This is a genomic window from Mesorhizobium sp. P2_A12 (assembly GCF_056405075.1).
In genome coordinates, this window is record NZ_JBFUCU010000023.1 from 1 (window position 1) to 53991 (window position 53991).

Genomic DNA, 53991 nt, shown 5'->3' on the forward strand with positions numbered 1-53991 from the left:
TTGACGGCGGCGATCACGAAGTATTTTGGCGAATACAAGCGCTACGACCAGATCGACGCGGCCCCTGAGGAGAAGGCGCGCGGCATCACGATCTCGACGGCGCATGTCGAATACGAGACGGCCAACCGCCACTACGCTCACGTCGACTGCCCCGGCCACGCCGACTATGTGAAGAACATGATCACCGGTGCCGCGCAGATGGACGGCGCGATCCTGGTTGTGTCGGCTGCCGACGGCCCGATGCCGCAGACCCGCGAGCACATCCTGCTTGCCCGTCAGGTCGGCGTGCCGTCGATCGTTGTGTTTTTGAACAAGGTCGACCAGGTCGACGATGCCGAGCTACTGGAACTGGTCGAGCTCGAGGTTCGCGAGCTTTTGACCAAGAACGAGTTCCCCGGCGACGACATTCCGATCGTCAAGGGCTCGGCTCTGGCTGCTTTGGAAGATTCCGACAAGAAGATCGGCGAGGACGCGATCCGCGAGCTGATGGCTGCGGTCGACGCCTACATCCCGACGCCGGTTCGTCCGCTCGACAAGCCGTTCCTGATGCCGATCGAAGACGTGTTCTCGATCTCTGGCCGTGGCACGGTTGTGACCGGTCGCGTCGAGCGTGGCGTGGTCAAGGTCGGCGAGGAACTCGAGATCATCGGCATCCGTCCGACGACCAAGACGACCTGCACCGGTGTCGAGATGTTCCGCAAGCTGCTCGATCAGGGCCAGGCTGGCGACAACATCGGCGCGCTGCTGCGCGGCGTTGACCGTGAAGGTGTCGAGCGCGGCCAGGTTCTGGCCAAGCCGGGCACGGTGAAGCCGCACAAGAAGTTCGTGGCCGAAGCCTACATCCTGACCAAGGACGAAGGTGGCCGTCACACGCCGTTCTTCACCAACTACCGTCCGCAGTTCTATTTCCGCACGACGGACGTGACCGGCATCGTGTCGCTGCCGGAAGGCACCGAGATGGTGATGCCGGGCGACAACATCACGGTCGATGTCGAGCTGATCGTGCCGATCGCCATGGAAGAGAAGCTGCGCTTCGCCATCCGTGAAGGCGGCCGCACCGTCGGTGCCGGCATCGTCGTCACCATTGTCGACGGCCAAGCGCACCGGTGCCAACGTCCGCGGCCCCATTCCGCTGCCGACGCGGATCGAAAAGTTTACGGTCAACCGGTCGCCTCACGTCGACAAGAAGAGCCGCGAGCAGTTCGAGATGCGCACGCACAAGCGTCTGCTCGACATCGTCGATCCGACCCCGCAGACGGTCGATGCTTTGATGAAGCTCGATCTGGCCGCCGGTGTGGACGTCGAGATCAAGCTCTAAGGGAATGAGAGCGCGGTAAGGGGCGGTGCCCCTGGCCCGGAACTCTAAAGGAATTGAACCGATGCGTTCAGGTGTGATTGCAAAGAAGGTGGGAATGACCCGCATCTACAACGATGCCGGGGAACATGTTCCCGTCACCGTTCTCCAGATGGAGAACTGTCAGGTCGTGGCGCAGCGCACGCAGGAGAAGAATGGCTACACTGCCGTTCAGCTCGGCGTTGGCCTTGCCAAGGTGAAGAACACGTCGAAGGCGCTGCGCGGCCATTTCGCGACCGCTTCCGTCGAGCCGAAGGCGAAGGTCGCCGAGTTCCGTGTCTCCGCCGACAACATGATCGATGTTGGCGCCGAGATCACCGTCGAGCATTTCGTCCCCGGCCAGAAGGTCGATGTGACGGGCACGACGATCGGCAAGGGTTTTCAGGGCGTCATCAAGCGCCACCACATGGGTGGTGGCCGCGCGACGCACGGTAACTCGGTCTCGCACCGTACGCACGGTTCGACCGGCCAGCGCCAGGACCCGGGCAAGGTGTTCAAGGGCAAGCATATGGCTGGCCACATGGGCGACACCCGCGTCACCACGCAGAATGTCGAGATCGTTTCGACCGACGCCGACCGCGGCCTGATCCTGATCCGCGGTGCGGTTCCCGGATCGAAGGGCGCCTGGATCCTGGTCCGCGATGCGGCCAAGGTGGCACTGCCGGCCAACGCGCCGAAGCCTGCCGCGATCCGCGCCGTTGCTAAGAACGAGGCTCCGGCCACAGAGGGAGCGGAATAATGGATCTCAAGATCACAACGCTTGGCGGCAAGGACGCCGGCAAGGTGGAACTCTCCGAGGAGATTTTCGGCCTTGATCCGCGCGAGGACATCCTGCAGCGCGTCGTGCGCTGGCAGCTCGCCAAGAAGCAGCAGGGCACGCACAAGGCCAAGGGCCGCGCCGAAATCGCGCGCACCGGCGCCAAGATGTACAAGCAGAAGGGTACGGGCCGCGCCCGTCACCATTCGGCACGTGCTCCGCAGTTCCGCGGCGGCGGCAAGGCTCACGGCCCGGTCGTTCGCAGCCATGAGCACGAACTGCCGAAGAAGGTTCGCGCGCTTGGCCTCAAGCATGCTCTCTCGGCCAAGGCCAAGAGCGCGTCGATCATCATCATCGACGAGCTGAAGCTGACCGAGGCCAAGACCAAGGCGCTGATCGCGAATTTCGCGACGCTGGGCCTGACCAACGCTTTGGTGATCGGCGGTGCCGAGCTTGACAAGAACTTCAAGCTGGCGGCGACGAACATCCCCAACATCGACGTGCTGCCCATCCAGGGCATCAACGTCTACGACATTCTGCGCCGCGGCACGCTGGTCCTTTCGAAGGCCGCCGTCGAGGCTCTCGAGGAGCGCTTTAAATGACCGACCTTCGTCATTATGACGTGATCGTCTCGCCGGCGATCACCGAAAAGTCGACCATGGCCTCCGAGCAGAACCAGGTCGTCTTCAACGTCGCCAAGAAGGCGTCGAAGCCGGAAATCAAGGCCGCCGTCGAAGCGCTGTTCGGCGTCAAGGTGATGGCCGTGAACACGCTTGTCCGCAAGGGCAAGATCAAGCGCTTCCGCGGCACGATCGGCCGCCAGAGCGACGTCAAGAAGGCGATTGTGACGCTGGCCGACGGCCAGTCGATCGACGTCGCGACGGGTCTCTGAGCAAGGCCGCGAGGACAGAACAATGGCACTGAAAAAATTCAACCCGGTAACGCCGAGCACCCGCCAGCTGGTCATCGTCGACCGCTCGGGCCTCTACAAGGGCAAGCCCGTCAAGGGTCTGACCGAGGGCCTGACCAAGTCGGGCGGCCGCAACAACTACGGTCGCATCACCGCCCGCTTCATCGGTGGTGGCCACAAGCGTTCGTACCGCATCATCGACTTCAAGCGCCGCAAGTTCGACGTTGTCGGCACGGTCGAGCGCATCGAATACGATCCGAACCGCACCGCCTTCATCGCGCTGATCAAGTACGACGATGGCGAGCTGTCCTACATCATCGCTCCGCAGCGTCTGGCCCCCGGCGACAAGATCGTTTCCGGTGAATCCGTCGACGTGAAGCCGGGCAATGCGATGCCGCTGGCCTCTATGCCGGTCGGCACCATCGTCCACAACATCGAGCTGAAGCCGGGCAAGGGCGCCCAGGTTGCCCGTTCGGCAGGTGGTTATGGCCAGCTGGTCGGCCGCGACCAGGGCATGGCGATCCTGCGCCTGAACTCGGGCGAGCAGCGTGTCGTGCACGGCTCCTGCATGGCCACCGTCGGTGCCGTGTCCAATCCGGACCACGGCAACATCAACGACGGCAAGGCTGGTCGTACGGTTTGGCGTGGCAAGCGTCCGCACAATCGCGGCGTGACCATGAACCCGGTCGACCATCCGCACGGCGGCGGCGAAGGCCGCACCTCGGGTGGCCGCCATCCGGTTTCGCCCTGGGGCAAGCCGACCAAGGGCAAGAAGACGCGGTCCAACAAGGCGACCGACAAGTTCATCCTGCGCTCGCGCCATCAGCGCAAGAGCTAAGAAGAGGTAACGCCAAGTGACTCGTTCTATTTGGAAAGGCCCCTTCATCGACGGCTACCTTCTCAAGAAGGTGGACAAGGTTCGTGAAGGTGGTCGCAATGAGGTGATCAAGATGTGGAGCCGTCGCTCCACCATCCTGCCGCAGTTCGTCGGCTTCACCTTCGGTGTCTACAACGGCCAGAAGCATGTTCCCGTCTCGGTGAACGAGGACATGGTCGGTCACAAGTTCGGTGAATTCGCTCCGACCCGGACCTATTACGGTCACGGCGCGGATAAGAAGGCGAAGAGGAAATAATCATGGGCAAGGCCAAAGCTCCGCGCAGGCTTGCTGACAACGAAGCGCGCGCCGTATTGCGCACGATCCGTATCAGCCCGCAGAAGCTGAACCTCGTTGCCGCGCTGATCCGCGGCAAGAAGGTCGCGACAGCGCTTTCCGATCTCGAATTCTCGGCCAAGCGGATTTCCGGCACGGTCAAGAAGACGCTGGAATCGGCAATCGCCAACGCGGAAAACAACCACGACCTCGACGTCGATGCACTGATCGTGGCGGAAGCCTATGTCGGCAAGTCGATCGTCATGAAGCGGTTCCATGCCCGTGGCCGTGGTCGCGCCAGCCGTATCGAGAAGCCGTTCTCGCACCTCACGATCGTCGTTCGTGAAGTCGAAGAAAAAGGGGAGGCCGCATAATGGGCCAGAAAGTCAATCCGATCGGTCTTCGCCTCGGCATCAATCGCACCTGGGATTCGCGCTGGTTCGCGAACACCGGCGAGTACGGCAAGCTGCTGCATGAGGACATCAAGATCCGCAAGTATCTTGAGAAGGAACTCAAGCAGGCTGCGATCTCGAAGGTCGTCATCGAGCGTCCGCACAAGAAGTGCCGCGTCACCATCCACGCCGCGCGCCCGGGTCTTATCATCGGCAAGAAGGGCGCCGACATCGAGAAGCTTCGCAAGAAGCTGATGGAGATGACGAAGTCCGAGACGCACCTCAACATCGTTGAAGTGCGCAAGCCGGAAATCGACGCGACCCTGGTCGCCCAGTCGATCGCCCAGCAGCTCGAGCGTCGTATCGCCTTCCGTCGCGCCATGAAGCGCGCCGTGCAGTCGGCGATGCGCCTCGGTGCCGAAGGCATCCGCATCAACTGCGCCGGCCGTCTTGGCGGCGCCGAGATCGCGCGCATGGAATGGTACCGCGAAGGCCGCGTGCCGCTGCATACGCTGCGCGCCGATGTCGACTACGGCACGGCCGAGGCGAATACGGCGTACGGCATCTGCGGCGTCAAGGTCTGGGTGTTCAAGGGCGAGATCCTCGAGCATGACCCGATGGCTTCGGAGCGTCGTGCGACCGAGGGTGACGCTGCACACGGCGGTGGTGGTGATCGCGAACGCGGTCGTCGTCGCGAAAACGCCTGAGACATTTAGGAATTTGGAGTTAGAACGATGCTGCAGCCAAAGCGCACAAAGTTCCGCAAGCAGTTCAAGGGCCGTATCCATGGTACCGCAAAGGGCGGCACCAACCTGGATTTCGGTGGTTTCGGGCTGAAGGCGCTTGAGCCGAACCGCGTCACCGCACGTGAGATCGAGGCGGCCCGCCGCGCGATCACCCGTGAAATGAAGCGCGCCGGTCGCGTCTGGATCCGTATTTTCCCGGACGTGCCGGTCACTTCGAAGCCGACCGAAGTCCGCATGGGCAAGGGCAAGGGCGCTGTCGATTACTGGGCGGCGCGCGTCAAGCCGGGCCGCATCATGTTCGAGATCGACGGCGTCAATGAAGAAACCGCCCGTGAGGCACTGCGTCTCGGCGCGGCCAAGCTCTCGGTCAAGACGCGCTTCGTGCAGCGCATCGCAGAATAAGGACGGGCTGATCATGAAAGCCGAAGACATCCGGACCAAGACCCAGGACCAGTTGACCGACGACCTGGCCAGCCTGAAGAAGGAGCAGTTCAACCTGCGCTTCCAGAAGGCCACCGGCCAGCTCGAGAAGACCGCGCGCGTGAGACAGGTCCGTAAGGACATTGCGCGTATCAAGACCATCGCTGCGGAAAAGTCCGCGGCTAAGAAGGCTTAAGGACGAAAACCATGCCAAAGCGCATTCTGCAGGGCACCGTCGTCAGCGACAAGAACGAGAAGACGGTTGTCGTCAAGGTCGAACGGCGCTTCACGCATCCCGTGATGAAGAAGACCGTGCGCATGACCAAGAAGTACAAGGCGCACGACGAGAACAACGCCCACAAGGTTGGCGATCAGGTGTTCATCCAGGAATCAAAGCCGATTTCCAAGGATAAGCGCTGGATCGTCGTGTCTTCGGACCAGGCGTAAACAACGAATTTTGGACAGACCGGGGAGGGGCTTTGAGCCCGTCCCGTTAGAAAAGAAGAAGGCGGCCAGTCATGATTCAGATGCAAACAAACCTCGACGTCGCGGATAATTCCGGCGCCCGTCGTGTCATGTGCATCAAGGTGCTGGGCGGCTCGAAGCGGAAATACGCTTCCGTGGGCGACATCATCGTGGTGTCGATCAAGGAAGCCATCCCGCGCGGCCGCGTGAAGAAGGGCGATGTGATGAAGGCGGTCGTGGTTCGCACGGCCAAGGACATCCGCCGCCCGGACGGCAGCGTGATCCGTTTCGACAAGAACGCAGCCGTTCTCGTCGACAACAAGAAAGAGCCGATCGGCACGCGTATCTTCGGACCGGTTCCGCGCGAACTCCGCGCCAAGAACCACATGAAGATCATCTCGCTCGCGCCAGAAGTGCTGTAAGGAGCCGGACCAATGCAAAAGATTAGAAAAGGCGACAAGGTCGTCGTGCTGGCCGGCAAGGACAAGGGCCGTTCGGGCGAAGTCCTCTCGGTTCAGCCGAAGGAAGACACCGCGCTGGTGCGCGGCGTCAACATGATCCGTCGTCACCAGAAGCAGTCCCAGTCCCAAGAGGGCGGGATCATCACCAAGGAAGCGCCGATCCAGCTGTCGAACATCGCGCTGGCCGACCCCAAGGATGGCAAGCCGACCCGCGTCGGCTTCATCTTCCAGAAGGACGGCAAGAAGGTGCGCGTCGCCAAGCGCTCGGGAGAAGTCATCAATGGCTAAGGCTCAAACCACGAAGCCCAAGGCTGAAAGCAAGCAGTCCAAGGCTCAGAACACGCCGCGCCTCAAGCAGGTCTACAACGAGACCATCCGCAAGGCGCTGCAGGAGCAGTTCGGCTACGACAACGAGATGCAGGTTCCGCGCATCGACAAGATCGTGCTGAACATGGGCGTTGGCGAAGCGACCGGCGATTCGAAGAAGCCTTCGATCGCGGCCGAAGACCTGGCGATGATCGCCGGCCAGAAGGCCGTCGTCACCCGCGCCCGCAACTCCATCGCCGGCTTCAAGGTCCGCGAGAAGATGCCGATCGGCGCCAAGGTCACCCTGCGCAAGGAACGCATGTACGAGTTCCTCGACCGCCTCGTGAACATCGCACTGCCACGCGTCCGCGACTTCCGCGGACTCAATCCGAAGAGCTTCGATGGCCGTGGCAACTACGCCATGGGCATCAAGGAACACATCGTGTTCCCGGAGATCAACTACGACAAGGTTGATCAGATCTGGGGCATGGACGTCATCGTTTGTACGACTGCGAAGACGGACGACGAAGCCAGGGCGTTGCTCAAGGCTTTCAACTTCCCCTTCCGCCAGTAACGGCAGCGAGAAAAGGAAAAATCTGAAATGGCAAAGACCAGCTCAGTCGAGAAGAACAACAGGCGCCGCAAGCTTGCCGACCAGTACGGTCCCAAGCGCGCTGCGCTGAAGGCGATTATCATGGATCAGTCCAAGCCGATGGAAGAGCGTTTCCGCGCTCAGCTCAAGCTTGCCGCCATGCCGCGCAACTCGGCCAAGATCCGCATCCGCAACCGCTGCGAAGTCACCGGCCGTCCGCGCGCCTACTATCGCAAGCTCAAAGTATCGCGCATCGCGCTCCGTGATCTAGGCAATAACGGCCAGATCCCGGGCCTGGTCAAGTCGAGCTGGTAAGGAGGACATAACATGTCATTGAGCGATCCTCTCGGCGATATGCTGACCCGCATCCGCAATGCCTACGGCCGCAAGAAGTCGAGCGTCTCAACGCCGGCCTCGCGCCTGCGTACCCGCGTCCTCGACGTGCTGAAGGCTGAAGGCTATATCCGCGATTACAGCCAGACCGACTTCGACAACGGCAAGTCCGAAATCGAGATCGAGCTGAAGTATTTCGACGGCGCGCCCGTCGTGCGCGAAATTGCCCGCGTCTCGAAGCCAGGCCGCCGCGTCTACGTTTCGGCCAAGTCGATTCCGCACGTCGCCAACGGCCTCGGCATCGCCATCCTTTCGACACCGAAGGGCGTGATGGCCGACCACGAAGCGCGTGAACAGAACGTCGGTGGTGAAATCCTCTGCCAGATCTTCTGATCTGGCGTGATCGGCAAAATTGGAATCCGGTCTTCGGGGTCATGCCCGAAGACAGAGACCTGAAACAAGAGAAGTGACGAGGACAACAAAATGTCTCGTATTGGAAAGAAACCCGTTTCGCTGCCGCAGGGCGTGACCGCGACCGTCAACGGCCAGACCGTGACGGCGAAGGGCCCCAAGGGCGAGCTGAAGTTCGTGGTGAACGAAGAAGTGCTGGTCAAGATGGAAGGCAGCGAGATCGCTGTCCAGCCGCGCGACCAGACCAAGACGGCGCGCTCCAAGTGGGGCATGTCGCGCACGCAGATCGTCAACATCCTGCAGGGTGTGAAGGACGGCTTCGAGAAGAAGCTCGAGATCACCGGCGTCGGCTATCGCGCCGCCATGCAGGGCAAGAACCTGCAGCTGGCACTTGGCTTCAGCCACGACGTCGTCTACGAGACGCCGGTCGGTATCACGATCGCTGTGCCGAAGCCGACGGAAATCACCGTCACCGGCATCGACAAGCAGCAGGTCGGCCAGGTTGCCGCTGAAATCCGCGAATACCGCGGTCCCGAGCCCTACAAGGGCAAGGGCGTCCGCTACGCTGGCGAGAAGATCGTCCGCAAGGAAGGCAAGAAGAAGTAGTGGGCTTGGCCCCGAAAAGTTGCAGACTTTTCGGAAAGGGCCAAGCCAAAGAAGTGTAACGCCGCGGGGAGCGGTCGCGGGAGGCGCTTTCGCCTACCGCATATGGCGGCCCCCGTTTTTTGAAGGCAAGGAAGACTATCATGGGTACCAAGGAATCCACGCAGCGCCGCGCGCAGCGCGTCCGCCGTCAGATCAAGAAGGTCGCCGGCGAGCGTCCGCGTCTTTCGGTTCACCGCACGTCGAAGAACATCTATGTGCAGGTCATCGACGACGCCAAGGGCCACACCATCGTCGCTGCCTCGACGCTCGAGAAGGACCTCAAGGGTTCGCTCAAGACCGGCGCCGACACTGCCGCTGCCGCCGCGATCGGCAAGCTGATCGCCGAGCGCGCCACCAAGGCCGGCGTCAAGGAAGTCGTCTTCGATCGCGGCGCCTACATCTATCACGGCCGCGTCAAGGCGCTCGCCGAGGCTGCCCGTGAAGGCGGCTTGAGCTTCTAAAGAACTTTCGCCCCCGGTGACCCACAGAGGCGCCGGATCTTATCAGCAACCGTGCTTCCGGAAAAAAACAAGGAACAGGATATGGCACAGGAACGTAGGGATGGCGGCCGCGGCCGCGATCGTGAAGAACGCGATGACGGCATGGTGGACAAGCTCGTCCACATCAACCGCGTCGCCAAGGTCGTCAAAGGCGGCCGTCGCTTTGGTTTTGCAGCACTCGTCGTCGTCGGCGACCAGAAGGGCCGCGTCGGCTTTGGTCACGGCAAGGCGCGCGAAGTGCCGGAAGCTATCCGCAAGGCAACTGAATCGGCCAAGCGCGACATGATCTTCGTGCCGCTTCGCTCGGGTCGTACGCTGCACCACGACGTCGAAGGACGCTGGGGCGCGGGACGCGTTCTGCTGCGCGCTGCCAAGCAAGGTACCGGCATCATCGCCGGTGGCCCGATGCGCGCCGTCTTCGAGACGCTCGGCATGCATGACGTGGTCGCCAAGTCGATGGGTTCGTCGAACCCCTACAACATGGTTCGCGCCACCTTCGACGCGCTGAAGAGCCAGATGCATCCCAAGGATGTGGCTGCTGCTCGTGGCATCAAGTATTCGACCCTTCAGGCCCGCCGCGGCACCGCCGTTGCGGCTGAAGAATAGTCGATCTGACCAGGGATTTTGACCATGGCCAAGAAAGCAACAAAGACCGTCACCGTTGAGCAGATCGGCTCGCCGATCCGCCGCCCGAAGGAACAGCGAGCGACGCTGGTCGGGCTCGGCCTCAACAAGATGCACAAGCAGCGCACGCTGGAAGATACGCCCTCCGTGCGCGGCATGATCGCTGCCGTCCAGCATCTCGTCCGCGTCGTGGACGAGGGCTGAGCCAGAGCGCAGGAGAACCCAGATGAAACTCAACGATCTGCGTGACAATGACGGCGCGACGCACTCCAAGAAGCGTCTCGGCCGCGGCATCGGCTCCGGCTCCGGCAAGACCGCCGGTCGCGGCGTCAAGGGCCAGAAGGCGCGCTCCGGCGTCGCCATCAACGGCTTCGAGGGTGGCCAGATGCCGCTCTACAGGCGTCTGCCGAAGCGTGGCTTCAACAACATCTTCGCCAAGAGCTTCACCGTCGTCTCGCTGGCCCGTATCCAGGTGGCCATCGACGCCAAGAAGCTCGACGCCAAGGCAACCGTGACGGCTGAATCGCTGGTCGCTGCCGGGGTCATCCGCCGCGTCAAGGACGGCGTGCGCATCCTCTCGGACGGCGAGATCAAGGCGAAGCTCGCCTTCGACGTCGCCGGCGCCTCCAAGGCCGCGATCGAGAAGATCGAGAAGGCCGGCGGGTCGGTCAAGTTGCCGGAAAAGGCAGCTGCCGAGTAACGGCAATTTGAAGCGCGAGCGGGATCCGTTTTTGCTCACGATCGTGCTTTGATCTGCTCAATTAGGCGGCCGCGTCAACGCGGCCGCTTGCATGTTTAGAGCCCGGAGCTTATCTCGTGAGCTTCGGTGAAACGCGCCGCCTGACCTCAAGGGCCATCAAGCGTTACCAAGCGGAGAATCAGGCATGGCTTCGGCTGCTGAACAACTAGCCTCGAATCTGAATTTCTCGGCCTTCGCCAAAGCGGAGGACCTGAAGAAACGCATCTGGTTCACCATCGGCGCGTTGCTCGTCTATCGCCTCGGCACCTATATTCCGCTTCCCGGCATCAATCCCGACGCCTTCGCCCAGGCCTTCTCTTCGCAGAGCAAGGGCGTGCTCGGCATGTTCAACATGTTCGCCGGCGGTGCCGTGCAGCGCATGGCGATCTTTGCGCTAGGCATCATGCCTTACATCTCCGCCTCCATCATCATGCAGCTGATGACGTCGGTCATCCCGTCGCTGGAAGCTCTGAAGAAGGAAGGCGAACAGGGCCGCAAGGTCATCAACCAATACACGCGCTACGGCACCGTGCTGCTTGCGCTGGTTCAGGCCTATGGCATTTCGGTCGGCCTGGAGGGTGGCAACGGCATCGTCAGCGATCCCGGCATGTTCTTCCGTATCTCGACCGTCGTCACGCTCGTCGGCGGCACCATGTTCCTGATGTGGCTGGGCGAACAGATCACCGCCCGCGGCATCGGCAACGGCATCTCGCTGATCATCTTCTCCGGTATCGTCGCCGGCCTGCCGCATGCCATCTCCGGCACGCTGGAGCTTGGCCGCACCGGCGCGCTGTCGACCGGCCTGATCCTGGCGATCATCGTCCTGGCCATCGTCGTCATCGCATTGATCGTGTTCTTCGAGCGCGCCCAGCGCCGCTTGCTGATCCAGTATCCGAAGCGCCAGGTCGGCAACCGCATGTTCCAGGGCGATACCTCGCATCTGCCGCTGAAGCTCAACACGTCAGGCGTCATTCCGCCGATCTTCGCGTCGTCGCTGCTGTTGCTGCCGGCCACCGTCGCCGGCTTCTCGCAGACGACCAACATGCCGGCCTGGGCCAGCACCGTGCTGGCGTCGCTCGGCCACGGCCAGCCGCTCTACATGGCATTCTACGCGGCGATGATCGTGTTCTTCGCCTTCTTCTACACTGCGATTGTCTTCAACCCGAAGGACACCGCCGATCAGCTAAAGAAGCATTCGGGCTTCATCCCGGGCTATCGTCCGGGCGAGCGCACCGCCGATTACATCGACTACGTTCTCACCCGCATCACCGTCGTCGGCGCCATCTATCTGGTGCTGGTGTGCTTGCTGCCGGAGTTCCTGATCTCGGCGACTGGCGTACCATTCTACCTTGGTGGCACATCGCTTCTGATCGTGGTCAGTGTCACGCTCGATACGGTTGCGCAGATTCAGGGCCACCTGATCGCGCACCAGTATGAAGGCCTGATCAAGAAGTCGAAGCTGCGCGGGGGGAAGAAAGCCAGATGAGGTTGATATTGCTTGGGCCGCCAGGGGCGGGCAAGGGGACACAAGCACAAAGACTGGTAGAAAAACACGGCATACCCCAGCTCTCGACGGGCGACATGCTGCGTGCTGCAGTCCAGGCTGGCACCGAAGTCGGCAAACGCGCCAAGGCGGTGATGGATGCCGGTGAACTGGTTTCCGACGCCATCGTCAACGCCATCGTCGCCGAACGTATCGATCAGCCGGATTGCGCGAAGGGTTTCATCCTCGACGGATATCCGCGGACCCTGGTGCAGGCGGACGCGGTTGAGCAGATGCTTTCGGATCGCTCGCAGGGCCTCGATGCGGTCATTGAACTTGTCGTCGACGACAAGGCGCTGGTTGGTCGTATCGTCAAGCGGGCCAACGAAGCACAAGCCGCCGGCCAGCCCGTGCGCAAGGACGACAATCCGACCGTGTTCGAGGAGCGTCTGAGGGAATACTACAAGAAGACGGCGCCGCTGATTGGCTACTATTATGCCAAGGGCAAGCTCCGCAGCGTCGACGGCATGGCCGATATCGATGCCGTGACGGGACAGATCGAAGCGGTGCTCAGGGACGCAACGCGGGGAATTTAAACGATTGGACTTGACGGGAGCGGTTCGCTGCGGTATGGCGGCCCGTCTTCCTATCAGGCATCGGGTTTGCTTGTCCGCAAGGGCAAGGCAGCCGCTTTGAACTGGAAACTCCCGCATGGGCCGGCCTCCACCGGACGCGGGGCAAACTTAAGATAGCGCCGGTTCGTCCGGCCCACATGGAGAAGAGAAGAATATGGCTCGTATAGCCGGCGTCAACATTCCGACCAACAAGCGCGTCGTCATTGCGCTTCAGTACATTCACGGCATTGGCAAGAAGTTTGCCCAGGAGATTGTCGACAAGGTCGGCATCCCGGCCGAGCGTCGCGTCAACCAGCTCACCGACGCGGAAGTGCTGCAGATCCGCGAAACCATCGACCGCGACTACCAGGTCGAGGGCGATCTACGCCGCGAAGTCTCGATGAACATCAAGCGGCTGATGGACCTCGGCTGCTACCGCGGCCTGCGTCACCGCCGCTCGCTGCCGGTTCGCGGCCAGCGCACGCATACCAATGCGCGCACCCGCAAGGGCCCGGCCAAGTCGATCGCCGGCAAGAAGAAGTAATTGAGCGAACAGCGATTGGCTCGTAGCGAATAGGTTTCTACCCACTATTCGCTACTCCCCACTCGCTTTTGCAAGGTGGAGCCGCTGGCATTACGGCGGTGTAGAGATCAACTGAAAGGACTATCATGGCCAAGGAAGCCGCTCGTGTTCGCCGTCGCGAACGCAAGAACATCTCGTCGGGCGTTGCCCACGTCAATTCGACCTTCAACAACACGATGATCACCATCACCGACGCACAGGGCAATTCGATTGCCTGGTCGTCGGCCGGTGCCCAGGGCTTCAAGGGTTCGCGCAAGTCGACCCCGTTCGCTGCCCAGATGGCTGCCGAGGACGTTGCCAAGAAGGCCCAGGAACACGGCATGCGCATGCTCGAAGTCGAGGTCTGCGGACCAGGCTCCGGTCGTGAATCGGCACTGCGCGCCCTGCAGGCGGCCGGCTTCACCATCACCTCGATCCGTGATGTGACGCCGATCCCGCACAATGGCTGCCGCCCGCGCAAGAAGCGCCGCGTCTAAAAAATTACCGAACGCCGCGCGAGCGCCCCTTGGGGCGCTCCTCCACGGCATTCCAGGTCGCCCGCCACGATTGGATGGTGGCGGGTCAACGGAAGGAAAGCATCATGATCCAGAAAAATTGGCAGGAACTGATCAAGCCGAACAAGATCGAGTTCTCGTCGAAGAAGAAGACGCTGACCACGTTGGTCGCCGAGCCGCTCGAGCGTGGCTTTGGCCTGACGCTCGGCAACGCGCTGCGCCGCGTGCTTCTGTCTTCGCTGCGCGGTGCGGCTGTTACCGCCGTGCAGATCGACGGCGTTCTGCATGAATTCTCGTCCATCGCCGGTGTGCGCGAGGACGTGACCGACATCGTCTTGAACATCAAGGAAATCGCCATCCGCATGGAAGGCGATGGCCCCAAGCGCATGGTCGTGCGCAAGCAGGGACCGGGTGCGGTTCTCGCCGGCGACATCCAGACGGTTGGCGACGTCGAAATCCTCAACCCCGACCACGTCATCTGCACGCTGGACGAAGGCGCTGAAATCCGCATGGAATTCACCGTTGACACCGGCAAGGGTTACGTGCCGGCCGACCGCAACCGCGCCGAAGACGCGCCGATCGGCCTGATCCCGGTCGACAGCCTGTATTCGCCGGTCAAGAAGGTCTCCTACAAGGTCGAGAACACCCGCGAGGGCCAGGTTCTCGACTATGACAAGCTGACCATGACGATCGAGACCGACGGTTCGATCACCGGCGAGGACGCGGTGGCTTTCGCTGCCCGCATCCTGCAGGACCAGCTCGGCCTGTTCGTCAACTTCGACGAGCCGCAGAAGGAAGTCGCCGCCGAAGCCGTCACCGAGCTCGCCTTCAATCCGGCGCTGCTCAAGAAGGTCGACGAGCTCGAGCTTTCGGTGCGTTCGGCCAACTGCCTGAAGAACGACAACATCGTCTATATCGGCGACCTGATCCAGAAGACCGAAGCCGAGATGCTGCGCACCCCGAACTTCGGCCGCAAGTCGCTGAACGAGATCAAGGAAGTCCTGGCGGCAATGGGCCTGCACCTCGGCATGGAAGTGCCGGACTGGCCGCCGGAAAACATCGAAGACCTCGCCAAGCGTTACGAAGATCAATATTGAGGCGTTGCCTCTGAACCCGCAATGAAGGAGAAGAGCCATGCGCCACGGATTTAAGGGCCGCCGGTTCGCCCGCAGCATAAGCCACCGCAAGTCGATGTTCGCCAACCTGGCCGTGTCGCTGCTCGAGCACGAGCAGATCGTCACCACCCTGCCGAAGGCGAAGGATCTGCGTCCGATCGTCGAGAAGCTGGTGACGCTCGGCAAGCGCGGCGACCTGCACGCCCGCCGCCAGGTGATCGCACAGATCGGCAACGAAGGCGTCGTCAAGCGCCTGTTCGACACCATTGCCCCGCGCTATGCCACCCGCAACGGCGGCTACCTGCGCATCATGAAGGCGGGCTTCCGTCACGGCGACAATGCCGCCATGGCGGTCATCGAGTTCGTCGATCGCGACACCTCGGCCAAGGGCGCCGGCGACCGCGCACGCATCGAAGCCGAAGGCACCGACGCGGACGCCGCAGCCGCATAAGGCTTGGTTTCCGGAATGAATTCGAAGGGGCCTGCGGGCCCCTTTTTTGTTGTTGAAGGGCTCTGTCCCTTACCGGGCAAGATCGAGATAGTCTCGACCGCCAATCGGCTTCCAATCGATCGCTTGTGAAATCTGTTGAACCGCCGGATGCGGGTAGGAGTAGATGCTGTCTACTGCCGTTCGACGGTCGATATCGCTGATCAATTGGGAAGCCGTAGCGCTGTTCAGATATTCTCCGATGTCCTGATCTTCGATGAAATCCGCATCAACCCGGAAATGAATCTGGATGGGACCGGCACATATGTTCAGCTCGATATCGCCGCCGGCCGAGGTATAGAAGACCATGACCTCTTCTGGCGGCCACAAGGCCGCAGCCAGGAATTCCGATGGCTTCGTGTTTCCATTGAAGCCATCTAACGAAAGCGCAAGGGTCTCGGTAAGAATCTCGAAATCGCCTTCGAGGGAACCGGCTTCTTCGATTTGAAACCAGTTCATCTGGCACGGCGCCTCGTCATCAAAGGAAATCTCGAGCTTTCCGAAAGTCCAATAATCTGGATCGGAGTGATCAGGTGTACCGAGCACGTCGGCGATCTCGATCATTTTCATGCCATGGAAGACCGGGCCCAGTTTGCCGGTCCTCAAAAAGTCACGGAATGAAACGAACTGTCTTTTCATGAGGGCCGACGAGGGTTTTCAGGTTCAGGTCTACCTATAGCTGCTTTGCTGCATAAAATAATCGGATTTCAGCGGCTTAGCCTTTCATTTTGCACAATCGTCGGGACAATGCCCCCGAACTCGCCTTGGAGGATTCGTGAATGCGCGCCAACCGACTGTCCCTTGTCCTGCTCTTCGCCATGATGGCGTTCGCAGCCGCACCGGTGGCCAGGCAGGCATTGGCCGAAGAGACCAAGACCGATCCTGGCCTGTCCGACGTGCTGACCGACCTCTTGCATGGCGTCGAAGGCGAGAATTCTACATCCGGTCCCGACAAGCGCGTGCCGTTCGGCCGCGAAGAGGTGCAACTGTCGTTCGCCCCGCTGGTCAAGCAGACGGCGCCGGCCGTGGTCAACGTCTATGCGTCGCAGACCGCCAAGGTGACGTCGCCCTTCGACGGTGATCCGTTCTTCGAGGAATTCTTCGGCCGCTCGCAGCCGCGCGCCCAGTCTTCCCTGGGCTCCGGCGTGCTGGTCGATCCGACCGGCATCGTGGTCACCAATTACCACGTCATCAAGGATGCCGACCAGGTCAAGGTGGCGACCGCGGACGGGCGTGAGTTCGACAGCAAGGTGATGCTGAAAGACGAGACACTCGACCTTGCGGTGCTCAAGATCACCTCGGACAAGCCGTTTCCGGTCATCGCCATCGGCGATTCCGACGCGCTCGAGGTCGGCGATCTGGTACTGGCCATCGGCAATCCTTTCGGTGTCGGCCAGACCACCACCAGCGGCATCGTTTCGGCACTTGCCCGCAGCCATATTGGCGTCGCCGATTCAAGCTTCTTCATCCAGACCGACGCCGCCATCAATCCCGGCAATTCGGGAGGTGCGCTGATCAACATGGGCGGCCAGCTGGTCGGCATCAACACGGCGATCTACAGCCGCAGCGGCGGCTCGATCGGCATCGGCTTTGCCATCCCCGCAAACATGGTGCGCGCCTTCGCCGATGCGGCCAAGGCCGGGCTCGACTTCTTCGAACGGCCCTATATCGGTGCCGAGTTCGAAGCGGTGACGCCGCAGATTGCCGAATCGCTCGGCATGGAGAAGCCGACCGGTGCTTTGGTCTCGTCGGTCGAGGCGACCGGTCCGGCCGCCAAGGCGGGGCTCAAGCCTGGCGACGTCGTGATGCAGCTCAACGGCAAGCCGGTCGAGAGCATCGAAGCGCTGGATTACCGGATGGCGACGCTGTCGATCGGCACCACCGCCAATTTCGCGGTTCTGACCAAAGGCCAGCAGGCGGCGATGGACATTGCGCTGGAGCGCGCTCCCGAGGGCATGAAGGCGGCTGAAGTGACGCTGCACGGCCGCAGCCCGTTCTCGGGCGCCAAGGTCGCCGAACTGTCGCCCCGGCTCGCCCAGAAGCTTGGTCTGCGCACTGATATCAAGGGCGTCACCGTGGTCGACATCAACCGCGACTCGCCGGCCGCCGATTTCGGTTTCCAGCCGGGCGACATCGTGCGCGAGGTGAACGGCACTACCATCGATACCGCGGCGACCCTGGAGCAGGCCGCCCAGGCGGATACGCGCTGGTGGCGCTTTACCGTCGAGCGCGGCGGGCAGATACTGCGTCAGGTGTTGCGTTATTAAAGCACGTCCCTTCGGGTTCATGCTCCAACCAAAAAGAAGTGCATGGCCGATCTGTTCAGCGTCGATGAACCGGAAAAGGCGTCGCCCGGGCGGCCGCTCGCCGACAGGCTGCGGCCGAAAAACCTCGGCGAGGTCGTCGGCCAGGAGCATCTGACCGGCCCTGATGGGGCGCTGACCCGGCTGATTGGTTCCGGCTCACTTGGCTCGATGATCTTCTGGGGACCGCCCGGCACTGGCAAGACCACTGTAGCGCGGTTGCTTGCCGGCGAAACCAGCCTTGCCTTCGAGCAGATATCGGCGGTGTTTTCCGGCGTCGCCGACCTGAAAAAAGTGTTCGAAGCCGCCAAGCTGCGCCGCACCAACGGTCGCCAGACCTTGTTGTTCGTTGACGAGATCCATCGCTTCAACCGCGCCCAGCAGGATTCCTTTCTCCCTGTCATGGAGGACGGCACGGTCGTGCTGGTCGGTGCCACCACCGAAAACCCGTCCTTCGAACTGAACGCGGCTCTGTTGTCGCGCGCGCGTGTGCTGGTCTTCCACTCATTGGGCGAGGAAAGCATCGCCAAGCTGATGGCGCGAGCCGAGGAGACCGAGGGCAGGGCGCTGCCGCTCGACGACGAGGCGAGGGCGATGCTCATTCGCATGAGCGATGGCGATGGCCGTGCCTCGCTGACGCTTGCTGAAGAGGTGTGGCGGGCTGCAAAGCCAGGCGAGATCTTCAACCCCGAAGGTCTGCAGCGCATCGTCCAGCGCCGCGCGCCGATCTACGACAAGGGCCAGGACGGCCACTACAATCTGATCTCGGCGCTGCACAAATCGGTGCGCGGTTCGGATCCCGACGCCGCGCTCTATTATCTGGCGCGCATGTTCGATGCCGGCGAGGATCCGCTCTATCTCGGCCGCCGGCTGGTGCGCATGGCCATGGAAGACATCGGCCTTGCCGACCCGCAGGCGCTTGTCGTCGCCAATGCCGCCAAGGACGCCTACGACTATCTCGGCTCGCCCGAGGGCGAACTCGCCTTTGCCGAGGCCACCCTCTATCTCGCCACCGCGCCCAAATCCAATGCCGTCTACACCGCCTTCAAGGCAGCCACGCGTGCGGCGAAGGAGCATGGCTCGCTGCTGCCGCCGAAGCACATCCTCAACGCGCCGACCAAGCTGATGAAAGAGGAGGATTACGGCGCCGGCTATCGCTACGACCACGACGAGCCGGATGCCTTTTCGGGCCAGGACTATTTTCCCGAGAAGATGGGCCGGCAGACCTTTTATGATCCGCCAGAGCGCGGCTTCGAGCGTGACATCAGAAAGCGGCTCGACTATTGGGCGAAGCTGCGCAAAGAGCGGGAATAGCGGGCTTGCGTGGCCCAGTCGTCACGCTTCCAAACCAGGCTTCGCCTTGGGGCATCTCCGCTTCGGTCGTTCTGCACACGCTGCTGGCTGCGACGCTGGCCCTGATGCCGTTGCCGAAGCGGCCCAAGCGGCTGGAGGAGGAGCGGGTGTCGGTCGATATCCTGACGCCGCAACAGTTCGAAGCGGCGACCAGGCCACCGCCTGCTCCCGTGACGCCGGCACTGCCCGAGGCACCTGCAGCGGCGCCTCCGCCCGCTTCGAGCCCGCCCAGACCGCAACCGCCCGCCGCGCCTGCCATGATCCGGCCGACCGAAATGCTGTCGGCCAAGACGCTGGCCGATCCGCGCAGCCGGCAGGCGCGCGCCGATCTCGCCACCTTCGCTTCCGACGAGCGCATGGTTCAGCTGTGCAATCTCGAAGCCATGGATCAGATCCGCAAATGGCGCACGGATTTTCAGCCTGAGCGGGTCGTGCCCTACGCGACGGCGGAGGAAGAAATCACTGGAACCACCATCGCCGCGAATGGCGCGGCTTTCCGCAGTCGCAGAAACTGGTATAGCTTGAGGTTCAGATGCCAACTGGCTGGGGACGGCGAAAGCGTCGTCGGCTTCGAATTCCTGGTTGGCGATCTGGTCCCCAGGGAAAAATGGGACGAGCTTGGCCTGCCGGCGGTGCATTGACCGAAATCCGGAAGGCTTCACAAGGCAGCCAGCCGGCCGCGATACCACGGCCGTTGTGTGGTGACCCAAAAAACCTTATCAAGGCGCACGGCCGGGCGGTGGTCGTTGCCATGATTTTGGCACCTCATTCGCAACAGGATCGCGCTTCGCGCGTGGAAAAATGACAAGAACCCTTCGCAAAACCCTTCGCAAATTCGCCATTGCCATCCCGCTTCTCGCCCTTGGCTTTTACTTCATCCCGATCCTGACATCGGTCTTTATCGTCCTCGGCCTCATCGATGTCCTGCGCAATGACCGCAAGGACCTGTCGCTGTTCTCAGGCTATTTCCTCGGCAACGGCCTGTTCACCTGGCTGCTTTCGCCTTTCAACCTGTTGGTCGATCTCTTGTGCTACCGCAATCCCGGCGTCTGGAAACTGGAACAGTTCCCCGCTGACTATCAGCGCGAGGTCAATGAGGTCCTGGACATCTTCAAGGCGCGCAAGGACGAGATCATAGCCGACATCGACGCCAATTTCGGCGCCGGCCGGCGCGGCATGTACGTCTATCAGTGGTACGGCAAGCACAAGATCGACAACGTCGCCGAGTTCAACAAGGACTTCAAATACATCAAGACCATCGCAGTTTCCGTCTTCAGCAAGCGCGAATCGACCTCATGGCACTTCGGCCCGCTGCGGCTCAGCCTGCGGATTCTCTACAATCTGATCCCAGTGAAATCGGAGATTTTCGTCGAGTGCGGCAACGTCAAGAACTACTGGTACGACAACCCGCTGTTCATCTTCGACGACACGCTGCTGCATCGCTCGGTCAATGAATATGATGGCCGCCGCTACTGCGTGTTCATGGACATTATCAGACCATCCCCGGTTCCCGGGCTGATCGCGGGCATGCTCGCCGTCGTCTCGGTGAGTGTCGAGCGCATCAACTCGATGTTCTACAAGAACTGGAAGATGATCGGTTCGACCAAGCCGAAGAAGGTCGGGACGACCTGAGCCTGAAATCGTCAATGCTGCCGGCCCTGCCGGCGGCATTGAGGCGCTTTTGACGCGCCACTCATCCACCGCCCCGTCATCGCTGTTCCGCCCGGTGTCTTTTGAGGGCGTTCTGAATGCTTGCGATGGCCATGCGTTCAAGTATACATCCCGCCAAGCTCTCAACAGTTCCTGATACGAATCGCGTGGGGTTCCTGTTTGCCGAAACGGCTTCCTTGCTGCATCGGCGGGAGTCCCGGTTTGCCTCGACAGTCCTGTCTCTTCCCTTCCTTGGCGGCCTCAAGTGACGAAGAACGAAACCCTCGGATTCTGGCTAAAAATCTACATATGTACCGCGTTGTTGGGCGTTGCTTTCGCCGCGACATACGTATGGCTTGAGGAGCCCGTCTACTATTGGGATTTTGCCGCTTACTTCAATGGGTTTGACCAGTATGGCTCACTCCTGGCCGAGAGCCCGATCGAGTGGCTGAGCCAATTGAGGGCCTCTGTCGCGAGGGATGACTACAGTGCGGCAATTCTGGTGCCGCTTATGCCGTTTCACATGTTTTTCGGCGGTTCAAGGCTTTCCTTTATCGCTGGAATAGTCATCGTTTACCTGGTCCCGACCGCTCTTTTCATAGGACGAATGAGCTACCTGGAGGCGGTCTCCGATACTCCTTCGCCCCGAAGCTGGTTTGTCGTGTGGATCGCGGCCTTTCTCTACACGCCGTTCTGGTCGGCGACGCTTCGTGGATTGCCGGATATTGCCGGTTGCCTCGCGCTTTCTGCGGCAACCTATTGTCTCTGGAAATCGAAGCTCCTGACCCGCGAACCGGTGATCAACGGAATACGCATCGGCATATGCCTGTGGTTGGCGTTCATGCTGCGCCGTTGGTATGCATTTGCTGTCATAGGGATCGCACTTTCTGCAGCCTTCTTTTGTTTGTTGCAGGTCGCAAAAGACCGCGACTTCGCGGCATTCCGGAACGCCGCATTAGGGGGCGTGTGCGCGCTTTTCGTGATTGCCGGAGCCGCATTGGCCTTCCAGCAACCCCTGATCCTCAAGATTCTGGGAACCAGCTACGGTGACCTTTACAGCGGATACAAAACCAACTTCGTTTCGCAGATCGACCAGGTAGGAGCGCGGCTCAGCTATGTGACCTGGCTGTTGATCATAGTGGGCCTTTATATCTCCATTATACGCCGCAACAGTTTCGCTTTGTTCTGTGCTCTCGCCTCGGTACTCACCTTCTTCCTCTTCACCCGGACGCAGGATCCGGACCGTCATCATTCGATGCCAATGTTTCTTTGGCTCTTTCCTGCATATGCCCAGGCAATCGTTGCGATCGTTTCGATGCCGGCGCTGAAATCTCGATGGTCAACCGTCGTCATAGCTGTTGTCGCCTGTTTTGCGTATTTGGGTACCTTTTTCCCAATCGGCCGCCAGTTGCTGTCACCGATCGGCTATGTTTTTGCCAGGGAAGATACGCTTCCTCTTCACCTCGACAATCTGCCCGAATACAGGCGCCTCATCGACGATCTTGTTAGGGAAATGCGGCGCGAGGACCGCTTCTCGGTGTTTGCCTCAGGCGCGGTCATGAATAGTTCGCTGTTGTTTGAAATGGATATGGACCTTTACCCTCGTGTCGGATGGTCTTGCCAGGTTGATAGTCGCGATCAATTCGCACCGGAGGCGTTGAAATCGAGATATGTCGTCGTAACCGACCCTCCTGTTACCCATTTGCAATCGGGTGCGCAGATCTGTGTCACGATACCGGACCAGGATATTGTCGAAGGGAAAGGTATCGGCGCCGCCTATAAGCGCATTGCGACATACCAGCTGTCCGACGGCGTCAAGGGCTACCTCTATGAACAGGTGCGCTCCGTCAGCAAAACGGAACTCGATGCCCTTTACAGTGAATTCAGGAAAAAATACCCAGGCTGGACAACGCCTGACTGGTGACGATCAGGTTGACGACCTCTGAGCAACTCGACGACGGGCGCGAAAGGTGGTTCGCGCTCGATTGTCTGCGCGGTCCCAACCGCATCGTCTTCACCTTCAGGGGATTGACCATGCCGCGCTAGTGGAGGCAGTAAACGGCCATGTTCAATCTGCTTCTCGTTGTGGTCGGCGGCGGCATCGGCGCCGGCATTCGTCACCTCACCAACATCGGCGCACTGCGCCTTGTCGGCCCCAACTATCCCTGGGGGACGATGGCCATCAACATCGTCGGCTCGTTCGCCATGGGCCTGTTCATAGCCACGCTGGCGCGCCGCGGCGGATCGAACGAACTCAGACTGTTCGTCGCCACCGGCATATTTGGCGGCTTCACTACCTTTTCCGCGTTTTCACTCGATTTCGCAACTTTGTGGGAGCGGGGGGCCACGCTGCCGGCGTTTGGATATGCCCTTGCCAGCGTCATTGGCGCCATTATCGCCCTGTTTGTGGGACTTTGGCTCGCAAGAACCGTTTCATAGTGTTATTGCCGCGCCGAGAGCGGGCCGAACCCTGCTCGGGAAACGGATAAGCGAACAAACATATGGCAGGCGTTGAACAGATCACAGTGGAGGCCGGCGAGGCGGGCATGCGGCTCGACCGCTGGTTCAAGACCCATTTCCCGGGCCTTGGCTTCGGCCACCTGCAAAAGCTGCTGCGCTCCGGCCAGATCCGCGTCGATGGCGGCCGCGTCAAGGCCGACACGCGTGTCGAGCCCGGCCAGATGGTGCGCGTTCCGCCGCTCGAGGTGGACAAGAAGGGCGAGAGCGCGCTGACCGGTCACTCGATCCGCAACCAGGGCGATGCCGATGTCCTGGCGAAAATGCTGATCCATGAAGATCCGAAGGTCTTCGTCTTCAACAAGCCGGCGGGCCTTGCGGTGCAGGGCGGATCGGGCGTCACCCGCAATGTCGACGACATGCTGGAAGCCTGGCGCAACCAGAAGGGCGAGAAGCCGCGGCTGGTCCACCGGCTCGACCGCGACACTTCGGGCGTGCTGGTCGTCGCCCGCACCCGGCTTGCCGCCATGAAGCTGTCGGAAGCGTTTCGCGCCCGCGAGACCAAGAAGACCTATTGGGCGCTGGTCAAGGGCGTGCCGCCCAAGCGCGAGGACAAGATATCGACCTGGCTGATCAAGGAGCCGACGCCCGATGGCGATCGCGTGCGCGTCGCCGCGCATGGCGAAAAGGGCGCCGACCACGCCGTGTCCTACTACCGCATCATCGAGCAGGCGGCGCAGACGATGACCTGGCTGGAAATGGAGCCGTACACCGGCCGCACGCACCAGCTTCGTGTTCATGCCGCCTATATCGGCTGCCCGATCATCGGCGACCCGAAATATTTCGAGGCCGATACCAACTGGGATTTCCCCGGTGGCATTCAGAACCGCCTGCATTTGCATGCGCGCCGCATCATCATTCCGCACCCGGACAAGGGCGTGATCGATGTCACCGCGCCGATGCCGCCGCATATGCGCCAGAGCTGGAACCTGATCGGCTTCGACGACGCCAGCGCGGAGGACTGATCGTGAGCGGCGCGACCGATACGCTCGACCGGCGCGACACGGTCGACATGGCCGCCGCCGCAATCATGGTCGGCCTGACCTTCTCCTGGGGGTTGAACTACGTCGCCGCCAAGATCTCCTACGCCGGTTACGATCCTGTCTTCCTGTCGATCGCGCGCTCGATCATCGGCGGCCTGTGTGTCTTCGGCTGGTGCCGCTGGCGCGGCATCGCCCTTTTCACGCGCGACGGGACATTGCTCGCCGGTATCGCGGTTGGCGCGCTGTTCGGCATCGAGTTCCTCTGCCTCTATGTCGGCTTGGAGCACACGACCGTCGCCCGCAACACGCTGCTGGTCAACACAATGCCGTTCTGGATGTTGGTCGGCGGCCACTTCCTGCTCGGTGAGCAGATCACCTTGCGCAAGCTCCTCGGCCTGCTGCTGGCCTTTGCCGGCCTTACCGCGGTCTTTTCCGACAAGCTTGGCGGCGGCGGGGACATGCTGTTCGGCGATCTCTTGAGCCTTGGCTCCGGATTTTTCTGGGCCTTGACCAACATCCTCATCAAGCGGTCCAAGCTGGTTGAGGCGAGTGCCGAGAAGCTGCTGCTTTATCAGCTCGCCGGTGCGGCAGTCGTCGGCATACTGGTGCTGCCGCTCGCCGGTTCGCCCATCCGCGACCCTGCCGTGCTGCCGACATTGGCTCTGCTTTTCCAGGCAGTCTACGTCGTTGCCTTCACCTATGTGCTTTGGTTCTGGCTGCTGAGGCGCTATCCGGCCTCGGGCCTGTCCAGCTTCACCTTCCTGTCGCCGGTTTTCGGCGTGCTGTGCGGCGCCATGTTCTTGAATGAGCCGCTGACCATGCGCATCTTCCTGGCACTTGGCCTGATTGCCGCCGGCCTGATCATCGTCAACCGGCCGTCGCGCAAGCTCGTGCCGGTTTGAGAGAGACTTTCTATGCGTGATATCCTCAACGACCTCGAAGCGGGCAAGCAGCTTTCCGATCCGGATCCGGTGCGCCGCGCCCAGATCCAGATGAAGACGCCTCTGCCGAAGCGCTTCTACAAGACCGTCGCGGTGGCGCCGGTGGAAGACGGCTTTGCCGTGCATCTCGACGGCAAGCCGGTGCGCACGCCAGGCAAGGCGCTGCTGGCGCTGCCGACCGAGGCGGCGGCTGCATTCGTCGCCGACGAGTTCGCAGCGCAGGGCGAAACCATCAACCCGGTGACGATGCCGGTGATGCGCCTCGTCAACACTGCTATCGACGGCGTCGCCAGCGATCCGCAGGCGGTGCTGGAAGACATTCTGCGTTTCGCTTCGTCCGATCTGCTCTGCTACCGCGCCGATGCGCCGCAAGGCTTGGTGGAGCGGCAGAACGAACATTGGGACCCAGTCCTTGATTGGGTGCGTGGCAGCCTCGGGGCTCGCTTCAACCTCGCCGAGGGCATCATCCATGTCGAGCAGCCGCGCGAAACGATCGCCGTGCTGGGAAGTCATCTTGCTCAGCGTGCCGAACCGCTGCGGCTCGCTGCCATCCATGTGATGACCTCGCTGACCGGTTCGGCGCTGCTGGCACTGGCTGTCGATTTCGGCGAACTCGACGCCGAGGCGGCCTGGGCCGCCGGCCATGTCGACGAGGACTGGCAGATCGAGCATTGGGGACAGGACGCCGAAGCGGTCGCGCGCCGCTCGGCCCGCAAGCGCGACATGATGGCTGCCGCCGGGTTATTGGAAGCGCTCAAGGGCTGACGGCTCCGCCGCTGGCTCCGCTTCATCCCGCAGCGCACCTAATACCAAAGTCATAATCCCAAAGACGCCCTGACGTTGGCGCGCGCTTTCTGTCATTTTTTCCGTGATCGCAGTGCATGAGTCCGTGTTCGGAGGAGAACGCGGACAATGAGGCACAGCATCGAGGAAAAGGTCTCACGGGAGGACAATTCTATGGCAATGGCATCGACCGCCGGCGGAACCAGCCGCGGCATGACGCGGGAGGAAAAGAAGGTCATCTTCGCTTCCTCGCTGGGTACCGTTTTCGAATGGTATGATTTCTATCTTTACGGCTCGCTCGCGGTGTTCATTGGTTCGACCTTTTTCAGTCCAACCATTCCGGAAGCGACGCGCAATATCTTCGCGCTGCTGGCGTTCGCCGCCGGCTTCCTGGTGCGCCCGTTCGGTGCGCTGCTGTTCGGCCGCATCGGCGACCTTGTCGGCCGCAAATATACGTTCCTCGTCACCATGACGATCATGGGCCTGTCGACCTTCCTGGTCGGCCTGCTGCCCGGATATGCGACTTTGGGCATCGCGGCTCCCGTCATCCTGATCATCCTGCGCATGCTGCAGGGCCTGGCGCTTGGCGGCGAATATGGCGGCGCGGCCACCTATGTCGCCGAGCATGCGCCGGACAACCGACGCGGCTACTACACCTCGTGGATCCAGACGACGGCAACGCTCGGCCTGTTCCTCTCGCTGGTCGTCATCCTGATCGTCCAGGGTTCGATGAGCAAGGAAACCTACGCCTCCTGGGGTTGGCGCATTCCGTTCATCGTCTCCTTCCTGCTGCTCGGCATCTCGATCTGGATCCGGCTTTCGCTCTCCGAATCGCCGACCTTCCAGCGCATGAAGGATGAGGGCAAGGGCTCCAAAGCGCCGCTTTCGGAAGCGTTTGGTCAATGGAAGAATGCCCGGATCGCGCTCCTGGCGCTGCTCGGCCTCACCGCCGGTCAGGCCGTGGTCTGGTACAATGGCCAGTTCTACGCGCTGTTCTTCCTGCAAAACGTGCTCAAGGTCGACGCGCAGTCGGTCAACATCATGATCGCCATAGCGCTCGCCCTCGGCTCGATCTTCTTCGTCGTCTTCGGCTGGCTCTCCGACAAGATCGGGCGCAAGCCGATCATCATGGCGGGCCTTGCCTTGGCGATCGTCTGCACCTTCCCGTTGTTCAAGGCATTGACCTGGGCCGCCAATCCGGCGCTCGCCACGGCCCAGCAGAACACACGTGCGACGGTGACGGCGGCACCCGGCGACTGCAAGTTCCAGTTCAATCCGGTCGGCACGGCGAAGTTCACGACGTCTTGTGACATCGCGACCTCGTTCCTGACCAAGAACTCGGTTCCCTATGACGTGGTGTCGACGGCCGCGGCCGGGATGGCCGCGTCGGTCAAGATCGGCAACGAGACGGTGGAATCCTACGATGCCATCGCCGCAGGCGATCAGGCGAAAGCCAAGGACGCCGCCTTCATCAAGGCCGTCAACATGTCGCTGCGGGACGGCGGCTATCCGCTGAAGCGCGCGGCGATCAAGATCCCGGACCAGAAGCTTGACGCGTTTGTCGCCGCCAACCCGGAACTGAAGCTCGATGCCGCCGCCATTCGCGCCGGCGAGAAGGCGACGGTCCCGACCGATCTGGCGATCAAGGACAAGCTGCTGACCGCCGACGAGGCAGCGGGTGCGCCCGAGGTCACCGTCTACAATATACCGGGCGGCGGTGCTTTCGCCATGTTCGCCGACCCGGCGGGGATCAACTGGCCGATGACGATCGGCATCCTGTTCATCCTGGTCCTGTTCGTGACCATGGTCTACGGCCCGATTGCCGCAATCCTGGTCGAGATGTTCCCGACCCGCATCCGCTACACCGGCATGTCGTTGCCCTATCACATCGGCAATGGCTGGTTCGGTGGCCTGCTGCCGGCGACGGTGTTCGCACTCAGTGCCTACAGGGGCGATATCTACTTTGGTCTGTGGTACCCGGTGGTCATCGCCGCGATGTCGCTGGTCATCGGCATGATCTTCGTCAGGGACACGCTGGGAACCGATCTGAACACCAAGCAGTAACGACTGCTCGGTAGTCAACGAAAACCCGGCGCGAGCGATCGCGCCGGGTTTTTCAATGATAGTCATGCGATGAGGGTAGGGGCTTAGCTTTGACGGTCCTGCTTCGCGTCCTCTATCGCCGCATCGTGATACCAGCCGTCGCCGAAATCCGCCCGAACACCGCGCAGTGAGGCAAGCTCTGCCGCAAACTTAGCCTTGCCGCTCAAATTTGAGGCAGAGACGCGCGCTGCCGCCGGGAACATCAGAATTTTTGCCGACGGACGCGTGGAAATGATTTCCATTGTCGGGCTCCTTTCTTCTGTCGAACCTTGTCGATTCAACCTAGTTCGAAGATAAGGTCTGCAATCAAGTTAGGCAATATGCCTACGAAAAGATCAGTATTTGCCTATTATTTGTGCGAATTGCGATTGTGATTGATCTCAACGCATTGCTTAGGCGGCTTGCCAACTTCAATGGAATCCGGCGTCAATTTTGCCGCACCCTGCAGGTCAAGAGTGGCACACGAATTGCATTTTAGTGATCCGGCAGGCCGGCTGCTGGTGGCAGACGCATGTCGACGCCGTCCAGTGTTCGGTGATCAAGCAACGAGAGGCTAGAATGACGAAATACAAGCTCGAGTACATTTGGCTCGATGGATACACCCCGGTCCCCAACCTTCGCGGCAAGACGCAAGTCAAGGAATTCGCCGAATTCCCGACGCTCGAGCAGCTTCCGCTGTGGGGCTTTGATGGCTCGTCGACACAGCAGGCCGAAGGCCACAGCTCCGATTGCGTGCTGAAGCCGGTCGCTGTCTATCCGGATCCGGCCCGCAGCAACGGCGTGCTTGTCATGTGCGAAGTCATGATGCCAGACGGCGTCACGCCGCATGCCTCCAACAAGCGCGCCACCATCCTCGATGACGAGGGCGCCTGGTTCGGTTTCGAGCAGGAATATTTCTTCTACAAGGACGGCCGCCCACTGGGCTTCCCGGAAAGCGGCTATCCCGCACCGCAGGGCCCGTACTACACCGGCGTCGGCTATTCCAACGTCGGCTCCGTCGCCCGCCAAATCGTCGAAGAGCATCTCGACCTCTGCCTGGCGGCCGGCATCAACCACGAAGGCATCAACGCCGAAGTGGCCAAGGGCCAGTGGGAATTCCAGATTTTTGGCAAGGGCTCCAAAAAGGCCGCCGACCAGATGTGGATGGCCCGCTATTTGATGCAGCGCCTGACCGAGAAATACGGCATCGACATCGAATACCATTGCAAGCCGCTCGGCGACACCGACTGGAACGGCTCGGGCATGCACGCCAACTTCTCGACCGCCTATATGCGCGACGTCGGCGGCAAGGCCTATTTCGAAGCGCTGATGGCAGCCTTCGACAAGAACCTGATGGATCACATCGCCGTCTACGGCCCGGACAACGACAAGCGTTTGACCGGCAAGCATGAGACCGCACCGTGGAACAGGTTCAGCTATGGCATCGCCGATCGCGGTGCTTCGATCCGCGTCCCGCATTCCTTCATCAAGAACGACTACAAGGGCTATCTGGAAGACCGCCGCCCGAATTCCCAGGGCGACCCCTACCAGATCGCATCGCAGATCCTGAAGACGATCGCCTCGGTGCCGGCGAGCGCTGAGGTTTCGGCAGCCGCGTAATCATTCGAATCGGGACTTCACGTCCATGCCGTGACAGTCTGAGATTTTTCCAAGTCCATCCAAGAACCCCGGCGAAAGCTGGGGTTCTTTTTTCGCCGTTACCCGGCGGATCGGGCCTCGGCAAAATATACCCAGAAAAAGTCAGGCAATTTAGGCGGTCGCGAATCCGGTCGAAGCCTCGGCTGCCATTGTTCCAGTTTCCAGCGGCAGTCCGTCAGAAAGCCCGGAAAACTGGCATTTTGAGTACTATCCGTGACCTCGCACCTTTCCATAACCATCTGTTCATGTTGCGGAATCGGCTGTCCGCAGCCGGTTTGGCGGCGTTGACAGATCGCAGTGCAGCATGCGTATTCGAAGCTCTTGGGGTTACGTCACGCGATGCTGTTCGGACGGGCGGGGTTTACTTGAACGGCGGCATAGGCGTGGGCGCCGGACGAGCGGTCACTGTAGCCTGAGGCAGTGCGCCGCTCGCTCCTGGCTTTCATGTTCAACATCGACCGACCTCTTTTTGCCAGCCCATGAAACGCGGGCTCAGCAACCCAGGCATTCACACACGCCGAAAAGCTCAATGGCAAAGGGGCGTCCATCGCGATGGGCGCGGACCTGTCGGTACAGGCGGGGCCTATCTGAGCGCAGCAAAAAGCCCTTGAAAGAGGGAACTCTTTCAAGGGCTTGAATAGTATATCGAATCTTAGACCGAGTAGTACATGTCGTACTCGACAGGATGCGGGGTCATTTCGAAGCGCATCACCTCAGCCATCTTCAACTCGATGTAGCTGTCGATCTGATCGTCGTCGAAGACGCCGCCGGCTTTCAGGAAGCCGCGATCCTTGTCGAGGCTCTGCAGCGCTTCGCGCAGCGAACCGCAGACGGTCGGGATCTTCTTCAGCTCCTTCGGCGGCAGGTCGTAGAGATCCTTGTCCATGGGCTGGCCGGGATGGATCTTGTTCTTGATGCCGTCGAGACCGGCCATCAGCATGGCGGCGAAAGCGAGGTAGGGGTTCGCGCCCGGATCGGGGAAGCGGACCTCGACGCGCTTGGACTTGGGCGAGGAGCCGAACGGGATGCGGCAGGATGCCGAGCGGTTGCGCGCCGAATAGGCGAGCAGCACCGGCGCTTCGTAGCCCGGCACCAGACGCTTGTAGGAGTTGGTCAGCGGGTTGGTGAACGCGTTGATCGCCTTGGCATGCTTGATGATGCCACCAATGTAGAACAGGCAGCTTTCCGACAGGCCGGCATATTCATTGCCGGCGAAGGTCGGCTTGCCGTTCTTCCAGATCGACTGGTGGACGTGCATGCCCGAACCATTGTCGCCGAAGATCGGCTTCGGCATGAAGGTCGCCGTCTTGCCGTAGGCGTTGGCGACCTGGTGCACGACATACTTGTAGATCAGCATCTTGTCGGCGTTGCGCACGAGCGTATCGAACTTGATGCCGAGTTCGTGCTGGGCGGCCGCCACCTCGTGGTGGTGCTTTTCGACCCGCACGCCCATTTCGGCGAGCACGGTCAGCATTTCTGAGCGCATATCCTGCGCGGAATCGATCGGCGGCACCGGGAAATAGCCGCCCTTTATGCGCGGACGGTGGCCGAGATTGCCGGTCTCGTAGTCAGTGTCGTCGTTCGACGGCAGTTCGGTGGAATCAAGCTTGAAGCCGGTGTTGTAAGGGTCGGCCTTGTATTTCACATCGTCGAAGACGAAGAATTCGGCTTCCGGGCCGACGAAGATCTGGTCGCCGATGCCTTCCGACTTCATGTAGGCCTCGGCCTTCTTGGCCGTGCCACGCGGATCGCGGTTGTAGGATTCGCCCGAAACCGGATCGAGGATGTCGCACAGGATGACCATGGTCGACTGCGCGAAGAACGGGTCCATGTGGACCGTGTCCGGATCGGGCATCAGCACCATGTCGGACTCGTTGATGGCCTTCCAGCCGGCAATCGAAGAGCCGTCGAACATGACGCCATCAGCGAACATGTCTTCCTCGACCTCGATGACATCCATCGTCACGTGTTGCAGCTTGCCCTTCGGGTCGGTGAAGCGCAGGTCGACGAATTTCACGTCGTTGTCCTTGATCTGCTTCATGATGTCTTTGGCTGTCGTCATGTCATGTATCCCTGTTTGATGACGTTTTTTGATGATGACGGTTTTCAGGCGGATGGGCGGGTCGGATCAGACCGCGTCCATGCCGGTTTCGCCAGTGCGGATTCGCACGACTTCCTCGATGTTGGACACGAAGATCTTGCCGTCGCCGATACGGCCTGTCTGGGCCGCCTTGCGGATGGCTTCGATCGCGCCTTCGACCGCGTCGTCGCCAAGCACGACCTCGATCTTCACCTTGGGCAGAAAATCGACGACATATTCGGCCCCGCGGTAGAGTTCGGTATGGCCTTTCTGGCGACCGAAGCCTTTGGCCTCGGTGACGGTGATGCCTTGCAGTCCGGCCTCCTGAAGCGCTTCCTTCACTTCGTCCAGCTTGAATGGCTTGATGATCGCTTCGATCTTTTTCATGTAAAAAGTGGCCTCCACTGCCAAAAAAACGGGTTGTGAACCCCCGCTTGCGCCTCCATCAAGCACGAACTGTGCCAATTGGACGGATTTGAAGCGGTCTCATACGATTTCAAAGCCGCGCCGCACCGGGAAGCAAATTCGCGTCATTCGCTGCATCAGGTGCGGCATGGGCTGCTGGAGCCGACAGGGCGCCAGCATGTGCATCCGCATAATAATTAGGCATATCGCTCATTCAGCGGGCAGTTTTGTGCCTGCGATGCCTTCATCCCAACGATATGGCCGCAAATTTCGCCAACTCCCCTTTGTTTGCTTCGGATCGAAAATTGGACAATGCTTGATCGAATGCGGATCGGCAATCCATGAGCAACGAACTTCTTTCCCCGGCCGAAATGAGCGAGGCCGATCGGCTGACGATTGCCGCTGGTCCGGTCGATGGCTTCGGGCTGATGAGTCGTGCCGGCGAGGCGGTCGCGGCCGTTGTGCTGGCGCGTTATCCCTTGGCGACACAGGTCCATGTGCTGTGCGGTCCCGGCAACAATGGCGGCGATGGTTATGTCGTGGCCCAATTGCTTGCTAAGGCCGGCGTCAATGTGGCCGTCTGGGCCGAAGGCAAGCAGAAACCCGGCAGCGATGCGGCGTTGGCTGCCGAAGCTTGCAGCTTGCCCGTAAATCATCTTGGCAATTGTCACCCGAGAGAGGGTGAAGTCATCGTGGATGCGCTCTACGGCGCAGGGTTGTCGAAGAAAATTTCTCTAAGTGCATCGGCCGTCTCGGGTCTCAGCAGCGCGGAACGCGTGCCGGTGGTCTCGATCGATCTGCCGTCGGGTGTGTCGGGTGAAACTGGGCTGGCCACTGCCTACTTCAAAGCTGATATCACGGTCACTTTCGTCCGGAAGAAGCCCGGTCACCTCTTGTTGCCAGGGCGCGACCTGTGTGGCGAAATCATTGTAGCCGATATCGGCATCCCCGATGCGACCGTCGACCAGCTCAAGATAGCGACGTTCGAAAACACACCAGAGCTCTGGCTACACTATTTGCCGAGCCCGGCTATCGATACGCACAAGTACAAGCGCGGCCACGTCTGTGTTTTTTCGGGCGGACCGAGCGCGACGGGTGCGGCGCGGCTGTCGGCCATGGCCGCGGCCCGAAGCGGGGCAGGGGCGGTGACCCTGCTGTCGCCTGGGGATGCCATGCAGGTAAACGCCGCGCATCTGACGTCGATCATGTTGCGCAAGGCCGACACCATCGATGAAGTAGGCGAATTCATCAATGACAGGCAACACACGTCATTCGTTCTCGGCCCTGGATTCGGTGGTGGCGAAAAAGCCCGGAATTTTGCTTTGCGGCTGCTTATGCAGGATCGCCACTACGATTTCGAACGCATGGGCTTGTTTGGAGGTGTTGTGCTCGATGCCGATGGCCTCACCTCATTTCGCGACGCTCCAGATGTTCTCTTTGAAGCCGCCCATCGAACCTTCGCACCGGCCCTGGTGCTGACGCCGCATGAAGGCGAATTCGCCAGGCTTTTTCCAGACATTGCCAAATCGAAGAAGCAGTCAAAGGTTGCCAAGGCCCGCGCAGCCGCCGTGCGTGCCAATGCCGTCATCGTCTACAAGGGCGCCGACACCGTCATCGCGGCACCGGACGGCCGGGCGGCGATCAACGCCAACGGCGCGCCCTGGCTTGCCACCGCCGGTTCGGGCGACGTGTTGGCAGGCATCGTTGCCGCGCTGCTGGCGCAAGGCATGCGGGCCTTCCACGCCGCCTGCGCCGCAGTCTGGATCCATGCCGAGGCCGGCAAGCGCTTCGGTCCAGGGTTGATCGCCGAGGATCTGCCGTTGGCTCTGGTGCCGGTGTTGCGTGAGTTGGTCGAAAGCCAACCGGACCTTCGATGAGACGCCTTGCTGTCCTTTTCACCTCAATCGTCATGGCGGCATTGGCGACACAGTCCGCAAATGCCTCTGAGCAGCCGGTGACGATCGTCGACGACCCGGCAGTGCTCGCCGCGCTCGATGCCAAGGGCTACGGCTTTGCCGGCCTTTTTGGCGCGGCGGGCGAGGGCGATCTGAAAACCCTCTACGACAAGGCGCCGGCCTATCACGCTGTCGTCGACACGGTGGCATCGGATGTTGCCGCACTGCGCGCCGACATGAAGGCCGGCGGGCGGCCGCTCTATGAGGTGACCGACGGCAATGTCGGCCGCATCATGGACATGCGCTGGCTGAAGACTGATGCCGCGCGCTTCCGGCTGGTCAGCGTCGTCAACCGGCTCGACCGTCGCGACTTCGCCGCCGTGCTGGGTGACAAGAGCTGCGGCGAGGTGCGCTTCATCTACCGCCTTGCCTACAGTTTCCGGAAAAACGGCAAGCTGCTGGCGTCGCGTCTGCCGTTCAATTTCAACGCCGTCTACAGCGCGGCGCCCGATGCCGACGGCGGCTGCGTCGGCGTTGCCGGACGCTGGACGCCACAGCTTGACGAGACCGTCGATGCTGGCTGGCTGACTGGCGGTCCGCTGGAGAAGGCCGGGCTGACCTTCAAGCAGCTGGAGCTCAACGCCCAGGTGGTGCGCTTTCCCTCTGGCCAGGAAACCGAGTTCGGCGGCCAGGCCGCCTATCTCATGCGGATATTCGGCATCGATGGCGGTACCGTCAGCGAGAAGCCGCTGGAGAACACGCCGGATGCCGCACGGCTGTCGCAAGACGCGGCGCTGAAGGCAAGGCTGGCGGCCTATGTCAGCGCCAACCTGCCGGCCGTCGACGAAGGCGTCTACGAAATCCCCGACGAATTCCTGGCCAGGAAGGTCATCTCGTGGTCGACCTTCGGCAGCGCGCGGCAGGCCAACCACCCGTTCACGCCGCTGCTTCAGCCCGGGGAATTCGCATCGCTCGACTATTCCGGGCTCAAACTGCTGAGCACGCCGGAAGCTCTCATCGAACGGCTGGACAATGGCGCCTGCCAGGGTTGCCATCAGGCTGGTTCCACCGCCGGTTTCCATTTCATCGGCCTCGACGACAAGACGACCTCGCCGCTCAACCGCATCGAGGTCGGCATTTCGCCGCATCTTCACGCCGAGATCCCGCGCCGCCAGGCCTGGCTGCGCGCCATGGCGCAAGGCAAGGAGCCGAACCGCTTCCGCCCGCTCTCCTTTGCACCACCGGCAGCCTGGACGGACGCCGGCGCGATTGACTACGCGCCGGCAGAGATGGCAATGCCGTGCCTGATGCCGGACGATGCCGCACGCTTCGGCAAGACCTGGCAGTGCGGTGGCGGCACCATCTGCACGCCGCTAGCCAGCGCTTCGGGTGTGCGGACGAAGCTGGCGCAATGCCTGCTGCCCAAGGACAGTCCCGACATGTTTTCCGGCCATCCCTGCCTGACCGGATCGATCGCCAGCAACGCAACGCAGCCTTTCAACGACCGCTTCAAAATATCAGGCCAGTTCGCGGCCTTTGCGCAGGATGTCTCGCGCACTGCCTACACCTGCCGTCCGCCGAAGATCGGCGTGCCTGGCGGCATCGCTTATCGCGGCTGCGGCGACAAAGACCGCGCCTTCGCGGCCTTCAAATCCGGCAAGCCGATGCCGAACGAGATCTGCGGGCTGGTCGGCGGCAAGAAATTCGACATCTGCGTGGCCACCAACAATTTCGACCAATGCCTTGGCGGCGCCGTCAACCGCGGCAACCGGCCGGCTTGTTCGGCCGATCATTTCTGCCGCGAGGACTATATGTGCCAATCGCTGCCGCCCGATACGCCTGGCATCGGTAAGATCAAGGGTATCGGCTTCTGCTCGCCGACCTATTTCATCTTCCAGATGCGCATCGACAACCACGCGACGCCCTGGGGCAGTTCCGTCCGTGCCACCATGGGGGCAGGATTTGGCGCGGCGGAAGAGGAGTAGCCGCTCCCAGAAACAATCCGGGTGGCTATCTATCGATCAAGATGGTCGGCGACCTTCGATGTCCATTCACCATCGAAATGATGAACGCGCTCGGTAACAACTTCATTGCTCAAAAGGCTGGAAAGGGCTGAAACCAAAACCGGCTCCATCGCAGGGACCGAGCTATATCCGAGCGCAGCCAGACGTTCGGACCATGGCGGATGATCGGCACTTTCGTTGTCTGGGGCATCCCAGGCCTTTTGAGCATACTCTTGCAGGATGGAGTGGCTCGTCAGTTCCTTGGCTGCCCTCAAAACTCTATCGAGCGGTGGAGGAGGTGGAACCATCGTGCCAAGCAATTCACGCTTGAGTGGATCATAAACCCGATGCTCGAAGAACGCGTCGGCTGCGCCGATCAGCAGCAGCGCACGCGCTGCCTGGTATGCATCGCCGGACGTCGCTGCATGACGATCGGCATCGATCTCCGCCCGTCGTGACAACCGTATTCCTTCGCGTTCCATGGCGGATGACAGTGGACTGAGCAACCAGTAAAACAAACTGCCGGAAACGGTCCTCCCCGGAGGGGCGTAGTCGAAGATCAAGTCGAAGCTTTTGTCGAGTTCGGCAAGATTGAGTCCGCCGTTTGTATCTCTGTTTCTCAGATGCGCGTCCTCATGGGCCAAGATCGCCGCAAACGCCTTGTCGTCGGTCACCGCAAGCAACGGAATACCGACCATCAAGATCACCCGACGACCAAGCAGGCCGAGAAACGGACGCTCTTCCCCTATACTGGCGTTGAGGTTGTCGCTCAGCACGATCGTTGTTCGGCCGGCACGATGTTTGCCAGCAACACCTTCCCACACAGCCCACAATTTGGGAGCCGAGTGCTGGGAGATGCCTTGTACCTGGCTGGATCGAAAGCCGGCGAACAATGCTCCGATCAACAAAACAAAAGCCAGCATTGCGGCCGGTATGGCAATAACCCCGCCCGCGATAACCGCGAGCGGATTTCGGTCGAGCAACAACAGCCACAGCAGCACAGGGCAGAAAAGCGGCAGGGCAAAAAGCAGGATGGCAAACCTGCCGAAGCTCGTTCCCATAGAAAGGACCAGGCGCGACATCAGCGCCTCACAGCGGGATGTTGTCGTGCTTCTTCCAGGGGTTCTGCATGTCCTTGTTGCGCAGCATCCGGAGCGCGCGCGCGATGCGGCGACGGGTCGAGTGCGGCATAATCACCTCATCGACATAGCCGCGCTCGGCGGCGACAAAGGGCGACAGGAAGCGATCTTCGTAAGCCTTTGTATGGGCTGCAATCTTTTCAGCATCACCGATGTCCTTGCGGTAGATGATCTCGACCGCGCCCCTGGCGCCCATCACGGCGATCTGCGCTGTCGGCCAGGCATAGTTCATGTCGCCACGCAGATGCTTTGACGCCATCACGTCATAGGCGCCGCCATAGGCTTTGCGGGTGATGACGGTGATCTTCGGCACGGTCGCCTCGGCATAGGCGAATAGGAGTTTCGCGCCATGCTTGATCAGCCCTCCATATTCCTGAGCGGTGCCGGGCAGGAAGCCGGGGACATCGACGAAGGTGACGATCGGGATCGAGAAGCAGTCGCAGAAGCGCACGAAACGCGCCGCCTTGCGGCTGGCGTCTGAATCGAGCACGCCGGCCAGCACCATCGGCTGGTTGGCGACGAAGCCGACGGTGCGGCCCTCGACCCGTCCGAACCCGGTGACGATGTTCTTGGCGAAATTCTGCTGGATCTCGAAGAAGTCGCCTTCGTCGGCGACTTTAAGGATCAACTCCTTGATGTCGTACGGCTTGTTGGCGTTGTCGGGAATCAGCCGGTCGAGCGACTGATCATGGTCGGTGACCGACTGATAGCATTCGATCTCCGGGAGCTCCGATGTGTTGGAGGCCGGCAGCAGGTCGACCAGCCGGCGCATCTGCAGCAGCGCCTCGACGTCATTGTCGTAAGCGCCGTCGGCGATCGAGGATTTCGTCGTGTGAACGGAGGCGCCGCCGAGGCTCTCGGCGGTTACCGTCTCGTTGGTGACGGTCTTCACCACATCCGGTCCGGTGACGAACATGTAGGAGGTGTCGCGCACCATGAAGATGAAGTCGGTCATCGCCGGCGAATAGACGTCGCCGCCGGCGCAAGGGCCCATGATCAGCGAAATCTGCGGAATGACACCGGAGGCGAGCACGTTGCGCTGAAAGATCTCGGCATAGCCGCCCAGTGCGGCCACGCCTTCCTGGATGCGCGCGCCGCCGGCATCGTAGAGGCCGATGATCGGCGCGCGGTTGCGTAGCGCCATCTCCTGCACCTTGATGACCTTTTCGGCATGCGCTTCCGACAGCGAACCGCCGAACACGGTGAAGTCCTTGGCGAAGAGATAGACTGGGCGGCCGTTGACGGTGCCCCAGCCGGTGACCACACCGTCGCCGGCGATCTTGGTCTTCTCCATGCCGAAATCGGTCGAGCGGTGCTCGACATACATGTCGAATTCCTCGAACGAGCCCTCGTCGAGAAACACCTCGATGCGTTCGCGCGCGGTGAGTTTGCCCTTCTTGTGCTGTGCATCGATGCGGGCCTGGCCGCCACCCATGCGGGCGATGTCGCGGCGGCGCTCGAGTTCCTTCAGCACGTCCTTCATCGGTTACCTCCCAAGCCAGCGGTATTTCGTGGTAATCGTGCCGGCAAGGGAGCGCAAGCACCGCTTGCGCCATGGTTTTGTTGCGCTGCAGCATGACGCCCCTTGCATTTGGCCGCGAACTGGGCCATATGCGGCGACATAGGCGCTTGGGCCGGGAACAATCCGGCCTTCTCGACAAATGAGACTGGTTGCGTCTGTTTTCCCTCTTTCCGGTATATCGGCCCCTTTCCGGTACATCACAAAGTGGCGAAAAAGCCCCGTGGCATGATGCCTGCGGGCACGACAGCGCAGCCGCGCGGACGAAACCGTCCGCCGCCTTGTCGTTCCATGACAATTTATCCGACGGCAGGTTGCGCCCTGCCGCCATTGATGTTTGCGGCCAGGGGCCGCGTGAAAGAAGAATATTTTGACCAACGAAAACACTTTGCTTGCTGATAAAACTGGGGAACTCTCCGGTTTCGCAGCACTGGGAATTACGGGTGCGCTGCTCAAGGCGACCCATGCCGCCGGCTTTACCGATCCGAAGCCGATCCAGGCGCAGGCGATCCCGCCGCAGATGGAAGGCCGTGACATTTTCGGCATCGCCCAGACCGGTTCCGGAAAGACGGCTGCCTTCGCGCTGCCCATCCTGTCGAAGATCATCGCTCTCGGCACCAAGCGCCGGCCGAAGACGGCCCGTGCGCTGATCCTGGCGCCGACGCGCGAACTTGCCGTGCAGATCGAGGACACCATCAAGATCCTCGCCAAGGGCGCGCATGTCTCGACCGCACTTGTGCTGGGTGGCGTCTCGCGCTTCAGCCAGGTGAAGAAGGTCGCGCCCGGCGTCGACATCCTGATTGCAACGCCCGGTCGCCTGACCGATCTGGTGCGCGAAGGCGACCTCATGCTTGCCGACACCAAATGGCTGGTGCTGGACGAGGGCGACCGCATGCTCGACATGGGCTTCATCAACGACGTCAAGCGCATCGCCAAGGCGACTGCGCCCGACCGTCAGACGGTGCTGTTCTCCGCGACCATGCCCAATGAAATCGCCGACCTGGCCAAGGGTCTGCTGAAGAACCCGATCCGCGTCGAAGTCGCGCCGCAAAGCACCGCGGCCGCCGAGATCGTGCAGGGCGTCGTCTTTGCCCGCACCAAGCAGAAGCGCCAGGTGCTGTCGACGATGCTCGCCGACGAGGCGATGAAGTCCGTCATCATCTTTTCGCGCACCAAGCACGGTGCCGACAGGGTGACCAAGGACCTCGAGCGCGACGGCTTCAAGGCCGCCGTCATTCACGGCAACAAGTCGCAGAATGCTCGTCAGAAGGCGCTGAACGATTTCCGTGAGGGCTCGGTGCGCATTCTGGTGGCTACCGACATTGCGGCGCGCGGCATCGATGTGCCCGGAATCAGCCATGTCGTGAATTTCGACCTGCCGGACGAAGCCGAAAGCTATGTCCACCGCATCGGCCGGACCGGCCGCAACGGCATGGACGGCATCGCCATCACGCTGTGCGATCCTTCGGAGAACAGCAAGCTGCGTCAGGTCGAGCGCATCATCCGCACCAAACTGCCGATCGTTGCCGACCATCTCGGCAGCCCTGATCCGCTGCGCAATCCGGCTGAAAAGAACGAGCGCTTCGAGCCCGCCAATGACCGCAACGACCGCAATGGTCGTCGTGACGGCAGGCGGCCGGGTGGCGAGAACAAGGGCAATGGCTTCGGCAAGAAGCGCTTCGGCGACAAGCCGGCCTTCGCTGGCGAGCGCAAGCCGGAAGGCGCCAAGCCTTTCAAGGGCAACAACAAGCGCCGCTTCGGCGGCAAGCGTCCGGCGGCGCGGGCTGCGTAAGCCTGACAGCGTTTTGGTCGGCCAAGCTCAGGCTGGCTGATTGCCGTGACTGACAAGGAAAGGGCAGCCGAAGCGATACTTCGGTCGCCCTTTTTCGTCAGGAGGCTATTTGGCCACCGCCTCGACCCAGACAGCGATCCTTTGCGCGAGATAGGCCGTGGTCGAAGGCGACAGCGCGTCGCCGGCGATGACGTGGTGGTCGGGATCGCCAGTGTCGTCGACCGGCACCAGTTCATGCGGCGCGCCCCAGCGCCCGGCGATTTCGCGGGTGCGGTCCTCGCGCACTACCTCGTCGGAATCCGAGAAGATGAAGAGGGCCGGTATGGTCGCCTTTTCCACCGGCGCGGCGTAGGCGAGCTCCGTCAGCGCCGCCATCGGCAGTGTCGCGGCCATCGGATATTTGTGCGTCCAGAATTTCTCGTGCAGGGCGTTGCGGGTCGGAAAGCTGCGCTCCTTGCCGCCGACGAGCTCGGCAATCTGCTTGCCCCAGGGCATGGTCAGCAGTTCGGCGCCGGAGGCCCTGACGCCGAAATTCGGCGAGATGAACGCAATCGCCGCCACCCCGTCCGATGCGCCCGGCTGCGTTGCAGCCCATGTCGCCAGCGAGCCGCCTGTCGAGGTCGAGATGACGATCACCTTGTCGCCAATCGCCCTGCCGATGGCGAGCGCCTCCTCATAGTCGTTGATCCAGGCATTGACGCTGCCTTGCGTCATCGCCGCGCCGTCCTGCCCGTGACCGGTAAGGCGGGTGTAGAACAGATTGGCGTCGAGCTGGTCGGCCACCTCGTCCGACAGCGGGCGGACCTCGCCCTTCGATGCGGAAAAGCCGTGGATATAGACGATCGACAGCGGCGTCCTGGCATGCACCATCGGATTGGCCCAGACGATCTCTTTCTCCAGCCCGTCACGGATTCCGGGTATGGCAGCCTCTGTCTTCGCCACATAGGCCTGCGGATCGTCGCCGATGACCGAGGGATCGAAACGGATCGTGGTGTCGACGGGTACGCGCGGGCCAAGCACGAAAGCCAGTGCGAGGACAACGACAAGGCCAAGCACAGCAAGCACGATCCGTCGCCCCATCGCAGACTCCAAAGAACAATTTCTCAACCTATGGCGGCGGTCACTATCGGGCAACGCCATGCCCCGGAGAGGGAGCCTGCCAATCTCGATGGCGTTCTATTCGCTTTGGGGCTTGCGGTCGTAGTGCAGCGGCCGCGCCTTCCAGCTGGTCATCAGGCTGATCACCCCACTGCGCAACGGCCTCGGCAGCAGGCTGAGCACTTTCAGGGGCCAGCTCAGCCGGCGCGGGAAGGTGACTTCGAAGCCGCCGGACTTGATGCCCCGCGCCATGCGGCGCGTCGCGCGGCTGACTGGCATCAGCCCCGGCATCGGCAGCATGTTCTTCTCTGTAAGAGCGGTGTCGATGAAGCCTGGGTTGATCACCTGGACACGCACATTCATCTTGTCGAAGTCGTATTTCAGCGACTCGGCCAGGATGTTGATCGCCGCCTTGGTGCCGCCATAGGCGGCCGTGGTCGGCCAGCCGAAATAGGCTGTGACCGAGCCGACCAGCACGACGTGGCCGCGCGCCCGCACACGCATGCGCTGGATGACCGGCACCAGGCCGTTGATGATGCCGAAATAGTTGACATCGAAGGACCGGCGAAAGTCGTTGACGACAAGATTTTCACCCGGCGTCGAAATGTAGTTCCCCGCATTGAAGACGGCGAGCACGATGGGCCCGAGTTCCTTCTCGATCGTGGCGACCGTCCTTGCCATGCGCGGCTCGTCGGTGACATCGCAGGGAAAGGCCGTGACACTGCCCGGCATCTGCGCGGTCTCGACGACAAGCGTGTCGATCGGATCGTCGTCGAGCGCCGTCACCGCGACGGTATAGCCCTGGGCCGCAAGATCCCTGGCCAGCGAACGGCCAATGCCGCTGCTGCCGCCCGTGATCCAGGCGACGCCGTGCTTCGGATTGGCCCGATAGAGTGTCATGCTGCGCCCTGTCGACTTGCTCGTACCTTGCTCTAGCGATGAAGAAATCGAATGAAAAGAGTGCTTTCATCACAGTGAGGAAATGAACTGTGGCGCATGAAGGCGATATTGAGAAGCGTCGGCCGCGATAACAATGCCGCAAATGCGACTGGTCCAGACAAATTCTTGCCTTGAAACCGAAGCTTCGGGTTTCTACGGTTTCGGCACAGCTGCACAAGGAATCCTGAATGCCCCGTTCTGTGATCGACGCGATCGGCAACACGCCTCTGATCCGCCTCAACAAAGCGTCTGAACAAACCGGCTGCGAGATCCTGGGCAAGGCCGAGTTCATGAATCCAGGCCAGTCGGTCAAAGATCGCGCCGGCTTGTTCATCATCCGCGACGCCGAGCAGCGCGGGCTGCTGAAGCCCGGCGGTGTGATCGTCGAGGGAACGGCCGGCAATACCGGCATTGGGCTGACGCTGGTCGCAAAGGCGCTGGGATATCGCACGGTCATCGTCATTCCAGACACGCAGAGCCAGGAAAAGAAGGACACCATCAGACTGCTCGGCGCCGAGCTGATCGAGGTGCCCGCGGTCCCTTACAAGAATCCCAACAATTACGTGAAATTGTCGGGGCGGCTGGCCGAGCAGATGGCGCGGACGGAGCCGAACGGCGCCATCTGGGCCAACCAGTTCGACAATGTCGCCAACCGTGACGGTCATATCCGCACCACGGCGGAGGAAATCTGGAACCAGACCGGCGGCAAGGTCGACGGTTTTGTCTCGGCAGTCGGTTCGGGTGGAACGCTGGCCGGCGTCGCCTTCGGATTGAAGGCCAGGAGCAAGGACGTCAAGATCGCGCTGGCCGATCCGCTGGGAGCCGCGCTCTACAGTTTCTACACCAGCGGTGAGTTGAAGTCCGAAGGCAGCTCGATCACCGAAGGCATCGGGCAGGGGCGCATCACCGCCAATCTCGATGGCTTCACGCCGGATTTTTCGTTCCAGATCCTGGACGAGGATGCGCTGCCGATCGTCTTCGACCTAATCCAGGAAGAAGGACTTTGCGTCGGCGGCTCGACCGGCATCAACATTGCCGGCGCGATCCGGCTGGCGCGCGAACTGGGCCCCGGCCACACCATCGTGACTGTTCTTTGCGACTATGGCACGCGCTATCAATCGAAGCTGTTCAACCCGGAATTCCTGCGCGAGAAGAACCTGCCGATACCGGGCTGGATGGAGCAGCGGAGCACGATTTCTGTGCCGTTCGAAAAGGTCGCGTGATGGCGCACAGGACCGAAGCGCTGTTTCGCGACGACGCCTATCTGCGCACCGCGGACGCCACAATCATTGCCGTCAACGACCGCGGCGGCATCATTCTCGACCGGACGATCTTCTACGCCACATCGGGCGGCCAGCCGGGCGATATCGGTCATCTGGAGCGTGCCGACGGCAGCCGCATCGCCATCGCCGCCACCATTACGGGCGAGACCAAGGACGAGATCATCCATGTGCCGGCATTGGAGCAGAGGGTTCCAGACGTCGGTGAACGCTTGAGCCTGGCGATCGACTGGGACCGCCGGCATCTTTTGATGCGCATGCACGCGGCCTGCCACCTGCTCACTGTGGTCTGCCCGTTCCCGATCACGGGTGCGTCCGTTTCCGAGGATGACAGCCGCGTCGATTTCGATATTCCCGACGCCAGCTTCACCAGGGAAGACGTAACGGCGAGCCTGATGGATCTGGTGCGGGCCGATCACCCGATCTTCACCAGGCTGATCAGCGACGAGGAGCTGACCGCCAACCCGGGCCTGGTGAAATCCAAGAATGTCCGGCCGCCGGTTGGCACCGGTAAGATCCGCCTGGTCTGCATCGGTGACAACGCTTCGGTCGATAGCCAGCCCTGTGGCGGCACCCATGTCAAAAGCACTGGTGAGGTCGGCGAAATCCATATCGGCAAGATCGAGAAGAAGGGCCGTGAAAACAGACGCTTCCGCATCCGCTTCGGCCCGATGCCGGCGACCTGATGCATGTCGCCCAAGAAAGTGGCCTCTATGTTGGGTCAACGACATGCATGAGAACAAAGACTTAAAGCGCGTCCCTTGAATCCGCTTCAACGCGACGCACTTTAATCGGACAATCACCGCCAGACGGCGAGCAGGAGAGAAAATGGCCGAGGACAGTCCTTTCACCGTCGACGCGGATTGGCTGCAGCAGCGCCTCGGCGAGCCGGGCCTGACGATCATCGACGCATCCTGGTATCTCCCGGCGCAAAAGCGCGATGCGCGCGGCGAGTACGGCGCGGCCCACATTCCGGGCGCACGATTTCTGGACCAGGACGCGGTTTCGGACCCGGATTCGCCGCTGCCGCATACGCTGCCGTCACCGCAGCATTTTGCCCAATATGTCGGGTCGATGGGCGTTTCGGCCGACGACACCATCGTCATCTATGATGGTCCGGGCTTCTTCTCGGCGCCTCGGGCGTGGTGGATGTTCCGAGTGATGGGCGTGTTCCAGACCTATATTCTGGACGGCGGCTTCGATGGCTGGAAAGCGGCCGGCCGGCCGGTAACGGCCGAGCCGACCAGGATCGCGCCAAGTGTGTTTCATGCCGATTTCGACGCCGGTCGCGTCGCCAGCCTCGCCGACATGCGCCGGATCGTCGATACCGGGGAAAGCCAGATCGCCGACGCCCGTGGACCGGGCCGCTTTGCCGGCATGGAGCCCGAGCCGCGCGCCGGTATCCGCTCCGGCCATATGCCTGGCGCGCGCAATCTGCCCTACTCGGCGCTGTCGGAAAACGGCGAGCTGCTGTCGAAGGACCGCTTGCGCAAGGTGATCGAGGCGGCCGGCATCGATCTGTCGAAACCCGTCATCACCTCGTGTGGTTCCGGCATTACAGCCGCGGTGGCGACGCTGGCGCTGGAAACGCTTGGCCATACCGACAACAGACTCTACGACGGTTCATGGACGGAGTGGGGTGGGCTCTCCGACACGCCCGTCGTGACCGGCAAGGAATGAAGACGATGGAAAACGGCGCGCTGGAAGACATCGATGTCACGGTGACGTTCCTCGAGATGCATGTGCCGCCGGCCTACTCGCCGCCGGTGCCCTACAACCGTCAGGTCGCGCTGCTGAAGACCAAGGACATTCCCCTGCATTTCTACCGCTATTTGATGGACCGGGTGGGACGCAAATGGCACTGGGTCAACGTGCTGAGGCTGGATGACGAGGAGCTTTCGGCCGGCATCCACCGCGAGGACCGCGACATCAGGGTGCTCTACCTCGACGGTGCGCCGGCCGGCTTCTTCGACCTCAAGCCGCATCTGCCGGAAGAAGTCGAGCTCGCCTATTTCGGCATGATGGAACATGCGACCGGGCAAGGCATCGGCCGCTGGTTCCTGGGGGCGGCGATCGCAGCCGCGTGGTCGTACGGGCCAAAGCGGGTGACAGTGCAGACCTGCACGCTCGATCATCCGGCGGCTTTGCCGCTCTACCAGAAGCTCGGCTTTGCGCCGGTGGCGCAAAAGAAGGAAATCGTGCATCCGCTGCCTTTCGGAGAACGCTCGGCCAGCGTCATGAGGCCGTGACATCAGCTAAAATCCGAAGCACCCGCCACTGCGCAGGAATCGGGTGGGAAGCGTGAACTTGAGGGCATAATTTCCGGTCGACAACACCGGAGATCCCACCATGACCATTCAGTTCAAAGCGCTGCCAACTCAGGATGTCAGGGCATTGCAGCACGGCGGCGCCGACGCCTATGGAAACACACCCGAGCGCAAGATATCCGACGGCGACGGCATGCCTTGCCGGCATTGTCTGAAGAACATCGCCGCCGCCGACGCTTACCTCGTTTTGGCCTACCGGCCATTCCCGGAGCTTCAGCCTTATGCCGAAACCGGGCCGATCTTCCTGCATGCCGACGAATGCGACCGCGCCGCCGAGAGCGAGGTGCTACCTGAGATTCTCGAAAGCCCTGACTACATCGTGCGCGGCTACGGCAGGGATGATCGTATCGTTTACGGCAGCGGCGGCGTCATCCCGACCGCGGCAATTGCAGCGCGAGCCGAGGCCCTGTTCGAGCGCGACGATATCGCCTACGTCCATGTCCGCTCGGCGCGCAACAATTGCTACCAGTGCCGCATCGAGCGCGTCTGAGGCATTGGAACGCTGGGCGAGGGCTTGTCGTACTCCCGTCGCACAATCGCGCTAGAAAGCCATTGTCGATCGATTTGCCGACCGCGGATGAACCGGCGGCAAATCTCGATATCGAGGAAGCGGGGCTTTGGCTCCGCTTTTTTGTTGCCCAGCCTCGCGCTCAAGAAAACCTTCACGCCCAAGAAAAAACCCGCCGGCAAGAACCGGCGGGCTGACGGAGGAGTTCTGAAGTAGAATCAGGCCGCGAGAACGGCTTTCGGCTCAACCAGTTCGTAGCCGAGCGCTTCGGCGACCGCACGGTTGGTGATCTTGCCCTTGTGGACATTGAGGCCATTGCGCAGATGGTGGTCATCGACCAGCGCCTTCAGGCCCTTGTCGGCAAGCTGCAGGCCATAATGAAGCGTCGCGTTGTTGAGCGCGTGGGCCGACGTGACGGGCACCGCGCCGGGCATGTTGGCGACGCAGTAGTGGATGACGCCATCAACCTCGTAGGTCGGCTCGGCATGGGTGGTGGCGTGCGAGGTCTCGAAGCAGCCGCCCTGGTCGATGGCGACGTCGACCAGCACGGAACCCTTCTTCATGCCGGACAGCATTTCGCGCGTGACGAGCTTCGGCGCCGCGGCGCCTGGGATCAGCACCGCGCCGACGACGATGTCGGCCGAAAAGCACTCTTCCTCGAGCGCTTCGACAGTCGAGTAGCGGGTGTGCACGCGGCCGGTGAAGAGGTCGTCGAGCTGGCGCAGGCGCGGGATCGAGCGATCGATGATGGTGACGTCGGCGCCAAGCCCCACCGCCATCCTGGCAGCATGCAGGCCGACGACGCCGCCGCCGAGAACAGTGACCTTGCCGGGCAGCACGCCGGGCACGCCGCCGAGCAGCACGCCGCGGCCGCCATTGGCCTTCTGCAGCGCCGTGGCGCCGGCCTGGATCGACAGGCGTCCGGCAACTTCCGACATCGGCGCCAGCAACGGCAGGCCGCCACGGTCGTCGGTCACGGTTTCGTAGGCGATCGCGGTGACACCGGAAGCGAGCAGGCCCTTGGTCTGCTCCGGATCCGGAGCCAGGTGGAGATAGGTGTACAGGATCTGGCCTTCGCGAAGCTGCGCCCATTCGTTGGGCTGCGGCTCCTTGACCTTGACGATCATGTCCGACTTGGCGAACACATCGGCAGCCGTCTTGGCGATTGTCGCACCGGCGGCGCGATAGGCATTGTCATCGGCGCCGATGCCGGCGCCGGCGCCGGTCTCGACCAGCACTTCATGGCCGTGGGCGACATATTCGCGGACCGAGCCGGGCGTGAGGCCGACGCGATATTCGTGGTTCTTGATTTCCTTGGGGCAGCCGACGCGCATTTTCTTCTCCTGATCCGGCCCTTTTTGGGCTCGTTCCCTGTATGGGTGGAGTGAACCACAAATCGCTGCGCAGGTGTTTGCGAATGCGCTTGCGCCAACGGGCGGTTTTCGATAATCGTTGCGCAAAATGGTGGGATATTCGCAGGATTCACGAAAAATGCCGCTCGACAGGATCGATATCGCCATTCTCGAGACTTTGCAGAAGGATGGCCGGATACCGAATGCTGCACTGGCCGAGAAGGTTGGCCTGTCGCAGTCGGCGTGTTCGCGCCGGCTCGACAATCTGGAGAAATCCGGAACCATCCGCGGCTACCACGCCCGGCTTTCCAATGCCGCCCTTGGCCACCAGATGACCGCGATCGTGCATATTTCGCTGTCAGGACAGTTCGAGAAGACGCTGTCGGATTTCGAGGCGGCGATCAAGCGCTGCCCGAATGTGCTGTCATGCCACCTGATGTCGGGCGAATACGACTATATCCTGCGCATCGCGGCCAAGGATCTCGTCGATTACGAACGCATCCACAAGGAATGGCTGTCGGCGATGCCCCATGTGACCAAGATCAACTCGTCATTCGCCTTGCGTGAGATCGTTGACCGCACGGCGATGGGCATGAAGCCGGAAATGGCTTAACGCCAAAGGCATACCCGGACGCCCTTCCCAACATAGCATGCGCCTTCGCGGCGAAGGTCTTCCCAGCGTTCGTCACCGTGAGTTTCGGAAACGTCCGAGTTGCTATAGCCTTCCCAAAGATCACCGTCCTTGTATACAACTGCCCAGTAGTCTTTGGACATTTCACCAGCCCCACTATGCGTGTCAGGATAGTCGATACCTGCAAAAACTTGCCGAGGCCCCTGGATATTAAAATCGCCGCCCTTTTCGATTTGATAGTAGCATCTTCCGGATATACGAGTCTGACCGTCAACAGTAAGCAGGCAGCGGCCCCACTTATAGCCGCTCGGTAAACGGTGCTGTGGTTGCGCCTGCGAAGGCGAAAAGGAAAACGCAATTGCAAGGGCAGCCACTATGGTTCGTCCGACCATCTTATCATCCGTTGCGAAGCAGCTAATCCTAGGAGCTACCGGACACTGTTGGATCCGCCCGGAGCGCATGTCGAAACGCAGCAGCATGGTTCCCTTAAAGATCAGATTATTTATCGACCAAGTCGGATTTTTTGTCACATGACATTTGCGCTGCTTCGCCGCGAAACAGAAATCCAGCCGGTCTCATTTTCCAAACAGGCTCTTAGGCCTCGGTGACGATCCGATCCATCGGGATGTCGTGCGGCTGCGGGTAGATGGTGGCTATACGCTGCAGTTCGTAGCCGACGCCGATCACCAGCGGCTTGAACGGCATCGCCGCCAGCGTGCGGTCGAAGAACCCGCCGCCATAGCCCAGGCGGTAGTTTCTAGGATCGATGCCGACGATTGGCGCGATGACGATGTCGGGCAGCACCGGATCGCCCTCGGCCGGGATCGGGATGTTCCAGACACCTTTTTCCAGTCGGTCGCCCGGCGCGTAGGGGCGAAAGATCAGCGGCTGACCTTTCTCGATGACAACGGGCAGGGCGGTGCGGCCGCCGCGCGCATTGACGGACGCCATCCATGGGCGCAGGTCCGGCTCGCCGCGAAACGGCCAGTAGAGACTGACCATGCGGCCGACGATCTCGCCGACGATTGCGTCGAGACCTTGCGCAATGCGCTGCGACATCACCGTTCGCGCGTCGGCCGAAACGGCGAGACGCGCGGCGATCAGGCGTTCGCGCTCGGCCTTGCGCCAGCGCCGGACGTCGGTCCAATCGGTTAGTGGTGTCTGAAACGCGGGATCTAGTTCATGCATGAAGCAGGGAGGGGAGGCATATTGCGCCGGGCCTTGGTCGTCATGATCGTTAGCCATGCTTTACCTCATCGAGTATTTGATCACGCTATACCTCGTAACACGATACGACATGTGCGTTCACGACATAGGACGACGAGTCTCAGGCACCACCCTTGCGTTGCTGCGATGCACAAAAGTACCTACATCTAGGTTAGGCAATCTTGCCCGTTAGCGGTGAATGAGATGAACCAGGCCAGGCATCATGTCGTTGTTGTCGGCGCGGGTTTTGGCGGTCTCGAATTCACCCGAGCGCTAGCCGGTGCGCCGGTCCGCATCACCATGATCGACAAGCGTAATCATCACCTCTTCCAGCCTCTGCTCTACCAGGTGGCGACCACGGCGCTGGCAACGTCCGAAATTGCATGGCCGGTCCGCCACCTCCTGCGCAAGCGCAAGGATGTGACGACGCTGCTTGCCAATGTCCTCGGCGTCGACCGCGCCGGCAAACGCGTGCTGCTCGATGATGGCAATGCTGTCGCCTACGACACGCTGCTGCTCGCCACCGGTGCGCGCCACGCCTATTTCGGCCACGACGAATGGGAGCCTTTCGCGCCCGGCCTGAAGACGCTGGAGGATGCCACCACGGTTCGGCGGCGCATTCTGCTGGCCTTCGAGCAGGCCGAGCGGGAGACCGATCCCACCAAGCGCCAGGCGCTGCTGACCATTGCGATCGTCGGCGGCGGGCCGACCGGCGTCGAGCTTGCCGGCACCATCGTCGAACTGGCCCATGACACGCTGCGCGGTGAATTCCGCAACATCGATACACGGCAAACGCGTGTCGTGCTGATCGAGGCCGGTGACCGAATCCTGGCCAATTTCGTACCGAAACTTTCCGACTACGCGATGAAGGCGCTCAAGCGGCTCGGTGTGACCATCGAACTCGGCAGGGCTGTTACGCGGTGCGACGCCGAAGGCGTCGTCTTCGGCGACAAGCACTTGTCGGCAGGCACAATCCTGTGGGCAGCGGGCGTCGCCGCCTCGCCGGCCGCCGAGTGGCTCGGCGCGGCGGCGGATCGGGCGGGCAGGGTGCTCGTCGAGCCTGACTTGAGCGTGCCCGGCAGCCCGGAGATTTTCGTCGTCGGCGATGCCGCGCATGTGCTGCGGCCGGACGGGCGGCCGGTTCCCGGCGTGGCTCCGGCCGCCAAGCAGCAGGGCCGCCATGTTGCCGCCACGCTAAAGGCGCGGCTTGCCGGCGACACCAGCCCACGGCCGTTCCGCTACCTGCATGACGGCGACCTCGCCACGATCGGTAAGCGCGCCGCCGTGATTGATTTCGGCTGGATCAAGCTGACCGGCTGGGCGGCCTGGTGGCTGTGGGGCATAGCCCACATCTATTTCCTGATCGGCTTTCGCAACCGGCTTGCGGTTTCACTGAACTGGCTATGGATCTACGCGACGGGCCAGCGCAGCGCGCGGCTGATCACTCAGGGCGACGACGACAAGGGCTGACTTCGTCTCCCCAGACCGTTCATCCGCACGTCATCTGTTGCTGATCGAGTGGCGACGTTATGCGCTCGACTTCTTGAATGGACTCGGATGGTTTTCAGCGCCAAGTTCGCTTCGGGGCAGGGCTTGTCACTTTGTCAAAGGAGAAAACATGTCTCGACTGCTCCATCCCGTCTCCCGCCGCGATCTCCTTGGCGGTGCCGCCGCCGCAGGAGCGTTGATCATGCTGCATCCGTTCTCCGCCCGCGCCCAGGCCAACCAGGCTCATCTTCGGATCATGGAAACCACCGACATCCATGTGAACGTGCTGCCTTACGATTACTACGCCGACAAAGCGAACGACACGATGGGCCTGTCGCGCACGGCTTCCCTGATCGACGCAGTTCGCAAGGAAGCCGTCAATTCGATGCTCATCGACAATGGCGACCTGCTGCAGGGCAATCCGATGGGCGACTACATCGCCTATGAGAGGGGCATGAAGGATGGCGACCTGCATCCGATCATGAAGGCCATGAACCTGCTCGGCTACGAATGCTCGACGCTGGGCAACCACGAGTTCAATTACGGCCTGTCGTTCATGGACAAGGTGCTGGCTGGCGCCAATTTCCCCTTTGTCTGCGCCAATTTGATCCGCGGCACCGAGCTTGCCGCGAACCCGCGTGACGACAAGCTTTATCTCAAGCCCTATGTCATCCTCGACAAGAAGATCAAGGACGGGTCAGGCGCCGAGCAGCCGATCAGGATTGGCATCATCGGCTTCGTGCCGCCGCAGATCATGGTCTGGGATCTCAAGAATCTGGAGGGCAACGTCAAGACGCGCGACATCGTCCAGGCAGCCAAGGCCTGGGTGCCGCAGATGAAGGAGGAAGGCGCCGACATCGTGATTGCGCTCTCGCATTCCGGCATCGACGTGAAGCAGGGCGACATGATGGAAAACGCATCGTTCTTCGTCGCCGGTGTCGACGGCATCGATGCGGTGTTCACCGGTCACCAGCATCTGGTCTTCCCTGGCAAGAAGGATTTCCAGTCGCTGGACGGCGTCGACACGCAAAAGGGCACGCTGCAGGGCAAGCCCGCTGTGATGGGCGGCTTCTGGGGCTCGCATATGGGGCTGATCGACCTGATGCTGGAGCGCGACGGGTCGAAATGGAAGGTCGTTTCCGCCACCTCCGAGGCGCGGCCGATCTTCGAACGCGTCGACAACAAGGCCAAGCCGATCGTCCCGGACGACAAACGCATCATCGCGGCACTCGAACAGGACCACCAGGCAACCCTGGCCTATGTGCGGCGTCCCGTCGGCAAGACCTCGGCGCCGCTCTATTCCTATTTCGCGCTGGTCGCCGACGATCCGTCGGTGCAGGTCGTCAGCCAGGCGCAGACCTGGTACCTGAAGGATATTCTCAAGAACACGCAATGGAAGGACGTGCCGCTGCTGTCTGCCGCGGCACCCTTCAAGGCTGGCGGACGCAGCGGCGCCGACTACTATACCGATGTGCCGGCGGGCGACATCGCCATCAAGAACGTCGCCGACCTCTATCTCTACCCGAACACCGTCCGAGCCGTCGAAATCACTGGCGCACAGGTGAAGGAATGGCTGGAAATGTCAGCCGGCATCTTCAACCGGATTGAGCCTGGCAAGGCCGACCAGGCCCTCATCAACACCGACTTCCCGTCCTACAATTTCGACGTCATCGACGGCGTTACCTACAAGATAGACCTGTCGCAGCCGCCGAAATACGATGCCAAGGGGGGACTGGCGAATGCCGGCGCCAATCGCATCGTTGACTTGATGTTTGACGGCAAGCCAATTGATCCCAAACAGAAATTCGTCGTTGCGACCAACAACTACCGGGCCGGCGGTGGCGGCAATTTCCCCGACATCAATGCCTCGAAGATCATCTACGAGGCGCCGGACACCAATCGCGACGTGATCGTTCGCTACATCGTCAGCGAGGGCACGATCAATCCGTCGGCGGACGGCAACTGGTCGTTCGCGCCGCTGCCTGGAACCAGCGCCGTGTTCGAAACCGGCGCCAGGGCCAAGGATTTCATTGCCGAGGTGAAGTCGCTGAAGATCGAGCCGGCGGGTGAGGGCGAGGCGGGATTTGCGAAATACCGAATCCTTCTCTGACCGTCGGCATAGGTCCGCCCGGCTACGGCAGCGTGGACCTATGCCTTATAGACCACCTGGCGCACGTCGATGTAGCTGGCGCGGAATCCGGCCTCGCAATAATGCAGGTAGAATTCCCAGAGCTTCTTGAAGCGGTCGTCGAAGCCGAGCGGGACGATCTTTTCCCATGATGCCCAGAACCGCTGGCGCCATTCGGCGAGTGTGCGCGCGTAGTCGTCCGGAAACACGCGCTCGCGCAGATGGGCAAGGCCATGATCGTTGCCGAGTGCCTTCAGGATCGACGGCGTCGGGAGCATGCCGCCCGGAAAAACATAGCGCTGGATGAAATCCGGCCTTGCGCGATACGTGTCGTAGGCGGCTTCGTTG

The 53991-nt window shown here is 61.5% G+C and carries 61 protein-coding genes and 2 pseudogenes (1 of these 63 only partly in view); 51 read left to right on the forward strand and 12 right to left on the reverse strand.

Features of this window, described 5'->3' with window-relative positions:
* The 28 genes and pseudogenes from tuf to rplQ form a co-directional block, all read left to right on the forward strand.
* Positions 1 to 1092, forward strand: a pseudogene (tuf, locus tag AC1DZU_RS30535) (elongation factor Tu); the annotation flags it as partial.
* Positions 1085 to 1318: pseudogene (rpsJ, locus tag AC1DZU_RS30540) on the forward strand (30S ribosomal protein S10); the annotation flags it as partial. The pseudogenes tuf and rpsJ, both read left to right, overlap by 8 nt.
* 61 nt (positions 1319 to 1379) lie before the next feature.
* Positions 1380 to 2093: a 50S ribosomal protein L3 gene (gene rplC, locus AC1DZU_RS30545; RefSeq protein WP_095089677.1), complete on the forward strand. Its 714-nt coding sequence runs from the start codon at positions 1380 to 1382 to the stop codon at positions 2091 to 2093.
* On the forward strand, positions 2093 to 2713 hold the full coding sequence (gene rplD, locus AC1DZU_RS30550; protein WP_006333366.1) for a 50S ribosomal protein L4: 621 nt from the start codon (positions 2093 to 2095) through the stop codon (positions 2711 to 2713). Before rplC ends, rplD begins: the two co-directional genes overlap by 1 nt.
* Entirely contained in the window at positions 2710 to 3003 is a 294-nt protein-coding gene (locus AC1DZU_RS30555) for a 50S ribosomal protein L23 (RefSeq protein ID WP_010909275.1), read from the forward strand. Before rplD ends, AC1DZU_RS30555 begins: the two co-directional genes overlap by 4 nt.
* A gap of 22 nt (positions 3004 to 3025) precedes the next feature.
* Complete coding sequence (gene rplB / locus AC1DZU_RS30560; RefSeq protein ID WP_184874354.1) at positions 3026 to 3859, forward strand: 50S ribosomal protein L2; 834 nt, start codon at positions 3026 to 3028, stop codon at positions 3857 to 3859.
* 16 nt (positions 3860 to 3875) lie between these two features.
* Positions 3876 to 4154 carry a 30S ribosomal protein S19 gene (gene rpsS, locus AC1DZU_RS30565; protein ID WP_006205463.1) on the forward strand — a complete coding sequence of 93 codons (279 nt, stop codon included), beginning with the start codon at positions 3876 to 3878 and terminating at the stop codon, positions 4152 to 4154.
* 2 nt (positions 4155 to 4156) lie between these two features.
* Complete coding sequence (rplV, locus tag AC1DZU_RS30570; protein WP_006205462.1) at positions 4157 to 4546, forward strand: 50S ribosomal protein L22; 390 nt, start codon at positions 4157 to 4159, stop codon at positions 4544 to 4546.
* Positions 4546 to 5271, forward strand: a complete 726-nt coding sequence (gene rpsC / locus AC1DZU_RS30575; protein WP_013895697.1) for a 30S ribosomal protein S3 — start codon at positions 4546 to 4548, stop codon at positions 5269 to 5271. The genes rplV and rpsC overlap by 1 nt, the downstream gene beginning before the upstream one ends.
* 27 nt (positions 5272 to 5298) lie before the next feature.
* Positions 5299 to 5712 (forward strand): 50S ribosomal protein L16, encoded by a 414-nt coding sequence (gene rplP, locus AC1DZU_RS30580; protein ID WP_013531427.1) that lies wholly within the window; start codon positions 5299 to 5301, stop codon positions 5710 to 5712.
* Positions 5713 to 5725: 13 nt separating this feature from the next.
* Complete coding sequence (gene rpmC / locus AC1DZU_RS30585) at positions 5726 to 5926, forward strand: 50S ribosomal protein L29 (protein WP_006205459.1); 201 nt, start codon at positions 5726 to 5728, stop codon at positions 5924 to 5926.
* Positions 5927 to 5937: 11 nt separating this feature from the next.
* A complete protein-coding gene (gene rpsQ, locus AC1DZU_RS30590) occupies positions 5938 to 6177 on the forward strand; it encodes a 30S ribosomal protein S17 (protein ID WP_010909280.1) in 240 nt (79 codons plus the stop codon).
* 71 nt (positions 6178 to 6248) lie between these two features.
* Positions 6249 to 6617: a 50S ribosomal protein L14 gene (gene rplN / locus AC1DZU_RS30595; RefSeq protein WP_006205457.1), complete on the forward strand. Its 369-nt coding sequence runs from the start codon at positions 6249 to 6251 to the stop codon at positions 6615 to 6617.
* A 12-nt stretch (positions 6618 to 6629) separates the two neighbouring features.
* On the forward strand, positions 6630 to 6944 hold the full coding sequence (gene rplX / locus AC1DZU_RS30600) for a 50S ribosomal protein L24 (RefSeq protein WP_013531428.1): 315 nt from the start codon (positions 6630 to 6632) through the stop codon (positions 6942 to 6944).
* Entirely contained in the window at positions 6937 to 7536 is a 600-nt protein-coding gene (gene rplE / locus AC1DZU_RS30605) for a 50S ribosomal protein L5 (RefSeq protein ID WP_095089681.1), read from the forward strand. The genes rplX and rplE overlap by 8 nt, the downstream gene beginning before the upstream one ends.
* A 27-nt stretch (positions 7537 to 7563) precedes the next feature.
* Positions 7564 to 7869: a 30S ribosomal protein S14 gene (gene rpsN, locus AC1DZU_RS30610; RefSeq protein WP_013895695.1), complete on the forward strand. Its 306-nt coding sequence runs from the start codon at positions 7564 to 7566 to the stop codon at positions 7867 to 7869.
* Between the two features lie 12 nt (positions 7870 to 7881).
* Positions 7882 to 8280, forward strand: a complete 399-nt coding sequence (gene rpsH / locus AC1DZU_RS30615; protein WP_006205453.1) for a 30S ribosomal protein S8 — start codon at positions 7882 to 7884, stop codon at positions 8278 to 8280.
* Positions 8281 to 8370: 90 nt separating this feature from the next.
* A complete protein-coding gene (rplF, locus tag AC1DZU_RS30620) occupies positions 8371 to 8904 on the forward strand; it encodes a 50S ribosomal protein L6 (protein WP_477290532.1) in 534 nt (177 codons plus the stop codon).
* Positions 8905 to 9044: 140 nt separating this feature from the next.
* Positions 9045 to 9404, forward strand: a complete 360-nt coding sequence (gene rplR / locus AC1DZU_RS30625) for a 50S ribosomal protein L18 (protein ID WP_023757972.1) — start codon at positions 9045 to 9047, stop codon at positions 9402 to 9404.
* An 81-nt stretch (positions 9405 to 9485) separates the two neighbouring features.
* Positions 9486 to 10049 (forward strand): 30S ribosomal protein S5, encoded by a 564-nt coding sequence (rpsE, locus tag AC1DZU_RS30630; RefSeq protein ID WP_006333394.1) that lies wholly within the window; start codon positions 9486 to 9488, stop codon positions 10047 to 10049.
* A gap of 24 nt (positions 10050 to 10073) precedes the next feature.
* Complete coding sequence (gene rpmD, locus AC1DZU_RS30635; RefSeq protein WP_023736690.1) at positions 10074 to 10271, forward strand: 50S ribosomal protein L30; 198 nt, start codon at positions 10074 to 10076, stop codon at positions 10269 to 10271.
* A 22-nt stretch (positions 10272 to 10293) separates the two neighbouring features.
* Positions 10294 to 10767: a 50S ribosomal protein L15 gene (gene rplO, locus AC1DZU_RS30640; RefSeq protein ID WP_477290534.1), complete on the forward strand. Its 474-nt coding sequence runs from the start codon at positions 10294 to 10296 to the stop codon at positions 10765 to 10767.
* A 184-nt stretch (positions 10768 to 10951) separates the two neighbouring features.
* Entirely contained in the window at positions 10952 to 12292 is a 1341-nt protein-coding gene (gene secY / locus AC1DZU_RS30645) for a preprotein translocase subunit SecY (protein ID WP_126069209.1), read from the forward strand.
* A complete protein-coding gene (locus AC1DZU_RS30650; RefSeq protein ID WP_457155064.1) occupies positions 12289 to 12885 on the forward strand; it encodes an adenylate kinase in 597 nt (198 codons plus the stop codon). Before secY ends, AC1DZU_RS30650 begins: the two co-directional genes overlap by 4 nt.
* A 193-nt stretch (positions 12886 to 13078) precedes the next feature.
* Positions 13079 to 13447, forward strand: a complete 369-nt coding sequence (gene rpsM, locus AC1DZU_RS30655; RefSeq protein WP_006205445.1) for a 30S ribosomal protein S13 — start codon at positions 13079 to 13081, stop codon at positions 13445 to 13447.
* A 125-nt stretch (positions 13448 to 13572) separates the two neighbouring features.
* Positions 13573 to 13962, forward strand: a complete 390-nt coding sequence (rpsK, locus tag AC1DZU_RS30660) for a 30S ribosomal protein S11 (protein WP_006205444.1) — start codon at positions 13573 to 13575, stop codon at positions 13960 to 13962.
* 104 nt (positions 13963 to 14066) lie between these two features.
* Positions 14067 to 15077: a DNA-directed RNA polymerase subunit alpha gene (locus AC1DZU_RS30665; protein WP_013531438.1), complete on the forward strand. Its 1011-nt coding sequence runs from the start codon at positions 14067 to 14069 to the stop codon at positions 15075 to 15077.
* 37 nt (positions 15078 to 15114) lie between these two features.
* A complete protein-coding gene (rplQ, locus tag AC1DZU_RS30670) occupies positions 15115 to 15546 on the forward strand; it encodes a 50S ribosomal protein L17 (protein ID WP_056588614.1) in 432 nt (143 codons plus the stop codon).
* A gap of 69 nt (positions 15547 to 15615) precedes the next feature.
* Here rplQ and AC1DZU_RS30675 read toward each other — a convergent pair whose 3' ends face one another.
* The gene (locus AC1DZU_RS30675; protein ID WP_477290537.1) at positions 15616 to 16146 is read right to left on the reverse strand and encodes a hypothetical protein; all 531 of its coding nucleotides are present in this window, start codon (positions 16144 to 16146) and stop codon (positions 15616 to 15618) included.
* A gap of 215 nt (positions 16147 to 16361) precedes the next feature.
* On the opposite strand from AC1DZU_RS30675, the gene AC1DZU_RS30680 reads away from it, so the two are divergent.
* The 10 genes from AC1DZU_RS30680 to AC1DZU_RS30725 all read left to right on the forward strand — a co-directional run bounded on the left by AC1DZU_RS30680 (position 16362) and on the right by AC1DZU_RS30725 (position 28176).
* Positions 16362 to 17849: a DegQ family serine endoprotease gene (locus tag AC1DZU_RS30680; protein ID WP_477290539.1), complete on the forward strand. Its 1488-nt coding sequence runs from the start codon at positions 16362 to 16364 to the stop codon at positions 17847 to 17849.
* Positions 17850 to 17891: 42 nt separating this feature from the next.
* A complete protein-coding gene (locus AC1DZU_RS30685) occupies positions 17892 to 19199 on the forward strand; it encodes a replication-associated recombination protein A (RefSeq protein ID WP_477290541.1) in 1308 nt (435 codons plus the stop codon).
* Positions 19200 to 19204: 5 nt separating this feature from the next.
* Positions 19205 to 19879 (forward strand): DUF930 domain-containing protein, encoded by a 675-nt coding sequence (locus tag AC1DZU_RS30690; protein ID WP_477290543.1) that lies wholly within the window; start codon positions 19205 to 19207, stop codon positions 19877 to 19879.
* A gap of 160 nt (positions 19880 to 20039) precedes the next feature.
* Positions 20040 to 20870, forward strand: coding sequence for an aspartyl/asparaginyl beta-hydroxylase domain-containing protein (locus AC1DZU_RS30695; RefSeq protein ID WP_184874351.1), 831 nt, complete (start codon positions 20040 to 20042; stop codon positions 20868 to 20870).
* 283 nt (positions 20871 to 21153) lie between these two features.
* Positions 21154 to 22812: a hypothetical protein gene (locus AC1DZU_RS30700; RefSeq protein ID WP_477290545.1), complete on the forward strand. Its 1659-nt coding sequence runs from the start codon at positions 21154 to 21156 to the stop codon at positions 22810 to 22812.
* A 140-nt stretch (positions 22813 to 22952) separates the two neighbouring features.
* The gene (gene crcB / locus AC1DZU_RS30705; protein WP_477290547.1) at positions 22953 to 23327 is read left to right on the forward strand and encodes a fluoride efflux transporter CrcB; all 375 of its coding nucleotides are present in this window, start codon (positions 22953 to 22955) and stop codon (positions 23325 to 23327) included.
* Between the two features lie 62 nt (positions 23328 to 23389).
* Complete coding sequence (locus tag AC1DZU_RS30710) at positions 23390 to 24370, forward strand: RluA family pseudouridine synthase (protein ID WP_256753646.1); 981 nt, start codon at positions 23390 to 23392, stop codon at positions 24368 to 24370.
* A gap of 47 nt (positions 24371 to 24417) precedes the next feature.
* Positions 24418 to 25290, forward strand: coding sequence for a DMT family transporter (locus tag AC1DZU_RS30715; RefSeq protein ID WP_477290599.1), 873 nt, complete (start codon positions 24418 to 24420; stop codon positions 25288 to 25290).
* Positions 25291 to 25302: 12 nt separating this feature from the next.
* The gene (locus AC1DZU_RS30720) at positions 25303 to 26094 is read left to right on the forward strand and encodes an ATP12 family chaperone protein (RefSeq protein ID WP_477290549.1); all 792 of its coding nucleotides are present in this window, start codon (positions 25303 to 25305) and stop codon (positions 26092 to 26094) included.
* Between the two features lie 192 nt (positions 26095 to 26286).
* On the forward strand, positions 26287 to 28176 hold the full coding sequence (locus AC1DZU_RS30725) for an MFS transporter (RefSeq protein ID WP_477290601.1): 1890 nt from the start codon (positions 26287 to 26289) through the stop codon (positions 28174 to 28176).
* Positions 28177 to 28259: 83 nt separating this feature from the next.
* Here the strand turns inward: AC1DZU_RS30725 and AC1DZU_RS30730 are convergent, their stop codons facing one another.
* Positions 28260 to 28457 (reverse strand): DUF2735 domain-containing protein, encoded by a 198-nt coding sequence (locus AC1DZU_RS30730; RefSeq protein ID WP_457155357.1) that lies wholly within the window; start codon positions 28455 to 28457, stop codon positions 28260 to 28262.
* Positions 28458 to 28773: 316 nt separating this feature from the next.
* Here AC1DZU_RS30730 and AC1DZU_RS30735 point away from each other — a divergent pair, with 316 nt between their 5' ends.
* A complete protein-coding gene (locus AC1DZU_RS30735) occupies positions 28774 to 29814 on the forward strand; it encodes a glutamine synthetase beta-grasp domain-containing protein (protein ID WP_477290552.1) in 1041 nt (346 codons plus the stop codon).
* Positions 29815 to 30505: 691 nt separating this feature from the next.
* Here AC1DZU_RS30735 and glnA read toward each other — a convergent pair.
* Entirely contained in the window at positions 30506 to 31915 is a 1410-nt protein-coding gene (gene glnA, locus AC1DZU_RS30740; RefSeq protein WP_111548994.1) for a type I glutamate--ammonia ligase, read from the reverse strand.
* A 66-nt stretch (positions 31916 to 31981) separates the two neighbouring features.
* Positions 31982 to 32320, reverse strand: coding sequence for a P-II family nitrogen regulator (locus tag AC1DZU_RS30745; protein ID WP_006205430.1), 339 nt, complete (start codon positions 32318 to 32320; stop codon positions 31982 to 31984).
* A 359-nt stretch (positions 32321 to 32679) separates the two neighbouring features.
* On the opposite strand from AC1DZU_RS30745, the gene AC1DZU_RS30750 reads away from it, so the two are divergent.
* Together AC1DZU_RS30750 and AC1DZU_RS30755 are read left to right on the forward strand one after the other, a co-directional pair.
* Positions 32680 to 34215: an NAD(P)H-hydrate dehydratase gene (locus AC1DZU_RS30750; RefSeq protein ID WP_477290554.1), complete on the forward strand. Its 1536-nt coding sequence runs from the start codon at positions 32680 to 32682 to the stop codon at positions 34213 to 34215.
* Positions 34212 to 36218: a hypothetical protein gene (locus tag AC1DZU_RS30755; RefSeq protein ID WP_477290556.1), complete on the forward strand. Its 2007-nt coding sequence runs from the start codon at positions 34212 to 34214 to the stop codon at positions 36216 to 36218. The genes AC1DZU_RS30750 and AC1DZU_RS30755 overlap by 4 nt, the downstream gene beginning before the upstream one ends.
* A 29-nt stretch (positions 36219 to 36247) precedes the next feature.
* Here the strand turns inward: AC1DZU_RS30755 and AC1DZU_RS30760 are convergent, their stop codons facing one another.
* A complete protein-coding gene (locus AC1DZU_RS30760) occupies positions 36248 to 37318 on the reverse strand; it encodes a M48 family metalloprotease (protein ID WP_477290558.1) in 1071 nt (356 codons plus the stop codon).
* Positions 37319 to 37325: 7 nt separating this feature from the next.
* Positions 37326 to 38858 carry an acyl-CoA carboxylase subunit beta gene (locus AC1DZU_RS30765; protein WP_095091646.1) on the reverse strand — a complete coding sequence of 511 codons (1533 nt, stop codon included), beginning with the start codon at positions 38856 to 38858 and terminating at the stop codon, positions 37326 to 37328.
* A gap of 406 nt (positions 38859 to 39264) precedes the next feature.
* Here AC1DZU_RS30765 and AC1DZU_RS30770 point away from each other — a divergent pair, with 406 nt between their 5' ends.
* Positions 39265 to 40686: a DEAD/DEAH box helicase gene (locus AC1DZU_RS30770; RefSeq protein WP_457153882.1), complete on the forward strand. Its 1422-nt coding sequence runs from the start codon at positions 39265 to 39267 to the stop codon at positions 40684 to 40686.
* Positions 40687 to 40791: 105 nt separating this feature from the next.
* On the opposite strand, the gene AC1DZU_RS30775 is transcribed toward AC1DZU_RS30770, so the two are convergent.
* Complete coding sequence (locus tag AC1DZU_RS30775) at positions 40792 to 41766, reverse strand: alpha/beta hydrolase (RefSeq protein ID WP_477290561.1); 975 nt, start codon at positions 41764 to 41766, stop codon at positions 40792 to 40794.
* Between the two features lie 96 nt (positions 41767 to 41862).
* Positions 41863 to 42684: an SDR family oxidoreductase gene (locus AC1DZU_RS30780; RefSeq protein ID WP_477290563.1), complete on the reverse strand. Its 822-nt coding sequence runs from the start codon at positions 42682 to 42684 to the stop codon at positions 41863 to 41865.
* Positions 42685 to 42911: 227 nt separating this feature from the next.
* Between AC1DZU_RS30780 and AC1DZU_RS30785 the strand changes: the two genes are divergently transcribed.
* From AC1DZU_RS30785 to AC1DZU_RS30810, 6 genes are all read left to right on the forward strand, one after another.
* The gene (locus AC1DZU_RS30785; RefSeq protein ID WP_477290565.1) at positions 42912 to 43946 is read left to right on the forward strand and encodes a cysteine synthase A; all 1035 of its coding nucleotides are present in this window, start codon (positions 42912 to 42914) and stop codon (positions 43944 to 43946) included.
* Positions 43946 to 44689 carry an alanyl-tRNA editing protein gene (locus AC1DZU_RS30790; RefSeq protein ID WP_477290567.1) on the forward strand — a complete coding sequence of 248 codons (744 nt, stop codon included), beginning with the start codon at positions 43946 to 43948 and terminating at the stop codon, positions 44687 to 44689. Before AC1DZU_RS30785 ends, AC1DZU_RS30790 begins: the two co-directional genes overlap by 1 nt.
* Before the next feature lie 142 nt (positions 44690 to 44831).
* On the forward strand, positions 44832 to 45683 hold the full coding sequence (sseA, locus tag AC1DZU_RS30795) for a 3-mercaptopyruvate sulfurtransferase (RefSeq protein WP_477290569.1): 852 nt from the start codon (positions 44832 to 44834) through the stop codon (positions 45681 to 45683).
* Positions 45684 to 45688: 5 nt separating this feature from the next.
* A complete protein-coding gene (locus tag AC1DZU_RS30800) occupies positions 45689 to 46252 on the forward strand; it encodes a GNAT family N-acetyltransferase (protein ID WP_095091816.1) in 564 nt (187 codons plus the stop codon).
* Between the two features lie 100 nt (positions 46253 to 46352).
* The gene (locus AC1DZU_RS30805) at positions 46353 to 46820 is read left to right on the forward strand and encodes a DUF1203 domain-containing protein (RefSeq protein WP_477290571.1); all 468 of its coding nucleotides are present in this window, start codon (positions 46353 to 46355) and stop codon (positions 46818 to 46820) included.
* 62 nt (positions 46821 to 46882) lie between these two features.
* Positions 46883 to 47035: a hypothetical protein gene (locus AC1DZU_RS30810; protein ID WP_477290573.1), complete on the forward strand. Its 153-nt coding sequence runs from the start codon at positions 46883 to 46885 to the stop codon at positions 47033 to 47035.
* Between the two features lie 21 nt (positions 47036 to 47056).
* On the opposite strand, the gene ald is transcribed toward AC1DZU_RS30810, so the two are convergent.
* Positions 47057 to 48172: an alanine dehydrogenase gene (gene ald, locus AC1DZU_RS30815; RefSeq protein ID WP_095091638.1), complete on the reverse strand. Its 1116-nt coding sequence runs from the start codon at positions 48170 to 48172 to the stop codon at positions 47057 to 47059.
* A gap of 157 nt (positions 48173 to 48329) precedes the next feature.
* Here ald and AC1DZU_RS30820 point away from each other — a divergent pair, with 157 nt between their 5' ends.
* On the forward strand, positions 48330 to 48803 hold the full coding sequence (locus tag AC1DZU_RS30820) for an Lrp/AsnC family transcriptional regulator (protein ID WP_010909317.1): 474 nt from the start codon (positions 48330 to 48332) through the stop codon (positions 48801 to 48803).
* On the opposite strand, the gene AC1DZU_RS30825 is transcribed toward AC1DZU_RS30820, so the two are convergent.
* Together AC1DZU_RS30825 and AC1DZU_RS30830 are read right to left on the reverse strand one after the other, a co-directional pair.
* Entirely contained in the window at positions 48800 to 49213 is a 414-nt protein-coding gene (locus AC1DZU_RS30825) for a hypothetical protein (RefSeq protein ID WP_477290575.1), read from the reverse strand. The two genes, AC1DZU_RS30820 and AC1DZU_RS30825, sit on opposite strands and share 4 nt — an antisense overlap.
* 202 nt (positions 49214 to 49415) lie before the next feature.
* The gene (locus AC1DZU_RS30830) at positions 49416 to 50066 is read right to left on the reverse strand and encodes a 5-formyltetrahydrofolate cyclo-ligase (RefSeq protein ID WP_477290577.1); all 651 of its coding nucleotides are present in this window, start codon (positions 50064 to 50066) and stop codon (positions 49416 to 49418) included.
* 165 nt (positions 50067 to 50231) lie between these two features.
* Here AC1DZU_RS30830 and AC1DZU_RS30835 point away from each other — a divergent pair, with 165 nt between their 5' ends.
* Both AC1DZU_RS30835 and AC1DZU_RS30840 read left to right on the forward strand, forming a co-directional pair.
* A complete protein-coding gene (locus AC1DZU_RS30835) occupies positions 50232 to 51497 on the forward strand; it encodes an NAD(P)/FAD-dependent oxidoreductase (RefSeq protein WP_477290579.1) in 1266 nt (421 codons plus the stop codon).
* Between the two features lie 148 nt (positions 51498 to 51645).
* Positions 51646 to 53625: a bifunctional 2',3'-cyclic-nucleotide 2'-phosphodiesterase/3'-nucleotidase gene (locus AC1DZU_RS30840; protein WP_477290581.1), complete on the forward strand. Its 1980-nt coding sequence runs from the start codon at positions 51646 to 51648 to the stop codon at positions 53623 to 53625.
* Between the two features lie 38 nt (positions 53626 to 53663).
* On the opposite strand, the gene AC1DZU_RS30845 is transcribed toward AC1DZU_RS30840, so the two are convergent.
* Positions 53664 to 53991, reverse strand: partial view of a class I SAM-dependent methyltransferase gene (locus tag AC1DZU_RS30845; RefSeq protein WP_477290583.1) — the end only. The gene runs 929 nt beyond the window's last position; only the last 328 of its 1257 coding nucleotides appear in the window; its start codon lies off the right edge, out of view; it ends in the stop codon at positions 53664 to 53666.

Excerpts from the sequence above, each read along its gene's own strand:
- rplC (WP_095089677.1), top strand. The coding sequence starts at position 1,380 with ATGCGTTCAGGTGTGATTGCAAAGAAGGTGGGAATGACCCGCATCTAC.
- rplD (WP_006333366.1), top strand. The coding sequence starts at position 2,093 with ATGGATCTCAAGATCACAACGCTTGGCGGCAAGGACGCCGGCAAGGTG.
- AC1DZU_RS30555 (WP_010909275.1), top strand. The coding sequence starts at position 2,710 with ATGACCGACCTTCGTCATTATGACGTGATCGTCTCGCCGGCGATCACC.
- rplB (WP_184874354.1), top strand. The coding sequence starts at position 3,026 with ATGGCACTGAAAAAATTCAACCCGGTAACGCCGAGCACCCGCCAGCTG.
- rplV (WP_006205462.1), top strand. The coding sequence starts at position 4,157 with ATGGGCAAGGCCAAAGCTCCGCGCAGGCTTGCTGACAACGAAGCGCGC.
- rpsC (WP_013895697.1), top strand. The coding sequence starts at position 4,546 with ATGGGCCAGAAAGTCAATCCGATCGGTCTTCGCCTCGGCATCAATCGC.
- rplP (WP_013531427.1), top strand. The coding sequence starts at position 5,299 with ATGCTGCAGCCAAAGCGCACAAAGTTCCGCAAGCAGTTCAAGGGCCGT.
- rpmC (WP_006205459.1), top strand. The coding sequence starts at position 5,726 with ATGAAAGCCGAAGACATCCGGACCAAGACCCAGGACCAGTTGACCGAC.
- rpsQ (WP_010909280.1), top strand. The coding sequence starts at position 5,938 with ATGCCAAAGCGCATTCTGCAGGGCACCGTCGTCAGCGACAAGAACGAG.
- rplN (WP_006205457.1), top strand. The coding sequence starts at position 6,249 with ATGATTCAGATGCAAACAAACCTCGACGTCGCGGATAATTCCGGCGCC.
- rplX (WP_013531428.1), top strand. The coding sequence starts at position 6,630 with ATGCAAAAGATTAGAAAAGGCGACAAGGTCGTCGTGCTGGCCGGCAAG.
- rplE (WP_095089681.1), top strand. The coding sequence starts at position 6,937 with ATGGCTAAGGCTCAAACCACGAAGCCCAAGGCTGAAAGCAAGCAGTCC.
- rpsN (WP_013895695.1), top strand. The coding sequence starts at position 7,564 with ATGGCAAAGACCAGCTCAGTCGAGAAGAACAACAGGCGCCGCAAGCTT.
- rpsH (WP_006205453.1), top strand. The coding sequence starts at position 7,882 with ATGTCATTGAGCGATCCTCTCGGCGATATGCTGACCCGCATCCGCAAT.
- rplF (WP_477290532.1), top strand. The coding sequence starts at position 8,371 with ATGTCTCGTATTGGAAAGAAACCCGTTTCGCTGCCGCAGGGCGTGACC.
- rplR (WP_023757972.1), top strand. The coding sequence starts at position 9,045 with ATGGGTACCAAGGAATCCACGCAGCGCCGCGCGCAGCGCGTCCGCCGT.
- rpsE (WP_006333394.1), top strand. The coding sequence starts at position 9,486 with ATGGCACAGGAACGTAGGGATGGCGGCCGCGGCCGCGATCGTGAAGAA.
- rpmD (WP_023736690.1), top strand. The coding sequence starts at position 10,074 with ATGGCCAAGAAAGCAACAAAGACCGTCACCGTTGAGCAGATCGGCTCG.
- rplO (WP_477290534.1), top strand. The coding sequence starts at position 10,294 with ATGAAACTCAACGATCTGCGTGACAATGACGGCGCGACGCACTCCAAG.
- secY (WP_126069209.1), top strand. The coding sequence starts at position 10,952 with ATGGCTTCGGCTGCTGAACAACTAGCCTCGAATCTGAATTTCTCGGCC.
- AC1DZU_RS30650 (WP_457155064.1), top strand. The coding sequence starts at position 12,289 with ATGAGGTTGATATTGCTTGGGCCGCCAGGGGCGGGCAAGGGGACACAA.
- rpsM (WP_006205445.1), top strand. The coding sequence starts at position 13,079 with ATGGCTCGTATAGCCGGCGTCAACATTCCGACCAACAAGCGCGTCGTC.
- rpsK (WP_006205444.1), top strand. The coding sequence starts at position 13,573 with ATGGCCAAGGAAGCCGCTCGTGTTCGCCGTCGCGAACGCAAGAACATC.
- AC1DZU_RS30665 (WP_013531438.1), top strand. The coding sequence starts at position 14,067 with ATGATCCAGAAAAATTGGCAGGAACTGATCAAGCCGAACAAGATCGAG.
- rplQ (WP_056588614.1), top strand. The coding sequence starts at position 15,115 with ATGCGCCACGGATTTAAGGGCCGCCGGTTCGCCCGCAGCATAAGCCAC.
- AC1DZU_RS30675 (WP_477290537.1), bottom strand. The coding sequence starts at position 16,146 with ATGATCGAGATCGCCGACGTGCTCGGTACACCTGATCACTCCGATCCA.
- AC1DZU_RS30680 (WP_477290539.1), top strand. The coding sequence starts at position 16,362 with ATGCGCGCCAACCGACTGTCCCTTGTCCTGCTCTTCGCCATGATGGCG.
- AC1DZU_RS30685 (WP_477290541.1), top strand. The coding sequence starts at position 17,892 with ATGGCCGATCTGTTCAGCGTCGATGAACCGGAAAAGGCGTCGCCCGGG.
- AC1DZU_RS30695 (WP_184874351.1), top strand. The coding sequence starts at position 20,040 with ATGACAAGAACCCTTCGCAAAACCCTTCGCAAATTCGCCATTGCCATC.
- crcB (WP_477290547.1), top strand. The coding sequence starts at position 22,953 with ATGTTCAATCTGCTTCTCGTTGTGGTCGGCGGCGGCATCGGCGCCGGC.
- AC1DZU_RS30710 (WP_256753646.1), top strand. The coding sequence starts at position 23,390 with ATGGCAGGCGTTGAACAGATCACAGTGGAGGCCGGCGAGGCGGGCATG.
- AC1DZU_RS30715 (WP_477290599.1), top strand. The coding sequence starts at position 24,418 with ATGGCCGCCGCCGCAATCATGGTCGGCCTGACCTTCTCCTGGGGGTTG.
- AC1DZU_RS30720 (WP_477290549.1), top strand. The coding sequence starts at position 25,303 with ATGCGTGATATCCTCAACGACCTCGAAGCGGGCAAGCAGCTTTCCGAT.
- AC1DZU_RS30725 (WP_477290601.1), top strand. The coding sequence starts at position 26,287 with ATGGCAATGGCATCGACCGCCGGCGGAACCAGCCGCGGCATGACGCGG.
- AC1DZU_RS30730 (WP_457155357.1), bottom strand. The coding sequence starts at position 28,457 with ATGGAAATCATTTCCACGCGTCCGTCGGCAAAAATTCTGATGTTCCCG.
- AC1DZU_RS30735 (WP_477290552.1), top strand. The coding sequence starts at position 28,774 with ATGACGAAATACAAGCTCGAGTACATTTGGCTCGATGGATACACCCCG.
- glnA (WP_111548994.1), bottom strand. The coding sequence starts at position 31,915 with ATGACGACAGCCAAAGACATCATGAAGCAGATCAAGGACAACGACGTG.
- AC1DZU_RS30745 (WP_006205430.1), bottom strand. The coding sequence starts at position 32,320 with ATGAAAAAGATCGAAGCGATCATCAAGCCATTCAAGCTGGACGAAGTG.
- AC1DZU_RS30750 (WP_477290554.1), top strand. The coding sequence starts at position 32,680 with ATGAGCAACGAACTTCTTTCCCCGGCCGAAATGAGCGAGGCCGATCGG.
- AC1DZU_RS30755 (WP_477290556.1), top strand. The coding sequence starts at position 34,212 with ATGAGACGCCTTGCTGTCCTTTTCACCTCAATCGTCATGGCGGCATTG.
- AC1DZU_RS30760 (WP_477290558.1), bottom strand. The coding sequence starts at position 37,318 with ATGTCGCGCCTGGTCCTTTCTATGGGAACGAGCTTCGGCAGGTTTGCC.
- AC1DZU_RS30765 (WP_095091646.1), bottom strand. The coding sequence starts at position 38,858 with ATGAAGGACGTGCTGAAGGAACTCGAGCGCCGCCGCGACATCGCCCGC.
- AC1DZU_RS30775 (WP_477290561.1), bottom strand. The coding sequence starts at position 41,766 with ATGGGGCGACGGATCGTGCTTGCTGTGCTTGGCCTTGTCGTTGTCCTC.
- AC1DZU_RS30780 (WP_477290563.1), bottom strand. The coding sequence starts at position 42,684 with ATGACACTCTATCGGGCCAATCCGAAGCACGGCGTCGCCTGGATCACG.
- AC1DZU_RS30785 (WP_477290565.1), top strand. The coding sequence starts at position 42,912 with ATGCCCCGTTCTGTGATCGACGCGATCGGCAACACGCCTCTGATCCGC.
- AC1DZU_RS30790 (WP_477290567.1), top strand. The coding sequence starts at position 43,946 with ATGGCGCACAGGACCGAAGCGCTGTTTCGCGACGACGCCTATCTGCGC.
- sseA (WP_477290569.1), top strand. The coding sequence starts at position 44,832 with ATGGCCGAGGACAGTCCTTTCACCGTCGACGCGGATTGGCTGCAGCAG.
- AC1DZU_RS30800 (WP_095091816.1), top strand. The coding sequence starts at position 45,689 with ATGGAAAACGGCGCGCTGGAAGACATCGATGTCACGGTGACGTTCCTC.
- AC1DZU_RS30805 (WP_477290571.1), top strand. The coding sequence starts at position 46,353 with ATGACCATTCAGTTCAAAGCGCTGCCAACTCAGGATGTCAGGGCATTG.
- ald (WP_095091638.1), bottom strand. The coding sequence starts at position 48,172 with ATGCGCGTCGGCTGCCCCAAGGAAATCAAGAACCACGAATATCGCGTC.
- AC1DZU_RS30820 (WP_010909317.1), top strand. The coding sequence starts at position 48,330 with ATGCCGCTCGACAGGATCGATATCGCCATTCTCGAGACTTTGCAGAAG.
- AC1DZU_RS30825 (WP_477290575.1), bottom strand. The coding sequence starts at position 49,213 with ATGGTCGGACGAACCATAGTGGCTGCCCTTGCAATTGCGTTTTCCTTT.
- AC1DZU_RS30830 (WP_477290577.1), bottom strand. The coding sequence starts at position 50,066 with ATGGCTAACGATCATGACGACCAAGGCCCGGCGCAATATGCCTCCCCT.
- AC1DZU_RS30835 (WP_477290579.1), top strand. The coding sequence starts at position 50,232 with ATGAACCAGGCCAGGCATCATGTCGTTGTTGTCGGCGCGGGTTTTGGC.
- AC1DZU_RS30840 (WP_477290581.1), top strand. The coding sequence starts at position 51,646 with ATGTCTCGACTGCTCCATCCCGTCTCCCGCCGCGATCTCCTTGGCGGT.